The organism is Oscillibacter sp. (assembly GCF_032018205.1).
Taxonomy (GTDB): Bacteria; Bacillota; Clostridia; order Oscillospirales; family Oscillospiraceae; genus Oscillibacter.
In genome coordinates, this window is record NZ_DALZOY010000001.1 from 115,343 (window position 1) to 172,646 (window position 57,304).

General features: G+C 58.4%; 53 protein-coding genes and 1 riboswitch (2 of these 54 cut by a window edge). Of the genes, 26 read left to right on the forward strand and 27 right to left on the reverse strand.

From position 1 onward, the window contains the following. Positions 1–329, reverse strand: the 5' portion of a protein-coding gene (fliD, locus tag RTU96_RS00510; RefSeq protein WP_312634307.1) for a flagellar filament capping protein FliD. Its footprint begins 2,269 nt before the window's first position; 329 of the gene's 2,598 nt are visible here — the first part of the coding sequence; its start codon is at positions 327–329; the stop codon falls past the left edge of the window. A 158-nt stretch (positions 330–487) separates the two neighbouring features. On the opposite strand from fliD, the gene RTU96_RS00515 reads away from it, so the two are divergent. Then, positions 488–1,267 (forward strand): ParA family protein, encoded by a 780-nt coding sequence (locus RTU96_RS00515; RefSeq protein WP_312634308.1) that lies wholly within the window; start codon positions 488–490, stop codon positions 1,265–1,267. A 28-nt stretch (positions 1,268–1,295) separates the two neighbouring features. Then, a complete protein-coding gene (locus RTU96_RS00520; protein ID WP_312634310.1) occupies positions 1,296–2,012 on the forward strand; it encodes a late competence development ComFB family protein in 717 nt (238 codons plus the stop codon). Positions 2,013–2,271: 259 nt separating this feature from the next. Here the strand turns inward: RTU96_RS00520 and RTU96_RS00525 are convergent, their stop codons facing one another. Further along, complete coding sequence (locus RTU96_RS00525; protein ID WP_312634312.1) at positions 2,272–3,201, reverse strand: GTP-binding protein; 930 nt, start codon at positions 3,199–3,201, stop codon at positions 2,272–2,274. Between the two features lie 35 nt (positions 3,202–3,236). Next, positions 3,237–4,391: a GTP-binding protein gene (locus RTU96_RS00530; protein WP_312634314.1), complete on the reverse strand. Its 1,155-nt coding sequence runs from the start codon at positions 4,389–4,391 to the stop codon at positions 3,237–3,239. Between the two features lie 511 nt (positions 4,392–4,902). Between RTU96_RS00530 and RTU96_RS00535 the strand changes: the two genes are divergently transcribed. Continuing rightward, complete coding sequence (locus RTU96_RS00535; protein ID WP_312634315.1) at positions 4,903–6,336, forward strand: sodium:alanine symporter family protein; 1,434 nt, start codon at positions 4,903–4,905, stop codon at positions 6,334–6,336. Positions 6,337–6,500: 164 nt separating this feature from the next. On the opposite strand, the gene mgtE is transcribed toward RTU96_RS00535, so the two are convergent. Further along, positions 6,501–7,889 carry a magnesium transporter gene (mgtE, locus tag RTU96_RS00540; protein WP_312634316.1) on the reverse strand — a complete coding sequence of 463 codons (1,389 nt, stop codon included), beginning with the start codon at positions 7,887–7,889 and terminating at the stop codon, positions 6,501–6,503. A 123-nt stretch (positions 7,890–8,012) separates the two neighbouring features. Further along, positions 8,013–8,175, reverse strand: a riboswitch (M-box (ykoK) riboswitch). Positions 8,176–8,402: 227 nt separating this feature from the next. On the opposite strand from mgtE, the gene RTU96_RS00545 reads away from it, so the two are divergent. The 6 genes from RTU96_RS00545 (at position 8,403) to RTU96_RS00570 (ending at position 16,068) form a co-directional block, all read left to right on the forward strand. Beyond that, the gene (locus RTU96_RS00545) at positions 8,403–9,077 is read left to right on the forward strand and encodes a DNA repair protein RadC (protein WP_312281154.1); all 675 of its coding nucleotides are present in this window, start codon (positions 8,403–8,405) and stop codon (positions 9,075–9,077) included. Positions 9,078–9,101: 24 nt separating this feature from the next. Then, positions 9,102–11,069, forward strand: coding sequence for an excinuclease ABC subunit UvrB (gene uvrB / locus RTU96_RS00550; RefSeq protein WP_312634317.1), 1,968 nt, complete (start codon positions 9,102–9,104; stop codon positions 11,067–11,069). A 93-nt stretch (positions 11,070–11,162) separates the two neighbouring features. Then, positions 11,163–12,143: a DMT family transporter gene (locus tag RTU96_RS00555; RefSeq protein ID WP_312634318.1), complete on the forward strand. Its 981-nt coding sequence runs from the start codon at positions 11,163–11,165 to the stop codon at positions 12,141–12,143. 4 nt (positions 12,144–12,147) lie between these two features. After that, entirely contained in the window at positions 12,148–12,645 is a 498-nt protein-coding gene (ybaK, locus tag RTU96_RS00560) for a Cys-tRNA(Pro) deacylase (RefSeq protein ID WP_312634319.1), read from the forward strand. Between the two features lie 88 nt (positions 12,646–12,733). Beyond that, positions 12,734–15,559, forward strand: coding sequence for an excinuclease ABC subunit UvrA (gene uvrA / locus RTU96_RS00565; RefSeq protein ID WP_312634320.1), 2,826 nt, complete (start codon positions 12,734–12,736; stop codon positions 15,557–15,559). Between the two features lie 26 nt (positions 15,560–15,585). Next, a complete protein-coding gene (locus tag RTU96_RS00570) occupies positions 15,586–16,068 on the forward strand; it encodes a GNAT family N-acetyltransferase (protein ID WP_312634545.1) in 483 nt (160 codons plus the stop codon). 315 nt (positions 16,069–16,383) lie between these two features. Here the strand turns inward: RTU96_RS00570 and RTU96_RS00575 are convergent, their stop codons facing one another. Beyond that, positions 16,384–17,307: a SufB/SufD family protein gene (locus tag RTU96_RS00575; RefSeq protein WP_397356166.1), complete on the reverse strand. Its 924-nt coding sequence runs from the start codon at positions 17,305–17,307 to the stop codon at positions 16,384–16,386. Further along, complete coding sequence (locus RTU96_RS00580) at positions 17,304–18,044, reverse strand: ATP-binding cassette domain-containing protein (RefSeq protein WP_312634322.1); 741 nt, start codon at positions 18,042–18,044, stop codon at positions 17,304–17,306. The genes RTU96_RS00575 and RTU96_RS00580 overlap by 4 nt, the downstream gene beginning before the upstream one ends. A gap of 269 nt (positions 18,045–18,313) precedes the next feature. Here RTU96_RS00580 and RTU96_RS00585 point away from each other — a divergent pair, with 269 nt between their 5' ends. The 9 genes from RTU96_RS00585 to trxA all read left to right on the forward strand — a co-directional run bounded on the left by RTU96_RS00585 (position 18,314) and on the right by trxA (position 25,999). Then, positions 18,314–18,967, forward strand: a complete 654-nt coding sequence (locus RTU96_RS00585; protein WP_312634323.1) for a ferritin-like domain-containing protein — start codon at positions 18,314–18,316, stop codon at positions 18,965–18,967. Between the two features lie 359 nt (positions 18,968–19,326). Beyond that, positions 19,327–19,971 (forward strand): ribulose-phosphate 3-epimerase, encoded by a 645-nt coding sequence (gene rpe, locus RTU96_RS00590; RefSeq protein WP_312634324.1) that lies wholly within the window; start codon positions 19,327–19,329, stop codon positions 19,969–19,971. A 55-nt stretch (positions 19,972–20,026) separates the two neighbouring features. Beyond that, entirely contained in the window at positions 20,027–20,626 is a 600-nt protein-coding gene (recR, locus tag RTU96_RS00595; protein ID WP_312634325.1) for a recombination mediator RecR, read from the forward strand. A gap of 80 nt (positions 20,627–20,706) precedes the next feature. After that, positions 20,707–21,606: a GTPase Era gene (gene era, locus RTU96_RS00600; RefSeq protein WP_312634327.1), complete on the forward strand. Its 900-nt coding sequence runs from the start codon at positions 20,707–20,709 to the stop codon at positions 21,604–21,606. Positions 21,607–22,107: 501 nt separating this feature from the next. Beyond that, a complete protein-coding gene (gene epsC / locus RTU96_RS00605; protein ID WP_312634328.1) occupies positions 22,108–22,764 on the forward strand; it encodes a serine O-acetyltransferase EpsC in 657 nt (218 codons plus the stop codon). 3 nt (positions 22,765–22,767) lie between these two features. Beyond that, a complete protein-coding gene (cysS, locus tag RTU96_RS00610; RefSeq protein WP_312634329.1) occupies positions 22,768–24,210 on the forward strand; it encodes a cysteine--tRNA ligase in 1,443 nt (480 codons plus the stop codon). A gap of 330 nt (positions 24,211–24,540) precedes the next feature. After that, on the forward strand, positions 24,541–24,828 hold the full coding sequence (locus tag RTU96_RS00615) for a metalloregulator ArsR/SmtB family transcription factor (RefSeq protein ID WP_312634331.1): 288 nt from the start codon (positions 24,541–24,543) through the stop codon (positions 24,826–24,828). Further along, positions 24,818–25,636 carry an FAD-dependent oxidoreductase gene (locus RTU96_RS00620; RefSeq protein WP_312634332.1) on the forward strand — a complete coding sequence of 273 codons (819 nt, stop codon included), beginning with the start codon at positions 24,818–24,820 and terminating at the stop codon, positions 25,634–25,636. The genes RTU96_RS00615 and RTU96_RS00620 overlap by 11 nt, the downstream gene beginning before the upstream one ends. Before the next feature lie 45 nt (positions 25,637–25,681). Then, on the forward strand, positions 25,682–25,999 hold the full coding sequence (gene trxA, locus RTU96_RS00625; protein ID WP_312634334.1) for a thioredoxin: 318 nt from the start codon (positions 25,682–25,684) through the stop codon (positions 25,997–25,999). Between the two features lie 148 nt (positions 26,000–26,147). Here the strand turns inward: trxA and RTU96_RS00630 are convergent, their stop codons facing one another. Both RTU96_RS00630 and RTU96_RS00635 read right to left on the reverse strand, forming a co-directional pair. Beyond that, positions 26,148–27,659, reverse strand: a complete 1,512-nt coding sequence (locus RTU96_RS00630) for an IMP dehydrogenase (RefSeq protein WP_312634335.1) — start codon at positions 27,657–27,659, stop codon at positions 26,148–26,150. Positions 27,660–27,916: 257 nt separating this feature from the next. After that, positions 27,917–28,642, reverse strand: coding sequence for a GntR family transcriptional regulator (locus RTU96_RS00635; RefSeq protein WP_312634336.1), 726 nt, complete (start codon positions 28,640–28,642; stop codon positions 27,917–27,919). 312 nt (positions 28,643–28,954) lie between these two features. Here RTU96_RS00635 and RTU96_RS00640 point away from each other — a divergent pair, with 312 nt between their 5' ends. Together RTU96_RS00640 and RTU96_RS00645 are read left to right on the forward strand one after the other, a co-directional pair. Further along, on the forward strand, positions 28,955–29,473 hold the full coding sequence (locus RTU96_RS00640) for a shikimate kinase (protein ID WP_312634337.1): 519 nt from the start codon (positions 28,955–28,957) through the stop codon (positions 29,471–29,473). A gap of 10 nt (positions 29,474–29,483) precedes the next feature. Next, a complete protein-coding gene (locus RTU96_RS00645) occupies positions 29,484–29,789 on the forward strand; it encodes a hypothetical protein (protein WP_312634338.1) in 306 nt (101 codons plus the stop codon). A 154-nt stretch (positions 29,790–29,943) separates the two neighbouring features. On the opposite strand, the gene RTU96_RS00650 is transcribed toward RTU96_RS00645, so the two are convergent. The 12 genes from RTU96_RS00650 to trkA form a co-directional block, all read right to left on the reverse strand. Then, a complete protein-coding gene (locus RTU96_RS00650; protein ID WP_312634339.1) occupies positions 29,944–30,453 on the reverse strand; it encodes a GreA/GreB family elongation factor in 510 nt (169 codons plus the stop codon). A 27-nt stretch (positions 30,454–30,480) separates the two neighbouring features. After that, a complete protein-coding gene (locus RTU96_RS00655; RefSeq protein ID WP_312634340.1) occupies positions 30,481–31,515 on the reverse strand; it encodes a DMT family transporter in 1,035 nt (344 codons plus the stop codon). A 114-nt stretch (positions 31,516–31,629) separates the two neighbouring features. Continuing rightward, positions 31,630–32,721, reverse strand: a complete 1,092-nt coding sequence (locus RTU96_RS00660; protein ID WP_312634341.1) for a DMT family transporter — start codon at positions 32,719–32,721, stop codon at positions 31,630–31,632. A 35-nt stretch (positions 32,722–32,756) separates the two neighbouring features. Then, positions 32,757–33,182, reverse strand: coding sequence for an aspartate carbamoyltransferase regulatory subunit (locus tag RTU96_RS00665; protein WP_293008712.1), 426 nt, complete (start codon positions 33,180–33,182; stop codon positions 32,757–32,759). A gap of 14 nt (positions 33,183–33,196) precedes the next feature. Next, on the reverse strand, positions 33,197–34,123 hold the full coding sequence (gene pyrB, locus RTU96_RS00670) for an aspartate carbamoyltransferase (protein WP_312634343.1): 927 nt from the start codon (positions 34,121–34,123) through the stop codon (positions 33,197–33,199). Positions 34,124–34,157: 34 nt separating this feature from the next. Beyond that, on the reverse strand, positions 34,158–34,796 hold the full coding sequence (pyrE, locus tag RTU96_RS00675; RefSeq protein ID WP_397356174.1) for an orotate phosphoribosyltransferase: 639 nt from the start codon (positions 34,794–34,796) through the stop codon (positions 34,158–34,160). Positions 34,797–34,848: 52 nt separating this feature from the next. Then, complete coding sequence (gene pyrF, locus RTU96_RS00680; protein WP_312634345.1) at positions 34,849–35,553, reverse strand: orotidine-5'-phosphate decarboxylase; 705 nt, start codon at positions 35,551–35,553, stop codon at positions 34,849–34,851. Then, on the reverse strand, positions 35,546–36,463 hold the full coding sequence (locus tag RTU96_RS00685; protein WP_312634347.1) for a dihydroorotate dehydrogenase: 918 nt from the start codon (positions 36,461–36,463) through the stop codon (positions 35,546–35,548). The genes pyrF and RTU96_RS00685 overlap by 8 nt, the downstream gene beginning before the upstream one ends. Further along, positions 36,457–37,194, reverse strand: coding sequence for a dihydroorotate dehydrogenase electron transfer subunit (locus RTU96_RS00690; RefSeq protein ID WP_312634349.1), 738 nt, complete (start codon positions 37,192–37,194; stop codon positions 36,457–36,459). Before RTU96_RS00690 ends, RTU96_RS00685 begins: the two co-directional genes overlap by 7 nt. Next, entirely contained in the window at positions 37,191–38,474 is a 1,284-nt protein-coding gene (locus RTU96_RS00695; protein ID WP_312634350.1) for a dihydroorotase, read from the reverse strand. Before RTU96_RS00695 ends, RTU96_RS00690 begins: the two co-directional genes overlap by 4 nt. Positions 38,475–38,643: 169 nt before the next feature. Continuing rightward, entirely contained in the window at positions 38,644–40,086 is a 1,443-nt protein-coding gene (locus tag RTU96_RS00700; protein ID WP_312634351.1) for a TrkH family potassium uptake protein, read from the reverse strand. A 28-nt stretch (positions 40,087–40,114) separates the two neighbouring features. Next, the gene (gene trkA, locus RTU96_RS00705; protein WP_294852649.1) at positions 40,115–41,473 is read right to left on the reverse strand and encodes a Trk system potassium transporter TrkA; all 1,359 of its coding nucleotides are present in this window, start codon (positions 41,471–41,473) and stop codon (positions 40,115–40,117) included. A 191-nt stretch (positions 41,474–41,664) separates the two neighbouring features. Between trkA and RTU96_RS00710 the strand changes: the two genes are divergently transcribed. The 5 genes from RTU96_RS00710 to RTU96_RS00730 all read left to right on the forward strand — a co-directional run bounded on the left by RTU96_RS00710 (position 41,665) and on the right by RTU96_RS00730 (position 49,465). Continuing rightward, the gene (locus RTU96_RS00710) at positions 41,665–44,337 is read left to right on the forward strand and encodes a TetM/TetW/TetO/TetS family tetracycline resistance ribosomal protection protein (RefSeq protein ID WP_312634352.1); all 2,673 of its coding nucleotides are present in this window, start codon (positions 41,665–41,667) and stop codon (positions 44,335–44,337) included. Positions 44,338–44,596: 259 nt separating this feature from the next. Next, positions 44,597–45,349, forward strand: coding sequence for a DNA repair protein RecO (gene recO, locus RTU96_RS00715; protein WP_312634354.1), 753 nt, complete (start codon positions 44,597–44,599; stop codon positions 45,347–45,349). A gap of 45 nt (positions 45,350–45,394) precedes the next feature. Further along, positions 45,395–47,776, forward strand: coding sequence for an endonuclease MutS2 (locus RTU96_RS00720; protein ID WP_312634355.1), 2,382 nt, complete (start codon positions 45,395–45,397; stop codon positions 47,774–47,776). A gap of 83 nt (positions 47,777–47,859) precedes the next feature. Further along, the gene (gene udp / locus RTU96_RS00725) at positions 47,860–48,633 is read left to right on the forward strand and encodes a uridine phosphorylase (RefSeq protein WP_312634357.1); all 774 of its coding nucleotides are present in this window, start codon (positions 47,860–47,862) and stop codon (positions 48,631–48,633) included. Positions 48,634–48,640: 7 nt separating this feature from the next. Then, positions 48,641–49,465: a mechanosensitive ion channel family protein gene (locus RTU96_RS00730; protein ID WP_312634358.1), complete on the forward strand. Its 825-nt coding sequence runs from the start codon at positions 48,641–48,643 to the stop codon at positions 49,463–49,465. 96 nt (positions 49,466–49,561) lie between these two features. Here the strand turns inward: RTU96_RS00730 and RTU96_RS00735 are convergent, their stop codons facing one another. The 6 genes from RTU96_RS00735 to RTU96_RS00760 all read right to left on the reverse strand — a co-directional run bounded on the left by RTU96_RS00735 (position 49,562) and on the right by RTU96_RS00760 (position 54,740). Beyond that, on the reverse strand, positions 49,562–50,380 hold the full coding sequence (locus RTU96_RS00735; protein WP_312634359.1) for a carbon-nitrogen hydrolase family protein: 819 nt from the start codon (positions 50,378–50,380) through the stop codon (positions 49,562–49,564). A gap of 84 nt (positions 50,381–50,464) precedes the next feature. Then, the gene (locus tag RTU96_RS00740) at positions 50,465–51,454 is read right to left on the reverse strand and encodes an NAD(P)-dependent oxidoreductase (RefSeq protein WP_312634361.1); all 990 of its coding nucleotides are present in this window, start codon (positions 51,452–51,454) and stop codon (positions 50,465–50,467) included. 13 nt (positions 51,455–51,467) lie between these two features. Then, positions 51,468–52,784, reverse strand: a complete 1,317-nt coding sequence (locus RTU96_RS00745; RefSeq protein WP_312634362.1) for an AAA family ATPase — start codon at positions 52,782–52,784, stop codon at positions 51,468–51,470. Between the two features lie 4 nt (positions 52,785–52,788). After that, the gene (locus tag RTU96_RS00750; protein WP_294852663.1) at positions 52,789–53,304 is read right to left on the reverse strand and encodes a Gx transporter family protein; all 516 of its coding nucleotides are present in this window, start codon (positions 53,302–53,304) and stop codon (positions 52,789–52,791) included. Positions 53,305–53,308: 4 nt separating this feature from the next. Continuing rightward, on the reverse strand, positions 53,309–53,713 hold the full coding sequence (locus RTU96_RS00755) for a NusG domain II-containing protein (protein ID WP_312634366.1): 405 nt from the start codon (positions 53,711–53,713) through the stop codon (positions 53,309–53,311). Next, the gene (locus RTU96_RS00760) at positions 53,679–54,740 is read right to left on the reverse strand and encodes an FAD:protein FMN transferase (RefSeq protein ID WP_312634367.1); all 1,062 of its coding nucleotides are present in this window, start codon (positions 54,738–54,740) and stop codon (positions 53,679–53,681) included. Before RTU96_RS00760 ends, RTU96_RS00755 begins: the two co-directional genes overlap by 35 nt. A 215-nt stretch (positions 54,741–54,955) precedes the next feature. Here RTU96_RS00760 and RTU96_RS00765 point away from each other — a divergent pair, with 215 nt between their 5' ends. Then, positions 54,956–55,717 (forward strand): hypothetical protein, encoded by a 762-nt coding sequence (locus RTU96_RS00765; protein WP_312634368.1) that lies wholly within the window; start codon positions 54,956–54,958, stop codon positions 55,715–55,717. Between the two features lie 74 nt (positions 55,718–55,791). On the opposite strand, the gene RTU96_RS00770 is transcribed toward RTU96_RS00765, so the two are convergent. Beyond that, positions 55,792–57,304 carry the 3' portion of a DUF4127 family protein gene (locus RTU96_RS00770; RefSeq protein WP_312634369.1) on the reverse strand. Its footprint extends 254 nt past the window's final position, so the window shows 1,513 of its 1,767 coding nt (coding positions 255–1,767); its start codon lies beyond the right edge, outside the window; the stop codon is at positions 55,792–55,794.

Sequence of the window (57,304 nt, forward strand, 5' to 3'; positions counted from 1 at the left end):
GCGGAAACCTTGGACGCGTTGGCTCCGTTGGTGGAGGTGATCACGGCTTTATTGAAATAGCTGGGGCTGAGCAGGTTTGTGGACGAGTTGTAGGAGGTGTATTTCTGGGCAAATTTAATCATGGGGCTGGAAATTTCGCGGATGCCCTCCTGCTGCCATGTCAGCTTGGTTTGCTTTTGCTGAAGGGACGAAATTTTAAGATTATAGCCGCTGACGGCGTTTTCAATCATCGACTCCGTATCCATTCCCGTGGCGAGGCCGGACAAAACGTTTCGATTGCCGTAGATGCTGCTGGAATTGCTGCTGGTGACTCCGCTGACGGATGCCATACTGATCGCTCCTTCCTTGATCCGCGCCTGCGCGGGGCTTCCCCGGGGCGGCGGCTTAAAAGAAAATTTAATTCTATCTCTATACTTTTCTATCGACATATAGTATAGTAAAGTTAAGAGTTTCGACAAAGTTTTTTAATCAAATGGGAGGTTTCGGTTTGGCAACAATCATGACGGTCACAAATCAGAAGGGCGGCGTGGGAAAGACCACCACTGCCGCCGCGCTGCTGTATGCGCTGTATGAGCGCGGACAGCGCGTTCTTGGCGTGGACCTGGATCCGCAGGGCAGTTTGAGCTTCAGCCTCGGACTGGATACGGAAAACTGCGCCACGGTCTACGATTTGTTTAAAGACCGGGTTACGGTGGACGAGGCCATCACCAATTCCCACGGAATCGACCTCCTTCCCGCCAACATTCTTTTGTCGGCGGCGGAGCTGGAATTTAACCGCACCGGACGCGAGTTTATGCTGCGCAATAAGCTGATGGGCGTGGCAGAGCGGTATGACTATGTCATCATCGACACGCCGCCCGCGCTGAACGTGCTGACGGTGAACGCGTATGTGGCTTCGGACACGCTGGTGATTCCCATGGTGCCGGAAATCCTGAGTCTTTTGGGCGTGGCCCAGATCAAGGAAACCATTGACACTGTGCAGAGTTGTTATAACCCCAAGCTTAGAGTTCTGGGGATTCTGCTGAATAAATATAACGCCCGCCTGACTCTGAACCGCGAAGTCAGCGAGATGGCCGACCAGATTGCCAAGCAGTTAAAAACCAGCGTATTTAAATCCGTAATTCGTTCCAGTATCGCCGTGGCGGAGGCTCCCGCCCACGGCGAAAGTATTCTCAGCTACGCGCCCAATTCAAAGCCCGCCGACGATTTCCAGCATCTCACCTCGGAAATTACTTCTTTGCTGCAAGAGCGGCAAGGGACCCGGTGAAACGGTCTGCCAGCAGGAGGAATGCATCATGCCCGCCAACAAAAAGTCTACCAATAAAACGGCTCACGTGCTGAATGTCATCACGGCAGGCCGGGCAACGGCTGAGGAAGTAGCCCCCGCTTCGCTGGCTTCTCCGCCTGCGGCAACGGTCGAGGCCGTTACCCCGCCGCCTGTCATCGCGCCGCCGCCGGTCATTGCGCCGGTTGTTCCCATGGTGGAGGTGGAGCACGCCCCCGAGGAGCTTTCCAATCAGATTCGGGAGGCCCTGCGGGAGGAGGTGGAGCGGGCGGAGAGCGACACGTTTTCTGTCCTTCAGCCGGAGGTTATTAAGACGGGAGATTACGAGTTGCCGTCCAGTTCGTCTTCGCCCACCGCGTCTTCGGCTGCTGTGCCGCCTATTTCTTCCATCGGACGGCGCACACCCGTGAGGTCCGCACAGCCAATGCTTGCCGGAGAGCCTCAGGCCCCGTCAGGTACGGGAGATGAGAGTGAGTACGTCAACGTCATGCAGGCGCTGGTGCGGGAAAAAGTGCCTAAATATATCAAGCTTCTGGGCGTTTGCCCGTGCAGCCGGTGTCAGGCGGATGTGGAGGCGTTGGCGCTGAGCCATCTGGAGCCAAAGTACATTGTACTGCAAAAATGCCAGAGGTTTCCTTACTCCGTGTATGAAAACCACTATAACGCCGCAGTCACATCCCAGATCATCTCCGCCTGCCGCGTGGTGATGGAAAATCCCAGACATTGACCGTTTTTTAGAAAGACCGCCGCCCGGCTGGGTGGCGGTCTTTTTTTACGGGAGCGGTGGGCAGCACCAATCTGTCTGCCTATGGTGTTGCCCTGCTTTTTTGGGAGCGCTGGGCTTGCGGACGGTTGTCCGGAAATATCGGAGCTGCTTCTGCGGTTTCATCTGAAAACAATCTGTCAATATGCGGCAAAGCTCCCCTCTGTTCGACAACAGAGGGGAACCTTTTATTGAAATATTACAAATTGTATTGAAACAAGCTTTAAAATGACACAATTTCCTGTCGGGGTTTCTTGCCGTCCGCCACCGAGACGATGTGCATCACCGGACCGGGACCCTTGTAGGCGGGGTGCTCCTCCACGTCCATTTTGGCCGTAATTTCCATCCAGTCGTGATTTTTGAAGCGGTCAAGTCCCTCGCCGCGGGCAATCAGGCCCAAGAAGGTCACGTCCTTCTCACAGCACACCATGGCAAATCGGCCCGGACAGTCTATACCGGGATACTGGGAGGAGTGGCACATTACCACCATCATGTGGACCAGCTTGCCCCGATACCGGTCGGGGTGGTCCATCACGTCCACATACCACACGCCGAAGTCCTCGTCGGGGATGTCGATGACCTCCTGCGTCATGTCAAAGGGGCACTCGTCGCCGGTGAGATAGTCCTCGCTGGTGCCGTCTGCATTCTCCAGATAGATGTCCGCACGGCGGTTCACCATCCGCAGGTTGCGCTTGCGCAGGCTTTCCCGCAGCTCCGGGGTGCAGCGGTTGAAGACCAGCATGTCCGCGCCTGTAATCTTCTCCATCATAAGCTGCCCCATGTTTTTGGCATAGGCTTCAAAGGTGGAGGCCTGCACCATGCACATAATCTGATACAGCACCCAGTTGGCTGGAAGCACGTCCCGGTAAAGCCGCTCAAGCTGCCACATGCCGTTGTATTCAATCAGCACCTGACGAGGCTTGTACTTTTTTTCGCACTCCTTCAAAAATGAGCAGGTCAGCGCTTTCTCACTCTCTATGGTCACCACCGTGACATTGGAAAGAGCGGCCTTGTCGTATTCCTCTTCGCCCTCCTCGCAGCAGAGAAGAAGGGTCTTGTCCTCCTTGGCGAAGCCGTCCTGTAAAATGCCGTTGATAAAATTGGTTTTGCCGCCGTCCAGAAAGCCGGCGATGAGATAAACGGGTATATCCATAAATGAAAAATCCTTTACAGCAATTGAAACTTATTTTATAGGCCAAACAGCACTTTGAGCTTCGCTTCGTTCAGCTCCGCACCGATGACACACAGGCGGCCCGTGTAGTCGGGGGCGCCCCGCCGGACCTCCGCCTCCTCGGGCACGAAGTCAAAGTGAAGCCAGCCGCCATCCGCCGCCGGAAGAATGCCCTTGGCCCGCAGAACCTTGCCAAAGTCGCCGGAGTCCAGCTTTTCCAGAATGGCGCGAATGCTCATTTCTGTGAAGACCTTGGGTGTCTCCGCACCCCAACTGGTAAACACCTCGTCCGCGTGATGGTGGTGGCAGGAACAATCGGGGTCACTGCACTCGTGCGCATGGTCATGATGGTGTTCATGCTCGTGATCGTGCTCATGGTGATGATCGTGCTCATGCTCATGGTCATGATGATGCTCGTGGTGGTGATCATGGCAGGAGCAGTCGGGGTCGCCGCACTCGCATTCATGGTCATGATGGTGTTCATGGTCATGGTCGTGATCGTGATGATGCTCGTGCTCATGGGCATCCGCCGTGTGTTCGGCGCGGATGCGCTCCAGCAGTTCGTCCGCCAGAGATACTTTTTCAATGGCAGAGAGAATGGTTTTGCCGTCCAATTGGTCCCAAGGAGTGGTGAGAATGGCGGCCTGAGGGTTCAGCTCCCGCAGCATGGCCACGGCGGCATCCAGCTTTTCAGCCGACAGCTTCTGTGTCCGGGAGAGAATAATGGTTCCTGCGGATTCCACCTGATTGTTGTAGAACTCGCCAAAGTTTTTCATATAGACCTTCACCTTGGATGCGTCCGCCACCGTGACAAAGCTGTTCAGCTCCATGTCGGCGCTCTTGGACACCGTGTCCTGCACGGCGGCAATCACGTCGCTGAGCTTGCCCACACCGGAGGGCTCGATCAAAATGCGGTCAGGGTGAAACTGCCGCTGCACGTCCTGAAGCGCTTGGCTGAAGTCGCCCACCAGAGAGCAGCAGATGCAGCCGGAGGACATCTCGGAAATCTGCACGCCGGATTCCTTTAAAAAGCCGCCGTCAATGCTGATTTCGCCGAATTCGTTCTCAATGAGCACCAGCTTTTCGTCCTGATAGGCCTCGGCCAGCAGCTTTTTGATAAGCGTTGTTTTTCCGGCGCCGAGAAAGCCGGAAATAATGTCAATTTTTGTCATGGAATCAAGTCCTTCGCTTTTAAATTTGGGGAGCTGACTAATACCTCGTATCATACCATTTTTTCTTAAAATTGCAATGTTTATATGGAAAATTCATGCCCCGTCCATAAATTTGGACCAAATTTATCCGGTCGGCGGGGAATTTGCTTTCTCTCCGCCAAAGGCCCCAAGGACCCACGGAGAAGCAAAACGACACTAAGGGAGCACCGTAAAAAAATGCCCTTGCGTCTTCCTGCCGCAATTGGCGTTATGCCAAAATAAACAAAAAGAAAAAGAGAACTAACGTTTACGCAATTGGTAAAAATTATAAAATGAGATAAACGGTGCATGCGAAATTGTATAAAACATACAATTGTTGCGAAATTGTGAACCCGTTGTTGCAACATTTCAACGGCGGTGCTAGAATAAAACCGAAAGGGAGCCAATACAGTTCTTCATGAGAGGGTATTTATACGGCTCCGAAAAGCCGCGGAAGAGCCGCGAACAAAATGGAAGAGGGGGAAACTAAAAAATGGCAGAGATAATTGCTGAAATTAACGGCAAAATCAATGGCATCGTCTGGGGCATTCCGATGATGATTCTGATTATCGGAACCGGCCTTTACCTGACCATCCGCACCGGGTTCCTGCAGTTCTCGAAGTTTGGCTACGCAATGAAGAACACCATCGGAAAGGTCTTTCATAAGGTGGAGGCCAAAGAGGGCGCGGTAACGCCGCTCCAGGCGCTGACCACCGCGCTGGCGGCCACCGTGGGCACCGGCAACATCGCGGGTGTGTGCGGCGCGATCGCCGTGGGCGGTCCCGGCGCGATTTTCTGGATGTGGGTCTCCGCGCTGGTGGGTATGTGCACCAAGTTTGCCGAGGTTACCCTTGCCATCAAATACCGTGAGCGCAACGATAAGGGCGACTGGGTCGGCGGTCCCATGTATTACATTAAAAACGGTCTGGGCCAGAATTGGAAGTGGCTGGGCACGTTGTTTGCCATCTTTGGTATGCTGGCTGCCTTCGGCATCGGCAACATGACGCAGGTGAACACCATCGCCACCACCATCGGCTCCGCCATTGGTGAGTTCGTCACTATGAGCGATGGCACCATGAATATCGTTTATCTGATTATCGGCATCGCTGTGGCTTCCATTTCCGCGCTGGTATATCTGGGCGGACTGAAGCGTATCGGCAGCGTGACCGAGAAGCTGGTTCCTGTCATGGCCATTATTTACATCCTCGGCTGTCTGGCGGTGATTGTCACCAATTCCCAGCATGTCGGGAAGGTTTTCAGCGACATTTTTATTGGCGCCTTTAACCCTGCCGCCGTGGTGGGCGGCGCAGCCGGCGTCGGCATCAAGCAGGCCATCACCAAGGGCGTTGGCCGCGGCATCTTCTCCAACGAGGCCGGTCTTGGCTCCGCTCCTATCGCCCACGCCGCCGCCGACACGGACAGTGCTGTCCGTCAGGGCCTGTTCGGCGTGTTCGAGGTGTTTGCCGATACCATCGTGATCTGCACCCTGACCGCGCTGACCGTGATGTGCGCCTATACCGGCGATAACGCCATGTCCATTGAATTTGGACAGTCCGCGGGCGCGGGCCTGGCGATCTCCGCATTCTCCACCACCTTCGGCGGAAAGGCTGCCGGTGTGGTCGTCGCCATCGGACTGACCCTGTTTGCTCTGTCCACGGTTCTGAGTTGGGGTCTGTATGGCACCCGCTGCGCGGAGTTCCTGTTCGGCACCAGAATCATCAAGCCGTATCAGGTGCTGTTCTGCCTGTTTATGATTGTGGGTGCCACCATGGAGCTTCAGTTGGCATGGGATATTGCCGACACGCTGAATGGCCTGATGGCGATTCCCAACCTGATTGCGCTACTGCTGCTGTCTCCTGTGGTCTTCAAGCTGGTGAGAGAGTACTTCTCCGACCCGGCCCGGGCGCTGGAGAAAAAAGCAAAGTAAGTGATTCAGCCCTTGTGTTTCCGAAAGAAAAGCACATCCTGGCGGCAATGCCGCCAGGATGTGCTTTTTGTCGAGCGGTTTTCCGCAAAAGAGTTTCCAGAACCCTGCCGCCGGAGCGCAGAGAAGAGGCAATGCGAAATAACGCTGCTTTAAATGAGGAGCTATCAGCCCAGATGCAGAATGGCTGAGGCAAAAGAAAAGTAAATGGAAAGAGAGATGGCATCTACGATGGTGGTGATGATGGGAGAGGCCATCACCGCTGGGTCAAAGCCCACCCGCTTTGCCAGCAGAGGAAGGGCGCAGCCCACCACCTTGGCGGAAAATACTGTGACGATCAAAGTGGAGCACACAACCAGAGCCACCGTGGGGGTCACGGCGGAATTGTGGAACAGCATCTGATCTATCAAAATCAGCTTGAGAAAGTTGGCTGTGGCCAGCGTCAGTCCGCACAGCAGGGAAACCCGAATTTCCTTCCAGATGACCCGAAGAATATCGCTGAATGCAATCTCATTCAGTGAAATTCCGCGAATCACAGTAACCGCCGATTGGGAGCCGGCATTGCCGCCTGTGTCCATCAGCATGGGGATATAGGCGGTCAGGATGGTCGCGGCGGCCAGCGCGTTTTCAAAGCTGGAAATAATCTGCCCTGTAAAGGTTGCGGAAATCATCAGAAGCAAAAGCCACGGAATGCGGGATTTAAACATCTCGAAAATATCGGTTTTCAGATATGGCTTGTCGGAGGGGAGAATTGCCGCCATCTTTTCGATGTCCTCGGTGACCTCCTCCTGCAAAACGTCCATGGCGTCGTCAACGGTGACGATGCCCACCAGTCGGTTTTCCGTGTCCACCACCGGCAGAGCCAGAAAGTCGTATTTAGAAAGGGTACGGGCGGTGTATTCCTGATCGTCCAGCGTGGAGACGGAGACGAAGTTGGTCTCCATGATGTCTCCGATGACTGCGTCCTCTTCCGCCAGCAGCAGTGTGCGCAGAGAAACCAGACCGATGAGGTGACGGTTGTCATCAATGACATAGCAGATGTTGATGGTTTCCTTGTCGGGGCCGGTGCGGCGGATGCGCTTGAATGCATCCTCCACGGTCATGGAGGTCTTCAGGTCTACAAACTCCGTGGTCATGATGCTGCCGGCGGAATCCTCTGGATATTTCAGGATTTCGTTGATGCTCTTGCGCATGTCTGGATCGGAGTGCATCAAGATGCGCTTGACCACGTTGGCGGGCATTTCCTCAACAATGTCCACCGCATCGTCTAAATACAGCTCGTCCAGCACCTCTTTCAGCTCCGTGTTGGAAAAGCCCTGAATCAAAAGCTCCTGCTCGTCCGAATCCAGCTCCACAAATACCGCCGCAGCCAGCTCCTTGGGAAGCAGGCGAAAAAGAAGCGGAAGGTCCTCCTCCGAAAGGCCGTCCATCAAAGGGGCAATGTCCGCCGCCTCTAGGAGACACAGGAGGTCCCGCAAGGCAGCATACTGTTTTCGGCGAATGAACTCCTCTATTTTTTCGATCAGTTCCATGCGCTTGTTTTCAAATTCCAACATACGCGGGTCCTCCTTTCTTCATATAATCGGCGGGGCAGGCGCCCCAAAAAGTAAAAAAATCCCAATCGTCCCGTCCGGTACGATTGAGAAAATCTTTCTCGAAAAACACTGCCGAGAGACAGCTCCGCCTCCCCACCGTTCAAGCTTTAGCTTCACAAGGCAGTGAAATTGCATTAGATGATACCTTAAAGTTCGATATCGCCTGTTCAAACCATCTCATGATGTCTCCATCATTTCGCGGCAGCAACCCATATCCCTGTGGTAGCCTTACCTACCGGACGCTGTTCACTTTTCTCTCTTATAGTATGCCAAAAAAGCCGCTGTGTCAACCGGTAGAGCTGTAAAATTGGAGAAAAGAAAAAATTAAGGTGGAAGCCGCCCGCTTCGCCGCGGCACGGCAAGATTTCAGCAAGACAAACGTTTGTACGATAAAAGCGCTTGTGGGATCACAAAGCGTATGATATAATAGTATACCTGTAAATCTCAAAGAATAACGCTGCGGGGGGGGAGCCCATGGGAATCCATGACGGACACCGGGAAAAGATGCGCCGGCGCTTTCTGGAAACGGGTCTTGCGGGCTTTGCCGACCACGAGGCGCTGGAGCTGCTTTTATTTTACGCCATTCCCCGCAGGGATACCAACGCTTTGGCCCATGTGCTTTTGGAACGGTACGGCTCTTTGGGGGCGACGCTCACCGCCCCGGTGGAGGACCTTCAAAAGGTGGACGGCGTGGGTGAGAGCGCGGCGCTGCTGCTGCGGCTGGTACCCATGCTGACGGAGCGGAGCAGAGAAAAGGAGAGCGCGCCGGTGATTCTCAACTCCACGGAGCGGGCGGGGGAATACCTCCTTCGCCGGTTTGACGGAAAAAAGTACGAGCTGGTCTATGAGCTGTGTCTGGACAGAAAGGGAAAGCTTTTGGTGAGTAAACTTTTGACCGAGGGCGACGTGAACGGGGCGGAGCTGAACATCCGCAAGCTGGTGGAAAACGCTCTGCTTGCCAATGCCAGCGCCGTGATTCTCTCCCATAACCACCCCAGCGGCGTGGCGCTGCCCTCCGGAGAAGACTTTGCAACCACCGACCGGGTGCGTATGGCGCTTGAAGGCGTGGGCATCCAGTTGGTGGACCACATCATCGTGGCGGACGGGGATTTCGTTTCCATGCGGGACTCCGGCTATTTCACAACCTGATAAAACCGCCCAAAAGGAGGGCTTATGCCAAAATTTAAAGTCGTTTCCCCCTACGAGCCTTCCGGCGACCAGCCGGAGGCCATTCAAAAGCTGGCATGGGGAATTGAAAACGGGCTGGACGAGCAGATTTTGCTGGGCGTCACCGGCTCGGGCAAGACCTTTACCATGGCCAAGGTCATTGAGAAAATACAGCGGCCTACGTTGGTGCTGGCTCATAATAAAACACTGGCCTCCCAGCTTTGTGAGGAGTTCAAGGCGTTCTTTCCAGACAACGCCGTGGAGTATTTTGTCTCGTATTACGACTATTATCAGCCCGAGGCATATATTCCCCATACGGATACCTATATCGCCAAGGACGCGTCCACCAACGACGAGATTGACCGTCTGCGCTTATCCGCCACCTGCGCCCTGCTGGAGCGCCGGGATGTGATCGTGGTGTCCTCCGTCTCGTGTATTTACGGATTGGGAGAACCGGAGGATTTTGCGCGGCTGATGATTTCCATGCGCACGGGACAGACACTGAACCGGGACGAGCTGCTGCGCCGTCTGGTGGAGGATCGGTACGAGCGCAACGACATTGCCTTTGAACGAAATATGTTTCGCGTCCGGGGAGACACGGTGGAAATTTACCCCGCCTATTTCAGAGACAAGGCCCTTCGTGTTGAATTTTTCGGAGACGAGATTGACCGCATCACGGAGTTTAACCCCGTCACGGGCGCGGCCTATCGCCTTCTGGAGCACGCGGTGGTCTATCCCGCCAGCCACTATGTCACCACCAAGGATAAAATGGAGCGGGCTATCGTTGAAATTCGGGAGGAGCTGGAGGAGCAGGTTCGGTATTTTACCGAGCGTAACAAGCTGGTAGAGGCCCAGCGCATCCGCCAGCGTGTGGAGTACGACATTGAGATGATGACGGAGTTGGGCTATTGCTCCGGCATTGAGAATTACTCCCGCATCATCTCACAGCGGCCCGCGGGGTCCGCGCCGATGACGCTGTTGGACTTTTTCCCCAAGGACTTCATGCTGTTTGTGGATGAGAGCCACGTGACGCTGCCGCAGGTGCGGGCCATGTACAACGGCGACCATGCCCGTAAACAAAGCCTGATTGACTATGGTTTCCGCCTTCCCTGCGCCTTTGACAACCGCCCCCTGAAATTTGAGGAGTTTGAGGAGCGGGCGGGTCAGGCGTTGTACGTCTCCGCCACCCCCGCCATCTATGAGCGGGAGCACGCGGGTCAGGTGGTGGAGCAGGTCATTCGACCCACCGGACTTTTGGACCCGGTGGTGGAGGTGCTCCCGGTGGAAGGCCAGATCGACGATCTGATTGCGGAGATTCAGGCCCGGTCCGAGCGGCGGGAGCGGGTGCTGGTGACGACTCTCACCAAGAAAATGGCGGAGGATCTGACGGAATATTTTAAAAACGCCGGAATCAAGGTTCGCTATATGCACTCCGACGTGGAAACGATTGAGCGGATGGAGATTATCCGGGGCCTGCGGCTGGGAGAGTTTGACGTGCTGGTGGGAATCAACCTCCTGCGTGAGGGCCTGGACTTACCCGAGGTAAGTCTTGTGGCCGTGTTGGACGCGGATAAGGAGGGGTTCCTCCGCAGCGAAACCTCCCTCATTCAGACCATGGGCCGCGCGGCGCGAAACGCCGACGGTCTGGTCATTCTCTACGCGGATAAGATTACCCCCTCCATGCGAGCCGCCATGGACGAGACGGAGCGCCGCCGGAAAATTCAGGACGAGTATAACAAGGCCCACGGCATTGTGCCAAAAACCATCATCAAGGACGTGCGGAACACGCTGGAGATTTCTAAGTCCGCCGACCCGGAAACGGCAGGAAAGCGCCGGAAGGTGAAACTAAACGACCGGGAGCGGGCGGAGGAGATTGCGCGGCTTGAAAAGGAGATGAAGGAGGCGGGCAAGATGCTGGAATTCGAGTATGCCGCCATCCTTCGGGACCGTATTATCGAACTGCGAGGAGGATAATCGGGCCGCGCCGCACAGCGTTTTTACAGGGGCTTTTTTCTGCATCAGGCCCGGTTCCTTTGCCGGGGAAAAGTGAAGAAGGGAAAACAGCGAATGAAAGGCGGGGGCCACAGCCGCGAAGCCGCCACACTGCCGGAAGGAGAGCGCATGGAGGAAAACAGAGAACTCACAAAAGCGCAAGCACAGGAGCAAAAACCCGCGCCCAAAGAGCCCGCCGACTGGCGGGCCTATGCCTGCATTCTGGCGGGGGCGGCGCTGTGGGGCATGATCGGCCTGTGGAACCGCCGATTGATGAGCGGCGGCCTTTCCCCGTGGTCCATTGTGCTGGTGCGAAACACCGGGGGGCTTGCCCTACTGTCCGCGATCTTCGGCGTTCGGGACCGCAGCGTGTTCCGGGTGAAACGGGAGCATTTGAAATACTTTTTCGGCACCGGCGTGGTCAGCGTACTGCTGTTCACCGTGTGCTACTTCTCCTGTCAGAAAATCACGTCTCTTGCGGTGGCGTCGATCCTGCTGTACACAGCTCCATCCATCGTGGTGATTTTGTCCGCGATTCTCTGGAAAGAGCCGGTGACGAAGAAAAAGCTGCTGGCGCTGCTGCTGACGCTGCTGGGCTGCGCCCTTGTGTGCGGCGTTTTTGCGGGGGATTTGACGGTCACTCCGGCGGGGATTCTGCTGGGCCTTGGCGCGGGATTTTTCTACGCGCTGTACAGCATCTTCGGGCGATACGCCTTGCAGGCCGGGTACGACGCCCGGACCACCACCGTGTGGACCTTCGTGTTTGCCGGCGTGGGTTCGCTGTTTTTTATCAGACCGGCGGAACTGGCGGCGCTGAGTGCCGCGCCCACCCTTTGGCTGGGCGCGCTGGGGCTGGTGGCGGTGTCCACCGTGGCGCCGTACCTGCTGTATACGTCGGGCCTTGCCCGGGTGGAGTCCGGCAAGGCGTCCATCATGGCAAGTCTTGAACCGGTGGTGGCAACCCTTGTCGGCGTGCTGGTGTTTCAGGAGCCTATGAACGGGCTGACGCTTTTGGGAATCGTGTGCGTCCTTGCGGGCGTGGTGATTTTGAGGTGAGACGATGAAGCAAAAAGACGAAAAGACCAACGTGATGCGGCTGCTGGACCAGAAAAAGATTCCCTACACCGCCCACTTTTACGAGGATACGGATGGCCCCGAAGGGGACCGGGAATACGGCCTCCATGTGGCCCAGGCCATGGGGCAGAACCCGGACCGGGTTTTTAAGACGCTGGTTGCCCAAGGCGCGTCCGGTGGAATTTATGTATATGAGGTCCCGGTGGCGGACAGCCTTGATTTGAAAAAGGCCGCCAAGGCCGTGGGGGAGAAGTCCGTGCAGCTGCTCCCCGTGGCGTCTATTTTGGCCGTCACTGGCTATATTCGTGGCGGGTGCAGCCCCGTGGGGATGAAAAAGCGGTTTCCCACCGTGTTTCACCAAACGGCGGCGGACTTTGAAGCGGTCTATATTTCCGCCGGGAAAATCGGCGCGCAGGTGGAGGTTCCCGTGCGGGACCTGCTGGCGCTGCTGGGGGCGGAGACGGCAGATATTGTGGTGGAGTGACCCCGGCGCGATGCGCCGGGAGATGGCGGCGGGGAACGTACCCCGCGGGAAACGTCTCTTCGGGGGACGGCAAGGAGTTTTTTAGAATATGCAAGACAAAATCGTTGTAAAGGGCGCCCGCGCCAACAATCTTAAAAATGTGGATGTGACCATTCCCCGGGACAAGCTGGTGGTACTCACCGGACTCAGTGGGTCGGGAAAGTCCTCTCTGGCCTTTGACACCATTTATGCCGAGGGCCAGCGCCGCTATGTGGAAAGCCTGTCCTCCTACGCCCGGATGTTTTTGGGACAGATGGAAAAGCCGGACGTGGACTATATCGACGGGCTTAGTCCCGCCATCTCCATTGACCAGAAGACCACCTCCAAAAACCCACGGTCCACCGTGGGCACCGTGACGGAGGTGTACGACTATCTGCGCCTTCTCTGGGCGCGAGCGGGCACGCCCCACTGTCCCAAGTGCGGCAAGGAAATTCGCCAGCAGACCATTGACCAGATCATTGATCAGGTGATGGCTCTGCCGGAGGGGACCCGCATTCAGGTGATGGCCCCGGTGGTGCGGGGAAAAAAGGGCGAGTATGTCAAGACCTTTGAGGACGCACGGAAATCAGGTTACGTCCGCGTCCGAGTGGACGGCTCCCTCTACGAGCTGGACGAAGAGCTGAAGCTGGAGAAAAACAAAAAGCACACCATTGAAATCGTGGTGGACCGGCTGATTATCCGGGAGGACGTGCGCCAGCGGCTGACGGACTCGGTGGAAACCGCATCCTCTCTGACAGGGGGCGTAGTGCTGATCAATCTGGTGCGGGAGGAGCAGGATTTGACCTTCTCCCAGAACTACGCCTGCGAGGACTGCGGCGTTTCCCTTGAGGAGCTGGCGCCCCGGCTGTTCTCCTTCAACAATCCCTTCGGCGCATGCCCTGCCTGCATGGGTCTTGGCAGTCAGCAGAAGGTGGACCCCGCGCTGGTGGTGCCGGACGGAGAGCTGTCCATTCTGGACGGGGCCATTCAGGCCTCCGGCTGGAACAACATCCGAGGCGACGGCATTTCCCGGATGTACTTCGACGCGCTGTCCAAAAAGTACCGGTTCTCCCTGTCTGTTCCGTTCAATGACCTGCCGGAGGACATTAAGACCGTCATTTTTTACGGTACCGGCAATGAAAAGCTGGACCTGCACTACGACCAGCCCCGGGGAAAAGGTGTGCTGCACCAGCCCTTCGAGGGCATCTGTACCAATCTTGAGCGCCGCTATCAGGAGACCCAAAGCGACTCCATGCGCCGGGAGCTGGAGGAATTCATGACCCAGCAGCCCTGCCCCACCTGCGGGGGGAAGCGCCTGCGCAAGGAGGCGTTAGCCGTCACCGTGGGAGATGTGAGCATTTATGACTTCACAAAAATGTCCGTGGTGGACGAGCTGGACTGGGTGGGCAGGCTGAAGCTGACGGAACAGCAGATGCTGATTGCCGATCGGATTCTCCGGGAGATTAAAAGCCGTCTTGGGTTTTTGCAGTCCGTGGGCCTTGGATATCTGACCCTCTCCCGCGCGGCGGGGACCCTATCCGGCGGCGAGAGCCAGCGCATCCGTCTGGCGACACAGATCGGCTCCTCTTTGATGGGGGTGCTGTATATTCTGGACGAGCCTTCCATCGGATTGCACCAGCGGGACAATGACAAGCTGCTTGCAACCCTCAAGCGCCTGCGGGATTTGGGAAATACCCTTCTGGTGGTGGAGCACGACGAGGACACCATGCGCGCGGCGGACTATTTAATTGACGTTGGTCCCGGTGCGGGCGTCCACGGCGGCGAAATCGTGGCCGCCGGAACGCCGGAGGAGGTCATGGAAAATCCCAACTCCGTCACGGGGCAATACCTTTCCGGACGGCGGAAGATCGCCGTCCCCGCAGTCCGGCGTACGGGCAGCGGCAGCGTTTTGAAGGTTGTGGGCGCGGCGGAAAACAACCTGAAGAACGTGAATGTGGAAATTCCGCTGGGGACCTTTACCTGTGTCACCGGCGTGTCCGGGTCGGGAAAGTCGTCTCTTGTGAACGAGATTATTTTCAAAAAGCTGGGCGCGGAGTTGATGCGCATGAAGACGCGGCCCGGAAAGTGCGGGCGCATCGAAGGGCTGGAGTACCTTGACAAGGTGGTGGACATTGACCAAAGTCCCATCGGGCGCACGCCCCGCAGTAACCCTGCCACCTACACCGGGCTGTTCAACGACATTCGAGATATGTTCGCCGCCACGCAGGAGGCCAGAAGCCGGGGCTATGGCCCGGGCCGGTTCAGCTTCAACGTCCGGGGCGGACGGTGCGAGGCCTGCTCCGGCGACGGACTGCTGAAAATTGAAATGCATTTCCTGCCGGATATCTTTGTTCCTTGCGAGGTATGCAAGGGCGCGCGGTATAACCGGGAGACGCTGGAGGTTCGCTATAAGGGCAAAAACATTGCTCAGGTGCTGGACATGACCGTGGAGGAAGCAGCGGAGTTTTTCTCCGCTCTGCCCAAGATCAACAAGAAGCTGAAAACCCTGTGCGACGTGGGCCTTGGCTATGTGAAGCTGGGCCAGTCCTCGACCGAGCTTTCCGGCGGCGAGGCACAGCGGGTGAAGCTGGCGACGGAGCTGAGCAAGGTGGCCACGGGTCGCACCATTTATATTCTGGACGAGCCCACCACCGGCCTTCACAGCGAGGATGTCCGGCGGCTTCTGGAAGTCCTTCAGAAGCTGGTGGAGGGCGGCAACACGGTGCTGGTCATCGAGCACAATCTGGATGTCATCAAGTGCGCCGACTACCTCATTGATCTTGGCCCCGAAGGGGGCGACGGCGGTGGGACCATCGTCTGCACCGGCACGCCGGAGGAGGTAGCCGCCTGCCCGGAGAGTTACACCGGACAATACTTGAAAAAAATGCTCCTCTGATGGAGGATTGGATGGGAGACGGAAGCATGAACATTCGCACCGCCCAAATGGCGGACTTAAAGGCGCTGGCGGCGGTGGAAGCCGCGTGTTTTCCGGCGGCGGAGGCGGCGACAGAAGAGGACTTTGCCGCGCGACTCCGGGTTTATCCCCGGCACTTTTGGCTTTTGGAGGAGGATGGGAAAATCGTCTCCTTTGTCAATGGCATGGCAACAAACGAGGAAACCATCCGGGACGAGATGTTCTCCGATGCGTCTTTCCACAGGGAGGACGGGGCGTGGCAGGCGATTTTCGGCGTGAATACCCTGCCGGACTATCGCCGCCGGGGCCTTGCCCCCCGGCTGCTGCGGGAGGCGGAGCAGGATGCACGGCTTGCCGGTCGGCGGGGCTGCATCCTCACCTGCAAGGCCGCGCTGCTTCCGTGGTATGAAGGCCTTGGCTATCGCAATCAGGGTGTGTCTGGGTCTGTTCACGGCGGCGCGGTGTGGTACGATATGACGCTGGAATTTTGACGGGAGTTGAAAAGCTTCCGGCTACGCAAAGGCAGAAGACGGACTGCGGCGATGCCGCAGTCCGTCTTTTTAACGATGCAAACGCAAGGAAAAATTGGAGATTGCTCCGGGGAAAGCTGCGTGATTGCTTTTGGGCGCGGCAGGCATCTTTGCCCTGTGCCGTATGTTTGACTTTATAGGAAACAGAAAACGCCGGTGCCGCCAATAAGGCGGCACCGGCGTTGAACATCTCTGACGTTATGCGGTATTCCGTACGGGGTTTCGTGGAAATTCGACAAAAAGTGACATGATAAATGTGAGAACATCACCGAAAAGTCACGCCAGAAAACCTTTCAAAATGCGGTCTTCCGCTTCTTCCTCAGTCAGGCCAAGGGTTTGCAGCTTTAAAAGCTGATCGCCCGCAATTTTGCCGATGGCGGCCTCGTGAATGAGCTGTGCGTCCATGCAATTGGAGGCAATTTCCGGAATGGAGCGGATTTTTGCGTCCCCCATGATAATGGAGTCGCACTGCACATGGCCAAAGCTTCTGGCGTTGCCGGTCATCAGCGGGCGGAAGGTCTGCACGGAAGTGTCCTGCGCCACAGACCGGGAAATCACCCGCCCCTTGGATTCTTCACCGTCAAGCACAATCTCCATGTCGCTGTTGGCCGTTTGCTCTCCGTGGGTGAGCAAGCGCTCCGTCACCACAGCCTCCGCGTTTTTCCCACAGACAATTTTGGTGTAGCGCTTGGTGGAGTCAATGCCCCGGATTTGAGTGGTGTCCATCTGGATAGAGGCCCCCTCCTCCAGATATACGATGGTCTGGGGATTCATGATTTTGCCGCCCTTGCCATCCCCTTCGCCATAGTGCTTTTCCGTATAGTGAACGTGAGAATTTTTCCCCACATAAAAGGTGTGTACGCCGTCGTGGCGGCTGGATGTGTCTCCGCAGTTGTGGATGCCGCAGCCAGCCACAATGTTAACATTGCTGTTTTCGCCGATATAAAAGTCGTTGTAGACAAGCTCCTCAATGCCCGGCTTGGTGATGATAACCGGGATATAGCAGGTTTCCCCCGCCGTGCCGGGCTTGATGCGGATGTCGATGCCGGGCTTGTCCTCCTTGCCAGTGATCTCAATGTTTTCCGAGCTCTGCCGTCCGTCGCATCCCGTGTCCTTGCGGATGTTGAAGGCCCCCACCGGTTTCCCGATCAGGTCCGCGATCTTTTCAAGCAGGGCGCGGTCCACTTCCGTATCCATCATCGTGCTGCGCCCCCTTTCGTCAAAACCGGGCAGAAGCCCGTGGTGTCCGCCAGAATTTCCGGCAAAATCTCGTCGGCGGAGCCACGAAGAGTGACGCCCCCGTCGCCGATGACCACCACCTCGTCCGCCAGGGAGATAATCCGCTCCTGATGGGAAATGACGATCATGGTGGCGCTGCCGGACTGGTGAATCTGCTCAAAGGTCTCGGTCAGCCGGGAGAAGCTCCACAGATCGATGCCCGCCTCCGGCTCGTCAAAAATCATAAGCTGTGCGCTCCGGGCCAGAAGCGTGGCAATCTCAATGCGCTTCACCTCGCCGCCGGAGAGGGACGCGTCCACCTCCCGGTCCAGATAGTCGTTGGCGCACAGGCCCACCCGGGTGAGATACTGGCAGCAAAGCTCCTTGGAAAGCGGCCCATCTCCCGCCGCGATGGTCAGAAGGTCCCGGACGGTCAATCCCTTGAACCGGGGAGGCTGTTGAAATCCGTAGCTGATGCCCCGCTTCGCTCGCTCTGTGATGCCGAGATCGGTCACGTCCTCCCCATTCCATAAAATTTTGCCCGATGTGGGCTTCACAAGCCCCATGACAATTTTCGCCAAAGTGGTTTTTCCGCCGCCGTTAGGCCCGGTGAACACCACCAGACGGTGGTCGTCGACGGTCAGGGAGATGTCCTTCAAAATCTCCAGCTTGCCCTCCGGCTCCTGAACGGCGTAATGGATATGTTGCAATTCCAGCACAGCGCGATTCCTCCTTGCGCGTTTTTTCAAAATACGCGGTTATTCTACCATTTTTTTTCTAAAAAGGCAATGCTAACAGCCGGATTTAGGTATTCTGTCCGAAGTGCGGCGGATTTATCTGTCGCCCTGTTTTTACTGGCACACGGAGCGCGGCTGATGCATACCATGAAGAAGAGGACTGGACTCCGCCGGGAATTTGCTTCGCGCGGCGGGGCGCGGCGCGTTTTTTAATACTTGCCGGCGCGAAGCGGCGGAATGGAGCGTTTTTTATGCAACAGCAGGCCGATACATACGACTACCGGCAATATGACAAAATCTGGCAGCGGGTTTCTCCCAATCTGGACCCCTATCCCGGCGTGACCCCGGAGTGCGCCACGGCAAAAACTCCCGCCGTCAGTGCCGCCGTCTCCGAGCCGGAGGAAACCGCCTGCACGGCACAGGTCAAAGCCGCCTCCGTGGAGGACGGCCTCTCCTGTATTGAAGCAAACCCATGCTGTATGGGTACGTCGGCCATGGAGATGCTGCGGGTTTTGCAAAGCTTTATCGAAGAGGAGCTGGCGGCCAAGCGCTATTATCTGGCCTTTTCACGGCAGGCCCCCGGCTGGGCGCGCCAGACGCTGCGGGACATGGCCGAGGACGCGGGCGCCCATGCACGCAGGCTGATGGCGGTGCACTATCTTATCACCTGCCAGTGCTATCAGCCCACTTCGGCCTATGAGCGCATTTATGTGGGCCAGCTTTGCCCTGCTCTGCGGGCTCGGTATCAGGACGAGGTATGCCGTGCCCAGCAATATGAGCGGGCAGCGGAGAGCACCTCGGACCCCTGCCTTTCAAAGCTTTTGTTCGAGCTGAGCGCGGATGGATACCGGCATGCGGATCAGTTGATGATGCTGCTGGAGCGGGCCATGCGTCAGCAGCAGTAAAATGGCGGAAAGGCTCCGGAGAGCTTTCGCGCAAGAGAGCCGCCTGCTATGCAGGCGGCTCTCTTGCATTCCGGCAAAACCCGGAGTGCGGCTTGCATTTCTCCGGGAAATTTGGTATACTAAAAGACAAAATTACCGCGAGATAAGCCGGGAAACGCAAAGCAGCGGGCCGGCAGGCTACCCTGCCGGCCCTATTCAAAAAAGCGGTGGCACCGCGTCGGGGCCGGACACCGCGTGGGGTGCCGCGTGGCGCCCTTCCGCTTAGGCTATCCTATGCCGGCCGGGGCAGGCGGTTCCTGCCGCCGAAAGGGTCCGGCTATTGCGCGGGCGCTGATTTTTCATTGAAAAGAGGGCTTATAATGATAAAGATATCGCCGTCTATCCTGTCCGCTGACTTTGCCAACCTGGAGCGGGACATTCGGAAAATTTCCACCGCTGACTATGTGCATGTGGACGTGATGGATGGTGTGTTTGTCCCAAACATCTCCATCGGCCTGCCGGTGGTAAAGGCAATTCGGCCCGTGACGCAGCAGCCGCTGGACGTTCACCTGATGATTGTGCAGCCGGGACGGTACGCCGGGCGGTTCTGCGACGCAGGGGCGGACATTGTCACCCTCCATGTGGAGGCGGATACGGAGGAGAACCTTCTCTCCGCCATCGACGTGATTCACGCCAAGGGCAAGCGGGCGGGCGTGGTGCTTAAGCCTGCCACCCCGGTTTCGGCGGTGCTGCCCTATCTTGAGCGGGTAGAGCTGATTCTGGTGATGACCGTGGAGCCAGGGTTTGGCGGTCAGAGCTTTATGACCGACCAATTGGACAAGATCCGAGCCATCCGCGCTCTGATTAACGAGCGCAATCCCGCCTGCGAGCTGGAGGTGGACGGGGGAATCGGTCCCGATACCTACCGTGCCTGCGTTGACGCGGGAGCAAACGTGCTGGTGGCGGGCAGCGCGGTATACGGTGCGGAGGACATTGCCGCCCGCATTCAGCTTCTGCGGGGCTGAGAAGCGCCCCTGAATCGGCGCACCGCCGCCATCAATTAAAAAGCGAGGTCTGACCATGGAATATTTTCCCGCGCCGCTGGAAAAGCTGGTGGAGCAGTTTGCCCGCCTGCCGGGTATCGGCGGAAAGTCCGCCCAGCGGCTGGCGTTTTATGTGCTGGGGCTGCCGGAGGAGGAGGCACTGGAGTTTTCGCGTGCAATTATAGACGCGAAAAAACACGTCACCTGCTGTCCCGTGTGCCAGAATTTTACTGCCGGGGGCCTGTGCCCCATCTGCTCCTCGCCCAAGCGGGACGGAAGTGTGATCTGCGTGGTGGCGGACCCCCGGGATGTGGCGGCGCTGGAGCGGTCCCGGGAATTTGGAGGGCACTATCATGTGCTTCACGGAGTCCTGTCACCTATGAACCATGTAGGCCCGGACGACCTTGCCATCCGCCCCCTGCTGGACCGGGTGGCCAAGGGGGGCATCGAGGAGGTCATTATGGCCACCAACCCGGACACGGAGGGGGAGGCCACCGCTATGTATCTTGCGCGGCTTTTAAAGCCCTTTGATGTGAAGGTGACCCGTCTGGCCTACGGCATCCCTGTGGGCGGCCATCTGGAATTTACGGACGACGCCACGCTTTCCCGCGCCCTGGAGGGCCGTCGGGAGATATAAAGACAGGAAAAAGAAAACCGGGGCCGGTCCGTCCGGCCCATACAAATAATTGCTCAAACGAAGAAAGTTGAGGATCATCTATGCCCGAAATCAAAAGAACCGCCATGGTTACCGTCTGCGGACGGCCCAACGTGGGAAAATCCAGCCTGACCAACGCGCTGGTGGGCGAAAAAGTCGCCATCGTGTCCAACAAGGCCCAGACCACCCGCAACCGCATCTGCGGCGTGGTGAACCGGGGAGAAATCCAGTTTGTCCTGATGGACACGCCGGGTCTGCACAAGCCCAAGTCCGCGCTGGGGGACTATATGGTGAAAATTGTCACCTCCAGCCTTTCCGACGTTGACTGCGCATTGCTGCTGGTGGAGCCCATCGCCCACGTGGGCGCGCCGGAATTGGCGCTGATTGCCCGGGTGCGGGAGGAAAACATCCCCACGATTCTGTGCATCAATAAGACGGACACTGTGAAGCCCGACGAGCTGCTGCCGGTCATTGCGGCGTACAATGAGGTGTGGGACGGCTTTGCCGCCATCATCCCCATCTCCGCCCACCGGAAGGACGGACTGGATGACCTGCTGGGCGAGATGAACAAATACGTCAAGGAAGGGCCTCAGCTTTTCCCGGACGGGCAGACCTCCGACCAGCCGGAGCGGCAGGTGATGGGAGAAATTTTGCGGGAGAAGCTGCTTTTGTGCCTTGATAAGGAGATTCCCCATGGCACCGCCGTGGAGATTTCCAAATTTTCCGAGCGGGACGACGAGGTGATCGAGGTGGACGCCACGATTTACTGCGAGAAGTCCAGCCACAAGGGCATTATCATCGGTAAGCAGGGCGCCATGCTGAAAAAAATCAGCAGCATGGCCCGCCACGATATGGAGCGCTTCATGGGGACAAAGGTCTATCTTCAGACCTGGGTCAAGGTGAAGGAAAACTGGCGGGACAACCTGGGCTATGTGCGGAATCTGGGCTATCGGGACAATTGAGACGAAGACACCTATCAGCGGGGCGCACGGAAAATGTGCGCCCCGCTTTTGTGCGCCGTGTGACGCACGACCCGGGAGGGCGGTGTGTACGTGGGAAATTTGTCCCTTTGCGCCGCTTCGTTTGCACCCTCTTGACACGAATTGCAAAGCCTGCTAATATAATAAGAACGCGAGGAACGGAAAGAGTAGCATTTTCCCAAAGGGCAGAGAGGGCGCGCCACCGGCTGAAAGCGCGTCTGCGGAGGGAAGTGTGAAGTGCGTCCGGGAGCGTGAGGTTAATCCCCTCCGGTGAAGCCGCCGTTATCGGGCTGTCCGGCTGCTGGGCCGGCACGAGTATTTGCAAGAGTGGAACCGCGTCGCCGACGCCTCTTGTACCTCTTTGAGGTACGAGGGGCGCTTTTTCATTTAAAAGGAGTGCTGTATGCGGATGCTTGTTTGTCGATGTCCGGGTTTGACTTCCCCGGCATATTTTATTATTGAGATTGAAAAGGAGTCTTGAATATGACCCGTTTGTCAGAATTGTTGGGCGCATATCAGAGCCGGGACCCCGCCGCCCGCAGCAAGCTGGAAGTTTTTTTGCTCTATCCCGGCGTCCATGCCACGATTTATCACCGGATCGCCCATTTCTTTTTTCAAAGAAACATGATGTTTCTTGCCCGGTGCGTCTCCCAGTGGAGCCGCTTTTGGACCGGCATTGAAATCCACCCCGGCGCAAAAATCGGCCGCCGTCTGGTCATTGACCATGGCATGGGCATCGTCATCGGAGAAACTGCCGAGGTGGGGGACGATTGCCTGCTCTACCAGTGCGTGACGCTGGGCGGGACGGGGAAGGATAAGGGAAAGCGCCACCCCACCATCGGAAACAACGTGATGGTGGGCTCCGGGGCCAAGGTTCTTGGCCCCTTCACCGTGGGGGACCATTCCCGCATCGCGGCGGGAGCAGTGGTGCTCAGCGAGGTTCCGCCCAATTCCACCGCCGTGGGCGTTCCGGCGCAGGTGGTGCGGGTCAGCGGGCAAAAGCCGGTGGCCAGCTTCGCCGAGGATGTGGACCAGATCAGCGATATGTGCGACCCCGTGCAGGAAGAGCTGCTTGCCCTGTTCCAGCGGATAGACGCGCTGGAACAGCAGTTGAAAACCATCAAGGAAAGGACGGCCTGAGCCATGTATCTCTACAACTCTGCCACCCATAGAAAAGAAGAATTTAAGCCCAACCACCCGGATATCGTGAAGATGTATACCTGCGGTCCCACGGTCTACCATTTTGCCCACATCGGAAACCTGCGTAGCTATATCATGGAGGACGTGCTGGAAAAGTACCTGCGCTACGTGGGCTATAACGTCAAGCGTGTTATGAATATCACCGACGTGGGGCACCTCACCAGCGATGCGGATACCGGCGAGGATAAAATGCTCAAGGGCGCCCAGAGGGAGCACAAGTCTGTGCTGGAAATCGCCCAGTTTTACACCGATGCGTTTTTCGATGACTGCCGCAAGCTGAACATCAAGCGGCCCGACATTGTGGAGCCTGCCACCCGATGTATTGATGAATATATCACAATCATCACCCGCCTGATGGAAAACGGCCACGCCTATCAGGCCGGTGGCAACGTGTATTTCGACACCTCCAAGCTGGAGCATTATTACCTGTTCAACGACCACGACGCGGAGGATTTGGCCGTGGGCGTGCGGGAAGGCGTGGAGGAGGACTCCAACAAGCGCAATAAAAACGACTTTGTTCTCTGGTTCACCAAGTCCAAATTTGAGGATCAAGCCTTGAAGTGGGACTCTCCCTGGGGCGTGGGCTATCCCGGCTGGCACATTGAGTGCTCCGGTATCTCCATGAAGCATCTGGGTGAGGATCTGGACATTCACTGCGGCGGGATCGACAACGCCTTCCCCCACCACACCAACGAGGTTGCCCAGTCCGAGGCATATCTGGGCCACCATTGGTGCAATTATTGGTTCCACGTTCTGCACCTAAACACCAGTGGCGGAAAAATGAGCAAGTCTAAGGGGGAGTTTCTCACGGTTTCCCTGCTGGAGGAGAAGGGCTACGACCCCATGGACTATCGTTTCTTCTGTCTCCAGTCCCACTACCGCAAGGCGCTGGTGTTCTCCTATGAGAATCTGGACAATGCGAAAACTGCCTATGGCAAGCTGATTGCCCGGATTGCCGCCTTGAAGGACGGCCCGGCGGAGAGCAGCGAGACTGCGGACGCTCTGCGGGCAAAGTTCAGGGCCGCTATGGATAACGATTTGAACACGTCTTTGGGCGTGACCGCGCTGTACGATGTACTGAAAGCGGATATCTCCGATGGGACGAAGCTGGCCCTTTTTGAGGAGTTCGACGGGGTTTTAAGTTTGGGACTGCTGGACCGGGCGGCGAAAAAGCGGGAGCAGGATGCAAAGTCCGTCAGCTCCAATCAGGGCGGATTCACCGTGCAGGGCGAGGGAGACCCGGAGATTGATGCGCTGGTGATCCGGCGCGCCGAAGCCAAGAAGGCCAAAAACTTTGGCGAGGCGGACCGCATCCGTGACGAGCTGAACGCCAAGGGTGTGGAGATCACCGACGTGCCCGGCGGTGCGGTGTGGAAGCGGGCGTAAACCGCTGAGGGAATGTGTGTCCAGACGGGTGAGCGGACCAGTATTCCAATCGCTCCAACCGGTGCCTTTCGGGCAGAGCAGTTTATCTCGCCGGGAGACGGGTCTGGAAATTGCGGAGAATAGGCCGCGTGAACCATGCCTTAAAAAAACTAAGGGCCGGACGCTATACGTCCGGCCCTTTTTTAAAAATATTTTTCTTATTTGTTGCAAATACTACTGAAGATATGCATATATTAGGATATTCTAATAAAACAAAAATGAGTAAATAAATTAAGGCGAAAAAGTCGGCTTTGGACAAAGCCTTAGAGAAAGGACGGGTGAGAACCGGAAATGGACTATGAAGATCAGGCGGAGCTTTTAAAGGCGTTGGCCAATCCCACGCGGCTGAAAATTGTCCACTCCCTGTTGAACACCGGCTGCCGCAACGTGGGCTGCATGGAGCGGGGAACAGGCGTGAGCCAGTCCTGCATTTCTCAGCATTTGCAAAAGCTGAAGGCCGCCGGGGTTGTGGCGGCAGAGCGCAGTGGAAACGAAGTGTATTACAGAGCCGCTTCGCCGGATGTTGCCCGGCTGGTGGCGGCGTTGTTTCAGGAGGAGGTTTCAAACTATGTCCTGTGATGTGTTGGTAATCGGCGGCGGCCCGGCGGGGCTGAGCGCGGCAATCAACGTCCGGGCGCGGGGGAAAAGTGTGCTGGTGATCTCCAACCCGGTGGAGGAAAATCCTCTGTGGAAATCCGAGCGGGTGGAAAATTATCCGGGGCTCCCCGGCGTCACCGGGGAGGAGCTGCTTCTCGCCATGCAAAAGCACGCGGAGACCGACGGGGTGGAATTTACCGAAGGCAAGGCACTGTCCGCCATGAACATGTCCGACGCGTGGTATGTCAGCGTGGGCAGCGATGTGCAGGAGGCCAAGGCCGTGGTGCTGGCGGCGGGCGTTGCCCGGGGAAAGAAATTTCCCGGCGAGGAAGAATTTTTGGGACGGGGCGTAAGCTATTGCGCCACCTGCGACGGGATGCTCTACCGGAACAAGCCTGTAGCGGTGCTGGGATACAGCCAATCGGCCCGGCACGAGGCGGAGTTTTTAAAAGGTATTGGCTGCGAGGTGCATTACTTCGAGAAACCCAAAGACTGCGAAATTACCGGCGAAGGCAAGGTGGAAAAGGTGATTTGCGGCGGTGAGACGGCGGAGGTGGCCTGCGTGTTCATCCTGCGGCCCGCGCTGGCGCCCACGGATTTGTTTCCCGGCCTTACGGTGGAAAACGGCTATGTGCAGGTGGATCGCCGCATGGCAACGTCTCTACCCGGTGTGTTTGCGGCGGGAGACTGCACGGGAACGCCCCTTCAGGCGGCAAAGGCCGCGGGCGAGGGTCTGATCGCCGGGCAAAGCGCGGCGGCGTATGTGGCCGCGCTGGTGCGGAAAGAATAAAGAAAACCAACGGAAGATAAAATAAAGAAAAAGGAGATTTGAAAAATGGCATTGGTGCATTTGAACAACACGGAATTTGACAAGACAATCGAAGCAGCCCCTCTGGCGATGGTGGATTTCTGGGCGGATTGGTGCGGCCCCTGCAAAATGGTGGGGCCCACGGTGGAGAAAATTGCCGCCGATTATGACGGCAAGGCTTTGGTGGCCAAGGTCAATATTGACCAGGAGCCGGAACTGGCTCAACGGTTTGGGGTCATGTCCATTCCCACGCTGGTGTTTTTGAAAAACGGGGAGGAATTTGACCGCAAGGTGGGCGTGATGCCCGAGGCGGCGTTCACCGCCGTGCTGGACGAAAGCCTGTAATTTTAGCGGGCCCGAAAAAGAACTTAAGAGGCGCTCCGCAGACATTTGTCTGCGGAGCGCCTCTGTTCTTGGCTTTTGTGAGATACTTTATCGACTGTTTCGCCGGGAGAGAATTACATCAAGCCCGCGGTGATCTGAAACGAGCTGCTTAATTCCGGTTTGCAGAGTTGGTGGTGTCTTTCAGCAGTACGTCGTGTGCGCCGCCCTCCACAATGGAGACGGAGGACACCAGCGTCAGCTTGGCCTTCTCCCGCAGCGCGGGGATGCTCAGCGCACCGCAGTTGCACATGGTGGAACGGATTTTGGCAAGGGTGGTGGAAATGCCGTCCGCCAGAGCGCCTGCGTAGGGCACGTAGGAATCCACGCCCTCTTCAAAGCTGAGCTTTTTGTCGCCGCCCAAATCATACCGTTCCCAGTTCCGGGCGCGGGCGCTGCCCTCGCCCCAATACTCCTTCATATAGCTGCCGCCCACCAGCGTTTTCGCAGTGGGGCTTTCGTCAAACCGGGAGAAGTACCGTCCCAGCATGCAGAAGTCCGCGCCCATGGCCAACGCCAGCGTGATGTGATAGTCTTGCACAACGCCGCCGTCGGCGCAGATGGGAACGTAAATTCCGGTTTCTTCAAAATATCGGTCCCGTTCCGCCGCCACGTCGATCACTGCCGTGGCCTGTCCCCGACCGATGCCCTTGGTTTCCCGGGTGATGCAGATGGAGCCGCCGCCGATGCCGACCTTTACGAAGTCAGCTCCGGCGTCCGCCAGAAAGCGAAAGCCCTCGCCGTCCACCACGTTGCCCGCGCCGATTTTCACGCTGTCGCCGTATTTTTCACGGGCCCAGACAAGGCAGCGCTTCTGCCATTCGGAAAAGCCCTCAGACGAGTCCATGACCAGCACGTCCGCTCCGGCCTCCACCAGCGCGGGAATCCGCTCCTCATAGTCGCGGGTGTTGATGCCTGCGCCCACCACATAACGCTTTTGCCCGTCCAGCAGCTCCAGAGGATTGTCCTTATGGGTGTCGTAATCCTTGCGGAACACAAAGGCCACCAAGGACCCGTTCTTGGAGACAATGGGGAGGGCGTTGAGCTTGTGGTCCCAGATCAGGTTGTTGGCCTCCTTCAGGCTGGTGCCCTCCGGGGCGAAGACCAGTTTTTCCATGGGGGTCATAAAGGAGGATACCTTCTCCGTGCCGTCCATGCGGCTGACGCGATAATCCCGGCTGGTGACAAGGCCCAAGAGTCGGCCGGTGCCGCTGCCATCCTCGGTCACGGCCATGGTGGAGTGGCCCGTTTTTTCTTTCAGGGCCAGCACGTCGGAAAGTGTGCTGTCGGGTCGAAGGTTGGAGTCGCTGACCACAAAGCCCGCCTTGTGGCCCTTTACTCGGCGGATCATCTCGGCCTGCCGGTCGATGGGCTGGGACACGTAGATGAAGGCAACGCCGCCTTCCCGGGCAAGGGCAATGCCCATCTCATCCCCGGAGACGGCCTGCATTACGGCGGAAACCATGGGGACGTTGGCGGAGAGAGCAGGCTCCTCCCCTCGGCGAAATTTCACAAGGGGTGTTTTCAGGGACACATTGGCGGGAATGCACTCCACGGAGGAGTAGCCCGGCACCAGCAGGTACTCGCTGAAGGTGTGGGAGGGTTCGTTGAAATAATATGCCATAAGGCCACCTCTTTCGTTGTGTATGTTGGAGGGAAACGGACGGCGCACACTCGGCAGAAGCCGGGAAATAAGCCCTCAGTCCAATTTTTCTTGTTCTCTAGAATACCACGTCCCGGGGAAAAAGCAACGGGTATGGAAAAAAAGTCTGAAAAAATGCGCTTGTCGCAGCTCTGATAACAAACAGTGGCCGCTTTTTCATACAAAAAGACGCGGGGATTCCCGCGCCTTTTCTCAACCTTATATCAGGGAAGCATTTGTCACAGCTTTTTGCGCATGACGGTCAGGTTGAAAATTCCGTCCGTAAAATACTGGCGGGAGAAAAATACCGGCTTCCCGTCAATGTCGTAGTCCACCTCATCCATGCGCAGAAGAGGCGCGCCCACGGGAAGACCAAAAATTTCGGAAAGCGCCACATCCGCCAGTCCGGGCCGCACGTCGGTTAGGTCCAAATAGGGGGTCACATCGCAGAACTGACCGAGAAAATGAAAAATGGGAAACTTGAGATCCCGGGCGGTGTAGGTGCCGTTCACAAGCGCCTTTTCAATGATATCCTCGCAATAGATAGCAGGCTTGCCGTCGGCGGTGCACAGCCGGGAAATGCGAATCACCGGCGCGTTGGCCGGGATATGGAGCTTGCGCGCCACATCCGCATCTGCCTCATCGTCCTCCACCCGGACAAAGGCCACGGCGGGCTTGCGTCCACTCTGGCGAATCATGTCCAGAAATTCCAGCTCAATGTCCATGCGGGTCTGAATGTCTAAAACGTGGCGGTTGATGACGGTACCTACGCCGTGGCGGCGGGTGATAAAGCCCTCCCGTTCCAAAGAAGCCAGCACATCCCGCAGTTGGGTGCGGCTGATGCTCATGCTCTCTGCCAGCGCGCTCTCCCGGGGAAGACGGTCGCAATTGGCATAGGCGCCGTCCCGCATGGCGGCGAGAAGCTGTGTGCGAATGGTTTTGGACCGGGGTAGCTGATCGCTCATAATACGCACCTCATTATCGATGAAATCTATCATAGCAGGTAATACCTCATAAGCTGACCCCATTATAGCCGCCTTTTCGGTTTGTCGCAACTGACAAAATCCACAGATTTCGTCCTCGGGCTTTTACGCAGAGAGAAGGTCCCTGAAAAACTGATTTTTGTGTAAATTACTGGTGGACATTTGTCCGCAGAATTATTATAATGGCAGTTGTCGGACGCTGCGCCGCCTTATTTGGCGGCTGCCATATGCGGATGGACTGAGGCTTTCCGGCGGGTTTAAGAGCGCAGGGAGAGCATTTTTAAGGAGGAGCTTGTGAAGAATCTGATTTTAATCGGTATGCCCGGCACGGGCAAGAGCGCCGTGGGCAGGGCCCTGGCGGAGCGCCTGGGGTATACATTTTTAGATGTGGACGACGTGATTAACGAGCGGACCGGAAAGACCCTGAAGGAATTGCTGATGAAGATGGGTGTGGACGACTTTGTGGTGCTGGAAGGGAAGGTTGGCGAAAGCCTGAACCTTGACAGCACGGTGATCGCCACCGGCGGCAGCATGGTGCTCTCCCACAATGCCATGGAGCATTTGCTGGAAAACGGCGTCGGCATCTGGCTGGAAACGCCTTTGCGGGAAATTGAAGGCCGGATGCCGGAGGATTTGTGGGACCGGGGCATCGCCGCGCCCAGAGATATGACCATCCGGGAGATTTACCGGGAGCGGGAACCGCTGTACGCCAAATATGCCGACATGATCGTGGCCAGCCGGGAAGGCGAGGACGCCACCGCCCATCAGGTGGAGCAAGTGATGCGCACCGTGGGCCTGAGTTTGAAAAGCTGAGGAGGGTTCTATGAATATCAAAACAAAAAGAGCGGCCATGCTGAGCTTGTTGGCTGTCGCCGTTGTTTGGAACGGCCTGTGCCTGCTGGGAGTTCTTCCCCTTCCGTACTTCAGGCTTTCCGTGTTTTTGCTTGCGGGATACTCGGCGGCGATGATATTTGTGCCGCTGCTGTTTCCGGCATTCAGAACTGCGGGCGGGACATCAAGCGCTTATTCTGAGCTTACGCCGAAGGAAAAGCGGCTGTCTCTGGTGACGCTCGGGCTGGCTGCGGCGTGGATTGTCACGCTGGCGGTTTGCGTCGCATATTCCGGATAGCTGACTGTGCAAAGCGCCGCAGGCGATGGGAAGTACCGCTGTTTTCAAAAAGCGCTGCGGCTCACCGTGAACGCGGCATGATAAAAAAAGCCCCCGGCTCGTCAAGAGCCGGGGGTTTGTAATTTGGGATACCGTGCTTGGGCCGCAAAGCGCTTTAGTAGCCGCTGATGTCAAGGGACGGGTCGTCCGTGCCTTTTTCTACCGACTGGATGGTCAGCTCATACCCCCGCCCCTCGCCCAGATCCACATGGACAACCTCTCCGGCCCCATGGCCCAGCACCGCTCTTGCAACAGGGGATTCCTTGCTGATCAGGCCCTTTAGCGCGTCCTGACGCAATGTGGTGACGATGCGGATGGTCTGGGGTACGCCCGTGGGGGCGGGAACGATGACCACCGTGTCAAATAAGCCCGCCCCGTCTGCCGTGCCGACGGTGTCAGGCTGAATAATTTTTGCCGTTTGAATCATTTTCTGAAGGTAGCGAATGCGGCTGTCGTTGCGGTTTTTGTCCCGCTTGGCGCATTTGTACTCGAAATTTTCGCTGAGGTCTCCGAAGCCCCGTGCAACTTGCACGTCCTCAATCAGCTTTGGACGCAGCACGGCTGTGCGGTAAGAAATTTCTTCCTCCATTTTTCGGATGTCAACTTCTGTCAGCTCGTCGTACATAAAACCCTCCCAAGCGCGATTTTCAGGTTACAGGTCCTGCTTTTGCCCAACGCTTGCCGGAAGGGCCTCATATGTGCCGCTTCCGTCGGCTCCGGCGGGGGCCTTTTCCGCCGTGTCGGCTTCGGGAGAGAGGTCTACCACGTTGTCGGTCGGGGCGCTGCCCGCCGCTCTGTCCTCCCGTGCCAGAAGGAAGATGGTGGCGAGAATCAGGAGAAAGCCGATTAGGTCCGCGGGAGAAAAGGCCGTGCGCAGCCACAGGGCGGAGCAGACCGTGGCAGACACCGGCTCTGTGGCCGCCAGCATGGAGGACTTCACGGGCCCGATGTCGGAAATGCCCTGCATAAACATGGGGAACGCCAAAGTGGAACCCAAAATCACCGCGCCAGCCACCGCCAGCCAGCCCTGCCAGGGCAGATTCACGGAATAGCGCCAGCTCCGGGCTGTGAGATTGATGAACACGCCGCCAATCACCATACCCGCTCCGGTGACCATCAACTGCCCCCAGCGCCGCACCAGCACACGGGGAAGTAGGGTATAAGTCGTCGCCGCCACAGCGGTGAGCAGGCCCCAGAAAAGCCCCCTCACGGAAAGAGACATCTGCCCGGGGTTGCCGCCGGTGGCCAGAATGAAGGTTCCTGCTAGGGCCAGCAGCAGAGCCGCAATTTGGATGCCGCTGGGCAGCGTCCGGGTATGGGCGCAGGTGATGAGCATGACCAGCACAAGGCTTAGAGTTTGCAGCACCGTGGTGGTGCCCGCGTTGCTGTACCCGATGGCAGTCAGGTAGGCATACTGGCACATCAGCAGGCCAAACAGGCCGAAGACTGCCAGCTTTGCAAGTTCCCGGGGTTGGCGAACCAGCGCCAGCAGATCCCGCCCATATCTGGGCAAGATCAGCAGCGTCAAGATTCCGCCGCCCATCAGCGTTCGCACGCACACCAGCCAAATGGACGGCACGCCAAAGGTTTCAAACAGATATTGCCCGCAGGCACCGGAAACGCCCCAGAAAACGCCGCCGACTGCGGAGCACAGAGTGCCCCGCAGGGCGCGTTGCTTTTCCGTCATGAAAGTACCTCTCAATACATGGAGCCCCGGCGTGATCGCGCTGAGGGACCTGAAAAGCGCGGCTTCCCGTTGTTGCGGGAAGCCGCGCGGTATCTTCGATTCTAACGCATTTGATTATGGATTGCAAGGCCCATCCTCGGGGAGGAGGCTCTCGGTGGCCACACAGGCGACAATGACGCCTGCCCCCAACAGCCCTGCGGGACTAAGTCGCTCTCCCAAAAGAAGAAAAGAGAACAGCGCCGTTGTCACCGGGCAGATACTCTGCACCAGAGAAACCGTCCGGGCGGAAACGGCGGTCAGGGCCGCGTTTTGCAGCAAGAAGCCGCCCACCGTACAGGGAATCGCCAGATAGAGCACCACGCCCCACACCCCGGGCGTGGCGGCGGAGAGAGAGGACAAGCCCCCTTCAAGAAAGAAGGTGCAGGCTCCCGCCAGCACTGCCGCTGTGGCGGTTTGGACAGCGGAGAGGGTCAGCGGGTCCACCTGACACAAGGATTTTTGCCCCAGCACCAAAGTGCCTGACAAAAGCAAAGCCGTCAGCAGGGACAACACCTCCCCCAGGCCAAAACCGCTCAGACCGCCCCGTCCGCACAGAAGATACAGTCCTGCCACCACGAAAAGCTGAATGGGAATGTGTCTGCGGGAGTATTTCCGGCGCAGCAGCGCCAGCGCCAGAAGGGGCGTCATCACCGTGGAAAGGGACCGGAGAAATGCAACACTGGTGGCTGCGGAGAGGGTAATGGCCACATTGCCCACCACGCTTGCCAGGGCAATGCACAGGGCCGAACCAATCCAGTCCCGGACACGGCAGCGGCGCAGTCCCTCCGCAATCCGTCTCCCGGAAAACACAAAAAGCGTAAGCAGCGCCAACAGATACCGCACAAAAAGCAGGGTAAACACCGGCACCACGCTGAACGCGTTTTTGGAGATGGGGTCCCCAAAGCCAAAAAACAGACTTTGCAGCAGAATCAGGCCTACAGCCAGCCGGGGCGTCAGGCGCGGGGTGGAACTGTTTGCCCCGTCTGGCGGTTGGCCGTCCGCCCCCGGAGCGTCCGAACGCAAGGCGTCCGTCAATAGAGAGGAATCTTCCGTCAAGCGCTCCCCCAATTCGGGAATGGGCGCGTCAGGCGCATTTAAAATGTCACCCGACGGAGGGGGAAGCGCTTCCGGGGTTTCTGCCAAGGCTGTGTCAGACTGCCGTTCCATGCGCGATGCTCCCTCCCTTTTTGCGTAAAGTCGTTTTAAAACTTCCGCTTCTTTTCTGCGTCACAATAGGCGCAGCGGTAAACGTGCTTTTCCCGGTCGCTCAGAAGGAAAATGGAGTCCAACTGCGGTTCCTCCGCCGTGATGCACCGGGGATTTTTGCAGTGGATGATATTCGTGAGCCGCGCGGGAAGCTCCAGATGCTTTTTCGCCACCCGCACACCGTCCCGAATGACGTTGACGGTGATGTTGGAGTCTATGTAGCCCAGCACGTCCAAATCCACTTCCATGGGAGAGTCGATTTTAATAATGTCCTTTTTGCCCATCCGCCCGCTGCGGACGTTTTTGATAATGGCCACGGAGCAGTCCAACAGGTTCAGATGCAGATACTTGTAGATGTCCATGGATTTTCCGGCCTGAATGTGGTCCAGCACCACGCCGTTTTGAATGCTGTCGATATTCACTGGCAAGCCCTCCTTCATTCTGCGCACAGGCCCAGCAGCAAAAGAATCAGGGCCATGCGGATAAACTTTCCGTTTTTTACCTGCCCGAAATAGCAGGCCCGGGGGTCGTCGTCCACTGCCACGGCAATTTCATTCACCCGGGGAAGAGGGTGGAGAATACACAAATCCTTCTTTGCGGGAACCAGCTTCTCAGGGTCAAGAACATAAGTGTCTTTCAGGCGGATATAGTCCGCCTCGTTGAAAAACCGCTCCTTTTGCACCCGGGTCATGTACAGGATGTCAAGGTCTGGAATGGCGTCTTCCAGTGAGTCCGTCTCCCGATAGGAGAGGCCCTGCTTTTCCAGCACGTTTTCCTTCAGGTAGCCCGGCAGCTTCAGTTCTTCCGGAGAGATAAACACAAACTGGATGCCGCTTTGCCGGGCAAGCGCGTTCACAAGAGAATGGACCGTGCGCCCAAACTTTAAGTCGCCGCAAAAACCGATGGTAAAATCGTTCAGCCGTCCCTTTTCCCGGTGGATGGTCAGAAGGTCTGTCAGGGTTTGGGTGGGGTGGTTGTGGCCGCCGTCTCCGGCGTTGATAATGGGGACCTCCGCGCGCTGCGCGGCGGCGAAGGGCGCGCCCTCCTTGGGGTGGCGCATGGCGATGATATCGGCATAGCAGCTCACTGTGCGCACGGTGTCGGTCACGGTTTCGCCCTTGGCAGTGGAGGAGGACGACGCTTCGGAAAAGCCCAGCACGCTGCCGCCAAGGGCCAGCATGGCGGATTCAAAGCTCAGCCGCGTGCGGGTGGAAGGCTCGAAAAACAACGTGGCAAGCTGTTTGTGGGCGCAGAGGTCCTGGTATTTTGCGGGATGGTCAATCATGTCCTCCGCCGTGGCGATCAGGCCGTCAATTTCGGCGGGGGTCAGGTCGGTGATGTCGATGAGGTTTCGGTTTGACATGGAGATGCTCCTTTCCTGTGTACCGCAAAGGGGATTAGACTGTCATCCAGCTCTCGTCGCCGGGGTTGGCGCGAAACTGCTTCAGGCGGCGGATGTCCTCGGACTTGATTTTTCCCTCCTGCGCCGCCACCTCACATACCGCGTCGAAATTGCTCAGGCTGAAATTTACCACGTCGGCAGATGCCAGCCGGTCAAGGCCCTTTTGAAGGCCATAGGTGAAGATGGAGGCGATGCCCAGCACCTGCGCCCCGGCTTCCCGCAGAACGTCTACCACCTCAATGCAGCTTCCGCCGGTGGAAATTAGGTCTTCCACCACCACGACCTTCGCGCCTTTTTCCAGCTTGCCCTCGATCTGGTTGCCCCGGCCGTGGTCCTTGTGGCCGGAGCGGACATAGCCCATGGGCAGGCCCATGAGATGGCCCACAATGGCGGCGTGGGCAATGCCTGCGGTGGAGGTGCCCATCAGCACCTCGACCTGGGGAAACCGCTCCCGAATCAATGAGACAAGCCCCTCCTCCACATGGGTACGCACCGCCGGTGCGGTGAGCGTCAAGCGGTTGTCGCAGTAAATGGGGCTGCGGATTCCGCTGGCCCATGTGAACGGCTCGTCCGGCCGCAGAAACACCGCGCCGATGGATAAAAGATCGTGGGCAATCTCGTGTTCCATATTCATATCCTTCAGTCTCCTTATGATTTAATGGGTAAATGCTGACGAAAAAACTTGCTTAGTCTCCCAGAAACTCCCGCACCGCGCGGCGGTAAGCCGCAACGGGGTCCTCCGCCTGCGTGATGGGGCGGCCCATCACCAGATAATCGCAGCCGCTATTTCCCGCCCGCTCGGGGGTCATGACGCGCTTTTGGTCCCCAGCGTCCCCGTCCGCAAAGCGGACGCCGGGTGTGACGGTGAGGAAGCTTTCGCCGCAGGCGGCCTTTACGCCCGCCGCTTCCAGCGGAGAACACACCACGCCGTCAAGGCCGGACGCGGCGGCATTTTTGGCGTAGGAGAGCACCGTCTCCTCCATGGAAAGGTCAATCAGCAGCTCGTTTTTCAGCGTCTGGGGATCGGTGGAGGTAAGCTGGGTCACGGCAATCAACAGGGGGCGGGTTCCGTCCGGGCGGGTAAGCCCCTCCAGCGCGGCGCGCATCATTTCCGATGCGCCGGCAGCGTGGAGGTTCACCATGTCCACGTCCAGACGGCTGAGGACCCCCATGGCCCGCTTCACAGTGTTGGGAATGTCGTGGAGCTTTAAGTCCAGAAAGATTTTGTGGCCCCGGTCCTTGATTTCGCGGACCATGTCCGGCCCTTCGGCGTAAAACAGTTCCATGCCGATTTTTACATAGGGCTTCTCCCTAGCGGGAAAGCGATCCAAAAACGCCAGAGCCTCCGCGCCCGAGGGAAAGTCCAGAGCGATAATGATGTCCTTATGCATAATGTGCGCCTCCTGTCAGTTGTGAGATTTCCGTCATGCCCAGCCGCTCGCACACGGCGGGCAGTTTTTCAATAATCGTCTTGCAGACGGCGGGATTTTTCAGGTTTGCCGCGCCGATTTCCACGGCGGAAGCCCCCGCCAGCAGCATTTCGCACACGTCCTCGGCGGAGCCTACCCCGCCGCAGCCGATGATGGGCAGGTTTGTGGCCTCGTACACGTCCCACACCATCCGCAGCGCCACCGGGAACACGGCGGGGCCAGACAGGCCCCCGGTGCGGTTTGCAAGCAGGGGACGCTTTGTGTGCAGGTCGATGCGCATGCCAAGCAAAGTGTTGATGAGACACAGGCCGTCCGCCCCCGCATCAGCACAGGCCTGGGCAATCTGGGCAATGTCCGTCACGTTGGGGGAGAGCTTGATGAACACCGGCTTGTCCGTGGCGGCTTTTACCGCCGCCGTCACCTCCGCGGCGGCGGCGGGGTTGGAGCCGAAGTTTTTCCCACCTGCGTGGACGTTGGGACAGGAGACGTTTACCTCAATGATGGCGACCTGCGGACAGGCGTTTAATTTCCGGCAGTTCTCCGCGTATTCCTCCACGGTTTCGCCGCCGATGTTGGCGATGACCGGGCCTTGAAAGATTTTTGAGATATGGGGCAATTCCTCTGTAAGCACCGCGTCAATGCCCGGATTTTGCAATCCCACGGCGTTGAGCATTCCGCTTGCCGTCTCCGCAATGCGGGGCTGAGAGTTGCCAAATCGGGGATTCGCAGTAGTGCCTTTAAAGGAAAAGCTGCCCAGAATATTCAGATCGTAAACCTCGGCAAATTCCCGTCCGTAGCCAAAGGTGCCGGAGGCGGGGATGACAGGGTTTTTCAGCGTCACATCTCCCAGCTTTACGCGTAAATCTACCATACCAGCTCCTCCTTCCGGAACACGGGGCCTTCTTTGCAGACCCGGCGTGGGCCATTCGCTGTTTCGATGGTGCAGCCCATGCAGGCCCCAAAACCACAGGCCATTCGGGCTTCAAAGCTATACTGCCCGTCCGTCAGCCCCGGTAGGGACCAGACGGCCTTCAGCATTGGCGTGGGGCCGCAGACAAAGACGGTGGTGCAATCCGCTGCCGTGCGGGTCAGATCGGTGACAAAGCCCTTTGTGCCAAGGCTTCCGTCTTCCGTGGAGATAAAAAGGCGGCAGCCGAGGCCCGCAAATTCCTTGAGGTAAAACGCGTCCTTCCCGGTGCGGAAACCCAGCGCCACCGTGGGGCTGATTCCCCGTTCCAGCAGCCGCCCGGCAAGGCCGAACAGCGGGGCCGCGCCCACGCCGCCGCCAATCAAAATTGGATTTTTCGGACAGTTCTCAAGGTCAAATCCGTTGCCAAGGCCGGAGAGGGTGTCCAGCTCCGTCCCCGGCACGGAGCGCACTAGCTCCCGAGTCCCGTCGCCCACCACACGGATCAGCAGCAAAAGCGCGCCCTTGTCCCAGTTGGCCACGGAGATGGGGCGGCGCAGGGATTTTCCCGGCAGGGCAATGTTTACAAACTGTCCCGGTGCGGTGATGGCGGAGGTGTCTCCGGAGAGGACCATTTCATAGGTCTCGTCCGTGAGTTGGCGGGTGTGCTCCACGGTAAAGAGAGATTGTTTCATATGTCCTCCCGTTGAAAATCAGTGTAGACCAGCTCTCCGTCACAGACGGTGGCCGCCACCGCGGCGGACACCAGCCACCCGTCGAAGGGGGTGGCCCGGCCCAGAGTGCGGAACGCATTGCTGTCGATGCGGTGGGGGCGGTTCAGGTCCAGCACCGTCAGGTCGGCGGGCGCGCCGGGAGCGATTTCCCCGCCGCTCAAGCCGAAAATCCGTCGGGGGCGGAGGCACAGACGGTCCACCAGCAGTTCAAGAGAAACAAGCCCCGTGCGGACAAGCTGGGTGTATAAAACTGGGAACGCCGTTTCCAGCCCTACGATGCCAAAGGCGCTGCGACGCAGGCCCTTGGATTTTTCTTCAACGGAGTGGGGGGCGTGGTCGGTTGCGATGCAGTCGATGGTTCCGTCCGAAAGACCCTCCAAAAGCGCGTCCCGGTCCCGGGCGGCGCGCAGGGGCGGGTTCATTTTAAACCGCCCTTCGTCCTGCAACTCGTCCTCGCACAGCACCAGATAGTGAGGTCCCGTCTCGCAGGTGACGGGCAGGCCTTCGGCTTTTGCCTGACGGATAAGGTCCACGCTTTCTTTGGTGGAGATATGGCAGACATGATACCGGCACCCGGTTTCCCGCACCAGCCCGATGTCCCGCTCCACCTGCCGCCACTCGCTCTCCGACGAGATGCCGGGCAATCCGTGGGCCCTTGCAAAGGCCCCGTCGTGGATGCAGCCGCCGGGGATCAGCAATCCGTCTACCTCGCAGTGGGCCACAATGGGCCGGTTCAGCGCCTTTGCCGTTTTCATGGCGGTGCGCATCATCTCGTCGGACTGTACGCCCCGCCCATCGTCGGAAAAGCCGATGACGTGGGGGGCCATGCCCTCCATGTCGGAGAGGAACACCCCCTGCTCCCCGGCGGTGACGGCCCCGTAGGGATAGACATGCACCTTCGCGTCCCGGGCGATGATATCAAGTTCCGGCTGAAGCGTTTCCAAGCTGTCCGGCACCGGCCTCAGGTTTGGCATGGGGCACACCGCGGTGTAGCCCCCGGCAGCGGCCGCCGCCGTGCCGGACGAAATCGTCTCGTTATAAGAAAAACCAGGCTCCCGAAGATGTACATGCACATCGACGAAACCTGGAACAATAAAAAGACCATCCAATTTAATAACCGACTGATTATCACGGGGGAGAGAGGGGGAAACGGAAACAATACGGCCGTTCTCCACGGCAACGTCCGCCGTATGAAAAGAGCCGTTTGAAAATACGCTGCCGCCAGTCAGCAGAAAGCCCATGGTATACCTCCTCGGATCACATATTCTAACCATGCATTCTACCCGAATCCGAAAAGCTTGTCAATGGCGGATATCAAAAAACAAACGCCGGAATGGGAAAGCGCTTTGTATCTTTTCCCCATTCCGGCGGCAAAGGGGGGGCGCGTTGCGCCCCCGCTCCAATTTAGATTTATCGCAGCAGGCTGCGTCTGTGCCCTTGCCAGAGGGACGGGCCCAGCAGCAACATGGGAAACAGCTCCAGCCGTCCCGCCAACATATCAAAGCACAAAATCAGCTTGGATATGGGGGAAAATTCCGAGAAATTCCCCATGGGGCCAACGTCGCCAAGGCCAGGACCAATGTTGTTGATGCACGAGACGACGGCGGTAAAGGTGGTGACAAGGTCAAACCCGTCCAGCCCGATCAGCAGAGTGGACGTACCCATTAGCAGCATATAAACCACCAGAAAGACGTGAGTACCCCGCAAAACCTTGCCGCTGACTGCTCGATCCTCAACCCGGACGGTGGCCACGGCGTTGGGATGCAACATCTGACGCATGTCGCTGAGAGCTGTCTTAAAGAAAATCACCAGACGGGCAATTTTGATGCCGCCGCCCGTGGATCCTGCACAGGCCCCCGCAAACATCAAAAGAACCAGCACCACCTTGGAGTAGGTGGGCCAGAGGTTGAAGTCTGTGGTGGCGTAGCCCGTGGTGGTGATGACGGAGGACACCTGAAAGAAGGCGTAGCGCAGCGCCGTTGCAAAAGAGGAGAACAGGTGAGAAATATTCCACGCAATGGTGACGGTAGAAACCGCCACAATGGCAAGATAGGTTCGCAGTTCCTCGGAGCGCAGGGCCTCCCGCGCCCTGCCCATAATCAGGAAGTAATAGAGATTGAAATTTACGCCGAACAGCAGCATAAAAATGCCGATGACCATATCGAAATAGGGGCTGTTATACGCACCTATGCTGAGGATTTTGGAACTGAAGCCGCCGGTTCCGGCGGTTCCAAAGGCGTTGATACACGCATCAAACGCCGACATCCCGCCCATCAGCAGCAGAACAATCTCCACCACCGTCATCAAAAGGTAGATACCGTAAAGAATTTTCGCGGTGTCTCCCAGACGGCTTACCAGCTTTCCCACAACAGGGCCGGGAACCTCCGCCCGCAGGATGTGCATTTCATGCCCGTCGGTGGTGGGCAGAATGGCCATGACGAACACCAGCACGCCCATGCCGCCCACCCAGTGGGTAAAGCTACGCCAGAACAGCATACCCTGACTCAAAAGCTCCACGTTTTTTAAAATACTTGCGCCGGTGGTAGTGAAGCCGGAGACGGTTTCAAAAAAACTGTCTATAAAAGAGGGCATGGAGTGGGAAAGATAAAAGGGCAGCGCGCCGAACAGGGACATCAGAATCCACGCCATCGCCACAATCGCCAAACCGTCTCTTGCATAAAGCGCCTTGGACCGGGTAGGGATAAGACTCAGCGGAATGCCGCAGAGGACCAGAGCCGCCATGGGGATTAAAAAGGGCTTCGCCGCCTCCCCGTACGCCATTGCAACCAGCAAGGGCAACGCCAAAAGCGCCGCCTCCACCAGCAGAATTTTGCCGAGGATGTTACAAATCATTCTTCTATTCAATGGATTGCCGTCCTTCTCAGCGCAAAATGTCGCGGATGTCGTGCAGGGTGCTTGTGGCAACCACAATCACGTCGTCCCCGGCGTTAATGGCGTCGGAGCCGGAGGGAATGACGATTTTTCCGCTTTGCCGCACAATGCCCGCCAGCAGAACGCCGGGGCGGAGCTTCAATTCCCGCAGAGGCACGCCGATGAGGGGGGAATCGGGATGAATGCCGAATTCCAGCGCCTCCACCTTGCCGCCAATCAGGCGGTGCAGCGTTTTAATCTGCGCGCCGGAGGCGTTTTGCATCGCCAAAACATATTGCAAAATCAGCTCCGTGGTGACGGAGCCGGTGGATACCACGCTGCCGATCAGTCCCGCGCCCGCCACCAGATCCACCAGAGGCTGACGGTTGATTTTCGTAATGACCTTGCAATTCGGATTCTGCCGGGCCACGCTGAGGGACATCAGGATGTTGGCCTCGTCCATGCCGGTGATAGACACAAAGCCGTCCGTCTGATCCAACCCCTCTTCCCGCAGCAGCTCGCTGTCCGCGCCGTCGCCGGTAATGACCAGCGCGCGGGGCAGCAGCTCGCTCATGTGGGTGGAGCGCTCCGTGTCCTGCTCGATAATTTTAACGGTCATCCCCATATCCAGAAGCTGCGCGCCCAGATAATAGCACAGCTTGCTGGCGCCCACGATCATCACGGAAGACGCCTTGCTTTTAAACACCCCCAGATGCCGGAAAAACTGCTCCAGCTCGTGGGCGGAGGCGGTGATGTAAATGGTGTCCCCCACCTGAAGGACAAAATCGCCGGAGGGAATGATCGTCTCCTCGTTGCGGGCCACCGCGCAAATCAAAACCTTTGCCTTCAGGCTTTTCTGCAAGCTGCTCAGGCGCATGCCATCCAGCGTGCTGCCGGGGTCCAGACGGTATTCCACCAGCTCCAGCCGCCCCTTGGAAAAGGACTCCACCTTCATGGCGTTGGGATAGCGCAGGACGCGGGCAATCTCCCGGGCGGTGGCCCGCTCGGGATTGATGGCCATGGACAGACCCAAAGTGCTTCGCATATAGCGAAGCTGCTCTCCGTATTCCGGGTGGCGGATGCGGGCGATGGTGTATTCCACGCCCAGATACTTTGCCACCAGACAAATCAGAATGTTCAGCTCGTCGCTGGGGGCGGTGGCGATGAGCAGCTCGGTCCGCCCCGCGTCCGCTTCTTTTAACACTTCGGCGCTGGCGCCGTTGCCGCATACGCCCATCACGTCGTAGACGTTGACAGTGTGCTCCACAAGCCGGGGATTTTGGTCGATCACGGTAACGCTGTGTTCCCGGGAAAGACTCTGCGCCAGCGCCAGCCCGACTTTTCCGGCGCCCACGATGATGATTTTCATAGCTTACGAACCTCAAATTTCACAGTTGTTGTTATACGGCACGCGCCGTTAAGAAATCTTCACGCGATTCCATCACTGACATTATAGTGAATATTTCCGTAAAAGCAAATGTTATTTTTGACCTGAAGGCCCAAGACTGCTATACTTAGAGAAATTTAACGGAATGCAAGCGGAGAAGAGCGGAGTAAACGATGAAAAAGCTGGTAGTCGGGATATTGGCCCATGTGGACGCGGGGAAGACCACTCTGACGGAGGGACTTCTCTACGTGGGCGGCGCGCTGAGGCGTTTGGGCCGTGTGGACCATGGAGATGCGTTTTTGGATACCTTCGCGCTGGAGCGGGAGCGAGGCGTCACCATTTTTTCAAAGCAGGCGGTGCTGCCCCTTGAAGAGCGGGAGCTGACACTGCTGGATACCCCCGGCCACGCGGACTTTTCCGCAGAGACGGAGCGGACGCTCCAAGTGCTGGACTGCGCGGTGCTGGTCATCAGCGGGGCGGACGGAGTACAGGGGCACACGCTGACCCTTTGGCGGCTGCTGCGGCGATACGGCGTGCCCACCCTCCTGTTCGTGAACAAAATGGACCAGCCGGGAACAGACCGCGCCGCGCTTCTTGCGGAGCTGAAGGGAAGGCTGGACGGCTGCTGCGTGGATTTTTCCCGGCCTTCTTCAGAGTGGGAGGAGGAAACCGCCCTGTGCGGCGAGGTCGCCATGGAGGAATACTTATCCTCCGGCACGCTGCGGGACGAAACCGTTGCGGAATTGGTTGGCGAGGAAAAGCTGTTCCCCTGCCTGTTTGGCGCGGCCCTGCGGCTGGACGGAGTGGAAGAACTGCTGGATTGCATGATACGGTTTGCCCCGGTACCGGTATACGGTGAGGAGTTTGGCGCGAAGATCTATAAAATTTCCCGTGATGCGCAGGGTGCGCGGCTGACCCATTTAAAGGTCACAGGTGGAACTCTGCGGGTGAAGGACCTGCTCTCCGGCAGTCGGGACGGGGAGGACTGGCAGGAAAAAGCGGACCAGCTTCGGATTTATTCCGGCGCGAAATTCCGTCCTGCCGACGCTGCTGAAGCGGGGACAGTCTGCGCCGTGGTGGGCCTGAGTCATACCTTTTCCGGGCAGGGCCTGGGCGCGGAGTCCGCTTCCGCCCCGCCGCTGCTGGAGCCTGCTTTAACCTGTCAGGTGCTTTTGCCGGATGGCTGCGATGTCCACACCGCATTGGGTCAGCTCCGTCGGCTGGAGGATGAGGACCCTCAGCTCCGGGTTGTCTGGCAGGAGCGTACCGGGCGGATCAACGTGCAGTTGATGGGCCTTTTCCAGCAGGAGATTTTGCAGCGGCTTTTAAAGGATCGGTTTGATCTGAACGTAACCTTCGGCCCCGGAGCCATTGTTTACCGGGAGACAATTGCCGTCCCCGTGGTGGGAATCGGGCATTTCGAGCCTTTGCGGCATTACGCGGAGGTCCACCTTTTGCTGGAGCCGCTGGAACGAGGCGCGGGGCTGCGTTTTGCCACCGTCTGCCCCGAGGACACGCTGGCGTTTCCTTGGCAGCGGCTGGCGCTGAGCCAGCTTGCATGGAAAAAACACCCCGGTGTGCTTACTGGCGCGCCCGTTACGGACATGAAAATCACGTTGCTTGCGGGCCGTGCCCACGAAAAGCACACCGAGGGGGGCGACTTTCGTCAGGCGGCGTGGCGGGCCGTGCGTCAGGGGCTGATGGGCGCGAAAAGCCTCCTACTGGAGCCGTGGTATGAGTTTTCTCTTTCGGTTCCTCAGGCCCAGACAGGCCGCGCCATGGCGGATTTGCAGCGGATGGGCGGGGAGCTTGCCCCGCCGGAGACGCAGGGAGAGCAAGCGCTGTTCACCGGCGCGGCCCCGGTGTCCGCCCTGCGGGATTACGGGGCGGAGGTGGCCGCCTATACCAAGGGACAGGGACGGCTGTCCTGCGCCCCCGGCGGCTATCGGCCCTGCCCAAGACAGGAACAGATTGTGGAGGAGACGGGCTACGACCCGGAGCGGGATTTGGATAATCCGGCGGACTCTATTTTTTGCGAAGGAGGCGCGGGCCATGTGGTAAAATGGCGGGACGTTCCCGCCCGTGCTCATGTGGACAGCGGCTTTTCCCCGGACGGAACGCCCGTGAAGAAAAGCGATTCCGGCCCCTCCGCCGCCCGCTCCGCCGCCTACGCGGGAACAATGGAGCAGGATAAGGAGCTGCGGGCCATTTTCGAGCGGACCTACGGCCCGGTGAAGCGCAGGACTTTTCAAAAGCCCATGCCCGCCGCCGATGCGGCTCCGGCGTATCGCGCTTCGCCCCCGCCCGCCGGACCGGAATACCTTCTGGTGGACGGGTACAACGTCATTTTCGCATGGGACGAGCTAAAAGTTGCCGCCGGGCAAAATCTGGATGCGGCGCGCCGGATGCTATGCGATTTGATGAGCGATTATCAGGGGTTTCGCAAGTGCCGGGTCATCGTGGTGTTTGACGCTTATAAGGTCAAGGGCGGCTTGGAGACCGTGGAAAAGTACCACAACATTCATCTGGTCTATACCAAGGAGGCTGAGACGGCGGACGCCTATATCGAAAGGACTACCTATCAGCTTGGACGGGAACACCGGGTGCGGGTCGTCTCCTCCGACGCCGCCGAGCAGATTATCATTCTGGGCCACGGAGCGCTGCGGGTTTCCGCCGCCGCTTTCCGGGAGGAAATGGTGCAGACCCAAGGGGAAATCAACGCGGTCCTGCAAAAAAACAATCTCGCCGGAAAGGTCCGCCCTATGCGGGAAGCGCTGACAAAAGCGCTGGAGCGGAGGGAACAAGCCGGGGAGGAGACCGGAGACAATTTTTCCGGCGGACGGTGAAGACAAACAAATCGCGGTTTGCGACGAAGTCCGCCCCTTGCGGAGCGGCCGTAGCCTTGCTATAATAAGGAATGCACCCGGCTATTTACCGGGACTTGGGGCATAGTTTCGACAAAATCGGATACATTAACCCAAGAGGTGATGAATTGTGACGGCTAATACCTGCTGGACGCTGTTTTGGACCACCGGCGCGCCGGAATACTATGCCATGTACCGGGAATTTCTGGAGACAAACGCCCCGGAATGAGGAGGGGAACCTGTGAGCGACCTTGTGACCCGGGGCGCGGTGCTGCGGGAGACGGAGACGAAGGAATCGGACAAAATCCTCACCGTGCTTACTCCCGACCACGGGAAAATTTCCGTGATTGCCAAGGGGGCGCGGCGGAAAAGCAGCCGCTATGCCGCCGCCTGCCAAACCCTTGCATATAGCGAGCTGACGCTGAATCGCCGTGGGGACTGGTATTATTTAAACGAGGGAACCACTCTGGCCCTGTTTGACGGATTGCGGGCGGATTTTGAAGCGCTGGCGCTGGGGTTTTACTTTGCAGAGTTGACGGAGGCCGTTTCCTCTCCCGAAATTTCCGCGCCGGAGCTTTTAAGCCACCTGCTGAACGGTTTATACGCATTGGACACGCTGAAAAAGCCCCGGGCGCTTGCCAAGCCCGCGTTTGAGTGGCGGCTGATGTGCCTTGCGGGGTATGAACCGCTGGCGGACGGCTGCGCTGTGTGCGGCGAGGAGAATCCGGCGGATGCGCGGCTGGATCCGGTGCAGGGCGTTTTGCGCTGCGCCGCCTGCGGCGGTCCGGGTGGCGGGGAAACGCTCCCCTTGCGCCCGGAGGCGGTGGCCGCCCTGCGGCACATTGTCTATGGTCCGCCCGGACGGCTCTATGCATTTACATTAACCGGGGAGGCGCTGGGCCAGCTCTCCAACGCGGCGGAGCGGTATGTGGCCGTGCAGCTTGAGCGGAGCTTCCGCACGCTGGACTATTATAAAAGTTTGTCGAATCTCTAATACATTTTGTACTATTTAGGATGTTTTATACGAAAAGGATTGTTTATGAGCGAATTGTTTCAAAAATCCATGCGGACGCTGGAGCTGCCCCGCGTGCTTTCCATGCTGGCGGAACAGGCCGTAAGTGACGAGGCCAAACGCCGCGTCCTTGCGCTGAGGCCGGAAACGGAGTCTGAGGAGGTTTTGCGCCTGCTGGACCAGACCGACGCGGCAAGAGAGTTGATCGGCCTGCGGGGCAGCCCTTCCTTTTCTGGGGTAAAACCCGTGGCAGAAGCGCTGGACCGGGCAGACCGGGGCGGCGGGCTGAACACCACGGAGCTTTTGACCATCGCGGGTCTTTTAACCGCCGCCCGGCGAACCCGGGAATATTTTTCCGATGGCGCGGGAGAGAAGACCGCCGTGGACCACCTGTTTTTATCTCTCCACGGCAATCGGTTTTTGGAGGAGCGGATTAAGTCCGTCATTCTGGACGAGGACACGATTTCCGACAACGCCAGCCCGGAGCTTAACGACATCCGCCGCAAGATGCGGGCGGCGCAGGCGAAAAGCCGGCAGGTGCTCCAGCGGATTATTTCCTCTCCGACTTACAGCAAGGTTTTGCAGGAGAGCATCATCACCCAGCGGGACGGGCGGTTTGTGGTGCCTGTGAAGGCGGAGCAGAAGGGGGCGCTGCCGGGGCTTGTCCACGACGTGTCCTCCACCGGGGCCACCTTGTTTGTGGAGCCAATGGGAGTGGTGCAAGCCAACAACGAGTACATCGAGCTGGAAGCGAAGGAGAAAAAAGAAATCGAGCGGATTCTCGCCGAGCTGTCCGCCGACGCGGCCAACCACCGGGAGGATATTCAAGGGGATTATGACGCGCTGGTGCGGCTGGATCTGATTTTCGCCCGGGGCCAGCTTTCTTATAAGCTGGACGGCGTGCGCCCCGCGCTGAGGCGGGATGGGGCGGTGGTCCTCCGCAAAGCCCGCCACCCGTTACTGGACAAGGCAAAGGCCGTGCCCATTGACATTGAAATCGGCGACAGCTTTGACACACTGGTCATCACTGGGCCCAACACCGGCGGCAAAACCGTCAGCTTGAAAACGCTGGGTCTTTTAACGTTGATGGCCCAGTGTGGACTGCACATTCCGGCTGCGTCCGGGAGCCAGATTTCCGTATACGAGCGGGTGCTGGCGGACGTGGGAGACGAGCAGAGCATCGAGCAGAGCCTATCCACCTTCTCCGCCCATATGACCGGCATCGTTCAGATTCTCAAGGAGACCGATAAGCGAACCTTGGTGCTGTTTGACGAGCTGGGGGCGGGAACGGACCCAGTGGAGGGCGCGGCGCTGGCCGTGGCCATCATCCAGCGGGTGCGCCGCTCCGGCGCGAAACTGGCGGCCACCACTCATTATGCAGAACTGAAAACCTTTGCCATGACCACCGCCGGGGTGGAAAACGCCTCCTGCGAGTTTGACGTGGAAAGCCTGCGGCCTACCTATCGGCTGCTGATCGGCATTCCGGGAAAGTCCAACGCCTTTGCCATCTCCAAGCGGCTGGGTCTGCCGGACGAGGTGGTGGAGGAAGCCAAGGCCCAGATGGCGGGAGACAGCGTCCGCTTTGAAGATGTTTTGACCCAGTTGGAGCAAAAACGGCAGGCCTTGGAGAAAAAGCAGGCGGAAACCGACCGGCTATATCAGCAGCGGGAAGAAGACGCACGCAAGGCTCGGGAATTTCGCACGCAGATGGAGAAGGCGCGGGACAATGCCCGCAGCCGGGGCGAGGCGGATGCCCGCCGCATATTGCGGGACGCAAAATCCGCCGCTGACCAAACCATGAACGAGCTGGCGGAGCTGCGCAGACAGCAGGCTAGGTCCGACGCGGCGCAGAATTTGAACGAAGCGCAGGCATCTATCCGCCGGGGACTGAACGAGGCAGAGGAAAAGCTGCGCAGCCGAGAGTTTGAGCCGGAGCCGATTCCAAAGCCCAGCCGCCCCATTCAAAAGGGCGATCAGGTGGAAATTCCCGGTGTGAAAACCCCGGCGGAGGTTGTCTCCGTGGGAAAAGACGGGGCGCTGCAATTGCAGGCGGGCCGGATGAAAATGACCGTGAAGGCCGACGAGGTGCGGCTGATTGAGGCGACCGAGCGAAAAAAGTCCACTCCGGCCCGCTCCAACCCGGACCGGCAGCTCTTGCGCCCCGCTGCCACCAGCGAGCTGGACATCCGGGGGATGGAGAGCATCGAGGCCGAGAGCGTGGTGGAAACCTTCCTTTCCGCCGCCGTGATGGGGCGGCTGGAAACCGTCACCATTATCCACGGCAAGGGAACGGGAGTTCTGAGAAAAGCCGTCCACGAGCTGCTGCGCCGGAATAAGGCGGTGAAGAGCTTCCGTCTTGGGGTCTATGGAGAGGGCGAGTCCGGCGTCACGGTGGTGACGATGAAATAAAAACCGCCGCCTTGGGGCGACAGAGATATTTTTGCGGGCCGCTGCCCCGAAAGGCGGCGGAATCAATTGATGAGGTGAAAGAGATGCAGGTTTTACCGAAACAGTATCACATTCAGTGCGCACCGGGGGACGTGGGTCGCTATTGCATTCTGCCCGGGGACCCGGGCCGCGTGGCTTCCATCGCCGCTTTGCTTGACGGCGCGGTGGAGGTGGCCCAAAACCGGGAGTATACAACATGGACGGGAACGCTTTTGGGAGAGCGGGTTTCCGTCTGTTCCACGGGCATCGGCGGGCCTTCCGCCTCCATTGCCATGGAGGAGCTGGTGAAGTGCGGGGCGGACACCTTTATCCGCACCGGCACCTGCGGCGGCATTGCGCTGGAGGTCCAGTCCGGCGACATCGTGGTGGCCACGGGGGCCGTGCGCTTTGAGCACACCAGCATGGAATACGCGCCCATCGAGTTTCCCGCCGTAGCGGACTTTGGGATTACCGGGCATCTGGCGGAGGCCACGAAGGCCCTTGGCTATCCTCTTCACACCGGCGTGGTCCAGTGCAAGGACAGCTTCTATGGGCAGCATAGCCCGGATAAATCCCCCGTATCTTATGAGCTTCTGCAAAAGTGGGAGAGCTGGAAGCGTCTTGGCGTGAAGGCCAGCGAGATGGAGTCCGCCGCCCTGTTTGTGGTGGCGGCGGCGCTGGGGGTGCGGTGCGGCTCCTGCTTCCATGTGGTTTGGAATCAGGAGCGGGAAAAGGCGGGCTTGGACCAGAATATGAGCGAGGATACCGCCGCCTCCGTGAAAGTGGCGGTGGAGGCCATGAAGTTGGTGATTGCAGCCGACCGCGCGGCGGAGAAATGAGCGGGACATGAGCTTTGAGGACCTGTGGAACGCGGCGCTGCCGGGCGGGATTTCGCTGACGTTCGGGAAGGTCGCGTCCGCCGTGGGCGTGCTGCTGGTCTGCCTGATCGTCATTCGGATTCTCATGCGGCTTCTCCGCCGGATTATGAGCCGCAGCAAGCTGGAGGAGCGGGTACTCAAATACCTGCTGATGGGCGTAAAGCTGGTGCTCTACATCATCACGGCAATCATTGTGGCGGACACGCTGGGCATCAATTCTTCGTCCTTTGTGGCGCTTTTGAGCGTGGCTTCTCTGGGGGTGACGCTGGCGGCGGAGGACATTTTGGGCAACGTGGCCGGAGGACTGGTGCTGTTGTCCTCTCGCCCTTTCACGCTGGGGGATTTTATCGAGACGGACGGCGTGTCCGGCACGGTGGAGGAAATGGCCCTGAACCACACGAAGCTGGTGACGCTGGAGGGGCTGACGGTGATGATTCCCAACCGGAAACTCTCCTCCGAAAAGCTGACCAACTATACCGCCCTTGGCCGCCGACGCATCTGCCAGAAGGTGAACGCGCCCTATTCCGCGCCGATTGACACGGTGAAGGCCGCCTGCCGGGCGGCACTGGAACGGACGGAGAGGATGCTGGCAGACCCCGCGCCCTCGGTTTACCTGACGGAGTGCCGCCCCAGCGCCATGGAATACAGCGTGTACTGCTGGGCAACCACGACAAATTACTGGGATGTCTATTTGACCCTTGGGGAAAACCTACGAAGGGTCTTTGAAGAGAAGGGCATCGAAATGGCCTATGACCATTTGAACGTCCACATTGTGGACGGAAAAAACGCGTAAAATAGTGAAAACACAAAAGTCCTGTGAGATTTCGGCGAAATCTCACGGGACTTTTTATGAAAATGTGGGTTGCAGTCCTAAATTGTAAGGGACTAATTAAAGCTCCCGCAGCTCGTACATATCCATGCGCCGGGCGGAGAGGATGGGAAGCTGGCTGCGCACGGACTCGATTTTGGAAAGGTCTAGCTCAGCATACAGCACCGTGGCCTCGCCCTCCGCGCGGCACAGAACTGTTCCCCAAGGGTCCACGGCAAGAGAGTTGCCGTAGGCCGCGTAGGACGCATCCATATTCCGGGCGGGGGATATCCCCACGGTAAAGCACTGATTGTCCACCGCCCGCTGGCGGAACAAAAGCTCCCAGTGGGCAGGTCCGGTGGTCATGTTGAAAGCCGCCGGGACGAAAATGCACTTTGCGCCCCGCAGAGCCATGCATCGGGCCAGCTCTTCAAACCGCAGGTCAAAGCAGATGCAAAGCCCCATGGGCCCAAACTCTGTGTCAAAGGTGGTAATCTGATCGCCGGGGGTGAGGGTGTCGGACTCAAAAAACCGCTGTCCGCCCGCTACGTCAATGTCGAAGAGGTGGGCCTTGCGGTGACGGGCAAGCTCCCGGCCCTGACGGTCGTAGACATAGGATGTGTTGTAAACGTTTCCGTCCGCAAGCTCGGGGACGGAGCCGCCCACGATATAAATACCAAGCTCCCCCGCAAGCCGGGAAAGCGCGGACTGCGCCTGCCCGCCCGCCGCTTCGCTAAAGTCACGGAAGCAGGCGCTGTCGTAAGGACAGCAGAACATCTCCGGCAGAACGGCAAAATCCGCGCCATTTGCAGCCGCTCCCCGAATTTTTTCGCAGGCAAGGGCAATGTCGGCAGTTTTGTCGCCGGTGCCGCCCGCCAACTGAATCAGCGCGACCTTCATAGAAACGCTCCTTTCCCGGGAAAACTCTGTTTCCCAGGCATTTTCATTTTCAAGGACCTGGCACGGACAGCGGGGTGAAAGCACTTACAGGCCGTTGACCACCCGCTCCGGCCGATTGCCGGACAGAACGCTCTCCAAATCCTCAAACAGCATTCGGTGTGCCGCGCGGAAAGCGGACTGCGCCGCGCCGCCGAAGTGAGGGCAGAGAATCAGTCTGTCCGGAAATTCCGCCGCCAGACGAACCAGCGGATGGTCCGCCCCGGCAGGCTCCGGCTCATAGCAGTCCAGCGCCACGCCCCCAAGCCTTTCCTTCCGCACGGCGGCGCATAAAGCCTCGTCGTCGATAATCGCGCCCCGGGCGGTGTTCACAAGGTAGGCCGTGGGCTTCATCCGGGCAAGAAATTCCCGGTTGACAAGTCCTCGGCTTTGGTCGTTTGCGGGCAGGTGGAGGCTGACGATATCGCTCACCGATGCCAGTTCCTCCAGAGGGAGATAGCGGGCGTTCAGCCGTGTCTCCGTCTCCGCGTCCCGGCGGTGGGGCGCGTAATAATACACCGTTGCGCCAAAGGGGCGCAGCCGCTCTGCCACCGCCTGACCGATGGCCCCGAAGCCCACCAGACCCACGGTGGAAACCGACAAATCTGCGGGAACGTCCTGCTCCACCAGCCGCACTGCCCCCGCCTGCTTACCCGCGCGAACCATGCGGTTGCCCCATAGAACCCGGTGCAGCAGCATACCCATCAAGGTCACGGACAGTTCGGAAACTGCCGCCGCGTTGCATCCGGCGCAGTTGCACACATAAATGCCCCGGGCCCGAGCTGCTTCCAGATCAATGCGGTCAAAGCCCACGCCCTCGGAGTGAATCAGCTTCAGATTAGGCATGTTGGAAATCAGTTCCGCCGACACGGGGGTCACTGGTATGACAAACAGCGCGTCTGCATCGCCTGCGGCAGCAAGCCACTCCGCCTCGGTTCCCTCGCGGTCGCAAAAAACCAGCTCCGCTGACTTGGCGGCGGGAAGGTCTGGACGAAAAGCGTCATAGCGGGATTTTGGAGCCAGCACCAATACTTTCATAAGCACAGTCCTTTTATTGTAAATTTTTTCCGTCCTCAGCGGACTTTTCCGACGAGGCTGCGGAACTGCCGTTCTTCTCGCCGGTTTTTTCTGTCGGATATAACGGTTCGGCGGTTTTCTCGTCGGGAGTTTCCGCTCCGTCTGTGGGTGTGACGTCCTCCGTGGGGGCTTTGGCTTCTTGGGAGGGGCGCTCTCCCTCTGGAGAGGATGCGGCGGTGTTCGCCGTGGTCTCCGTCGCCGGTTCCGGTAGTCCCTGCGCCGCGCGGACATCCCGGGGAGTAATTTTCATCAGGTCGTCCCGAGACACGGTTTCCATGGCTGCCAGCCGGTTGGCCTGATTGACCAGAAGCCGCTCAAAAATATTCCGCACGCCTCTGGCGTTGCCAAAAGAGATGGAATCTGCGTTTTCCTCCGCGATAAACTCCCGGACCAGCCGCCGGGTTTCCTCCTCCGGCTGATAGCAGCCCTTTTTGCACTGAATATCAAAAATGGACAGCAACTCCTCCGGAGTGTAGTCCTCAAAGTGCAAAAAGCGGTTGAAACGGGATTCGAGGCCGGGATTGGAATGGACGAAGTCGTCCATCAGTCCGTCATATCCGGCGACGATGACCACCAGATCGTCCCGGTGGTCCTCCATGGCCTTGAGGAGGGTGTCAATGGCCTCCTGCCCAAAGTCGTTTTCAGCCCTGCCGTTAAGGGCGTAGGCCTCGTCGATAAACAACACGCCGCCAAGGGCGGCGTCGACGACCTTGCCGGTTTTAATGGCGGTCTGGCCCACGTACCCGGCCACAAGGCCGCTGCGGTCCACCTCCACCAGATGTCCCTTGGAGAGAATGCCAAGGCTGTGGTAAATGCGGGCCATCAGCCGGGCCACGGTGGTTTTGCCCGTGCCGGGATTGCCGGAGAAGACCATGTGAAGACTCAAATCCGCCACCGGCAGGCCGTGGTCCTTGCGAAGCTGGTGAACCGCGGCCAGATCAATGAGGTTCTTCACCTCTTTTTTTACGGCGGTCAGGCCGATATAGCCGTCCAGCTCCGCCTGCAAGTCTTCAATTTTCTCCGGGGGCGGAGCAGGCTGCTCCGCAGGAGCCCCTTCGTCGTTTCCGGTGGAGGAGGCTGTGCCGCCGCTCTCTTTTGCTCCGCCGGTTTTCAGCGGAGGTGCTGGAGGGGGCGCAGACGGGGTCTTCGGCTCCGCAGGCTTCGGCGGAGCCGAGGGGTGGCCCCAGAAATCCGTTTCCATCCGGCGCAGGTTGTTTTCCGACATAGCGCGGATTACATCCAACTGCTGCAAAATAATCTGGTCCTTTTTGCTGATGTCTTTCCTGTCCATACGCTCACGCTTTCATTAAAGAGGTGTGCTCCAGCGCTCGGAACAAAAGTCCCGCCGCAAAGCCCGTCAAAGCCCCGGTAAACAGGGATACCCCAAGCAGAAGGGGAAGATAATAGAGAGGGGCCGCGTTGCCCAGCGTCAAAATCGCAGCCGCCACCTGACCGCAGTTGTGAGCTGCCGCGCCGCCCACAGACACGCCGTATACCGACAAAGGCCGGAATCGGGACAGCAGGAACATGGCCCCCATTGCGCAAAGCCCGCCAAGCAGGGAAAACAACAGCGCGTTCACGTTTCCCGCGAACAGCGCGCCCAGCGTGCACCGGGCAATGAGAATCAAAAGCGCCTGTCCCGCCCCCAGCGCGTACAGCGCGAAAACGGTGACGATATTGGCAAGCCCCAGCTTTACCCCCGGCAGGGGAATGGCAAGGGACAGGGGAAGCAGGTTTTCCGCATAACTCAGCGCCAGTGCCAGCGCGGTAAGCACGGCGCACAGCGTCAATTGTCTTGTCGTCAGCTTCATTTCTTCACCCCAGCACGGCGTCCACGCCGTTTTCTGTGTTTCCCGCCAGCATGACCGAAATCCGCGCCGGGAGACACACCACGCTCTGTCCGGACCGGTGAATTGCCCCGGTGCGGACACACACCTGATTGGGGCAGTCGGCCTCCAGCACCTCCGCCCCGTCGGGAGACAGGCGAAGACGGAGGGTATAGCTGTTTGCGGTCAGCTCCCGTACCTCCGGCCCGGCAAGAAGGGAAAGGTTTACCGTCTCCGTCACCTGTCCGTCCACGGAAATGACGGCGGAAAGCCCACTTTCCGCCCCGCGCCCCCACACGCCCAGCGCCAGCGCAGCGGCCAGCAAAATGACAAACAGCGCCACCAGCGCGTCGGCGGGTTTAGGCCGGATTTCCGGAGACTGTCTCATAGGCATAGCCGCTGCCGTCCTCCTGCTGAAATTTGTCCGCAAGGCCGTCGGTCACAAGAACCCGACCGTCCTCAGTTACCATTACAAGGTCAAAATCATAGACGCCGGAGCGCCAGAACTCCACGGCCTTTTCCTCACCCATCACAAACAGCGCGGTTGAAAACGCATCGCACATGGTGCCGTGACCGGGCCCATCGCCGTGCTCGTCTCCGTTTGCGGGGGCTACCACGGTGACGGAGGTGAGGCCGCTTTCGGCGGGATAGCCGGTGGCGGGGTTCAGAATGTGGTGATAGCGTTTGCCGTTTTCCTCAAAATACCGCTGATAGCCGCCGGAGGTGACGGCGTAGGCATCCGTCAGGGAGAGAACGCCCGCAAAGCCGGAGGGTTTTTGGGGGTCCTGCACGCCCACCCGCCAGGCGCTCCCGTCCGGCTTGCTGCCCCGGACATAAATGTTGCCCCCCAGGGATGCCATGGCGCTCGTCACGCCGCTTTCCGATAGAATCTGCTCGCACAAGTCAGAGGCATACCCCTTGGCGATGCCGCCCAGATCGATCTTCGTCCCCCCGTCCAAGGTAATCGTACCATCCCCGCCAAAGAGAATGTGGCTGCTTCCCACATGGGGCAGCAGGCGGTCCAGTTCCTTTTGCTTAGGAATCTGATAGTGGTCCGTGGTAAAGCCCCAGGCGGAAACCAGCGGGGCCACAGTAATGTCAAATGCGCCGGCGGTTGCGTCGCTGTATTCAATTGCGGAGGTAATAAGCTGCGAGATATCCGCTTCCTCCGCCGGCAGGCCCACCCCGGTATTCAGCCGGGAAATGGCGCTGTCTATGCGCGTGCGGGAAAGGCGCAGGTCCAGACTGTACAGCTCATCGCGCACCGCACTCACGGCGTTTTGGGCGTTGCCGTCATAGGCGGTGACAGACATGTTGGTGTCCATGGCATAAAATTCGGCGGAAGTACCTTCCTCCTGCCCGCAGGCGGAAAGACCCGTGATCAGCGCTGCGCACAGCGCGGCGGCAAGCAAACGTCTCATGTGTGTATTCCTCGTATTAAAAGTTTGATAAAAACCTGAAGCTTTGAGAACCATCAGTATAGCACGATTTTGCCGGTCAAACAAGCGGGGAAGCCGCCCCTCTTCGCTTTTTTCACCAAAGCCCTTGCAAAGAGATGAACAATCTGCTAGAATAACACGGTATGCGTGGGCATTTCTCGGCGCTGATTTTGAAAAACCCATGGAGGTTGCGATATATGCAAAAAAGGGACAGGGAAGAACTGAAGCGGAACAACGCGCCCCTCAACGGTGCGCTTAAATTTTTTATCGGAGGCTGTCTGGCGGAAATTTATCTGCTGATGGTGCGAAAATACTATGTCAACGGCAATATAGACCAAATGCTGGGCTGGGACGCCGCCATGCCAACCCTGATGGGAGTCGGCGCGGCGTTGCTGGCGCTGGGTGTGGTCTTGGCCGTGCTGTGGAGAAAAGAGCGGGGTTGGAAGCAAACGGTGGCTTGGGTAGGGGTGTTTGCGGGCCTGTTTCTCTCCGCCGGAAATTGGATGGTCAAAGCGGTGTATCCTACCGGCGTGACCGTGCTCACCGTGCTTACGGCGGCTGCTATGCTGCTTGGGGTGCTCTGGTGCCTGTACGCGCGAGAGTGCTTTTTTGCCATGACGATTCTGGGGACGGGCCTGTTTGCCACTTGGGTCTGCCGTCATGGGATTGGCAGCCAGCAGTGGAAAATCCTCGTCATTGCGGGAGCCTGCGTCTATCTTCTTTTGCTGGCCGCCACGTTTATGGCGGCGCGGAAGCTGGAGCAGACAGACGGAATGCTTGGCGCGCTTCGGATTCTTCCCAAGGATACTGACGGCACCGTTTTGATGGTTTCCTGCGGACTTTCCGCCGTCGCTGTGGCGCTGTCTCTGTTCAGCGCCACCATTGCCTATTATGCCATTTGGGTGCTGGGTATTGCGATTTTTATTCTGGCGGTGTACTATACCGTCAAGGAGCTGTAAGCCGGTCCTACACGCGCGGGTTCATAAATGAAAAAGCGGAGCGCCGTGGGATTTTCCCACGGCGCTCCGCTTTTTCAGGTCTCTGGTGCGGTTGCCTCCCGGTCAATGTCCATGCCGATTTCAAAGACCCGGTTCCAAGGGAAACGGTAATTGGAAATCGTCAGCGTGCCGCAGTTCTCTTCTACCCACGGGGATAAACTGGTGATAAGTTTCCCACCACTGAAATTGGCAAGCACCGGCGCGGCGGAGACTTCCATGTCTGCTTCCAGCCGGGCCAGCACCGCTGCCGAGTCAATTTCAGGCCGATAGAAATTGTCGGGGCTGCCCTTCAAGTCCTCCCGGACGTAGGTGTACAGGTCGTTGCGCACGGTGTTGCGGAAGGCGAAGTCTTTGATGACCCCGTCGGACAGAGACTTCACAAAGGCGGTGTTGGCCGCGTCATTTGTCTCGGGGGCGGGGGAGCGGGTCAGCCATGCATACCGCGCCACCCCGTGGGACAAAGCCGTGCCGGTGACAATGGCCATGTCCAGAAATCCGGCGTAGGCCAAAAGAACACTCAGCTCCGCTTGCTGCGTCAGCGCGTCGTGTATCACGGTGCCGTAAGCGTCGTTGGACGCGTCAATTAAAATGGTGGGCAGCTTGTTTTTTCGATTTTCCGCAAGCGCGTTGTTCAGCGCCCACGCGTAATCCCCGGTGCGTTCCGGCTCCGCCGGAGCGGTGAGCACCAGAATTTGCAGGTCTGCCCCTCTGGTGCCGGAGAGGCTTTCCAGCTTGAAGAACTCCAAATGCTGATCCACCACCACGTTCAGTGGCTGATAGTCATAGGCGCAGGCGGGCTCTGCTTCCAGTCCCCCGATGTATCGAAGAGACGCCTTCGCCCCCTCCCATCCGCAGTCTTGCAGATACAGGGCGGAAATGGCCTTAAACGCCAGATCGTCCACCCCGGAGAGGAGCCAGTCTCCCTCCCGAAGATGGGCGGAGAGGTAGGCAATCTCATTTTTCTGAATGCTGTCCTCCAAAGAGGAGTCGTCCACGCCGATTAAGACACTGAAATTTTTGTGGGTCTCATCGTCCAGCAGGTCCAGCAGATGCGCGCCCAGATTGAGCTTTCGTTCCCGCGCGGACAAGTATTGGGAAAGCGCTCCCTCCGGCAGTGGCTCAGCGGACTGCACCGCCAACGGCTGACCGTCGGTCCCCAGACGGTAGTCCGCTGTGATGAGGTCGACGCGCAGATCGTCTCCCGCCAGATGGGGGCGGGCCATCGCGCCGTAATTTCGCAGGGCGGCGTACTCGTTCAGGCCAAATCCGCCGTATCCCACCGTGGGAGCAAGACGCATTACGCTGTCCAGCAGCCAGACCCGGTTATTTTCGTCCTGTGAGAGAACGGAAAGAAGATTTTCCAGCAGCGCCGTCTCCGTAAGCGTTGTTCCATCCGACAGTGTGACGGGATTTTCCCCCGCAAGGGCCCGGGAGCCGACCAAGCCACCAGATAGAAGCTGGTCCAAGGAGAGAATGTAGCGGTCGCAGCCCTCCTTCTCCTGCCGGAGCACCCATTCGTACAGCGCGGCCCGGTCGCCGGACTGCTCC

Coding starts and splice junctions, on each gene's coding strand:
- RTU96_RS00755 (WP_312634366.1), bottom strand. CDS start 53,713: ATGCCTATGAGACAGTCTCCGGAAATCCGGCCTAAACCCGCCGACGCG.
- trkA (WP_294852649.1), bottom strand. CDS start 41,473: ATGAAAATCATCATCGTGGGCGCCGGAAAAGTCGGGCTGGCGCTGGCG.
- RTU96_RS00530 (WP_312634314.1), bottom strand. CDS start 4,391: ATGACAAAAATTGACATTATTTCCGGCTTTCTCGGCGCCGGAAAAACA.
- RTU96_RS00525 (WP_312634312.1), bottom strand. CDS start 3,201: ATGGATATACCCGTTTATCTCATCGCCGGCTTTCTGGACGGCGGCAAA.
- RTU96_RS00685 (WP_312634347.1), bottom strand. CDS start 36,463: ATGGTAGATTTACGCGTAAAGCTGGGAGATGTGACGCTGAAAAACCCT.
- recR (WP_312634325.1), top strand. CDS start 20,027: ATGGAATATTTTCCCGCGCCGCTGGAAAAGCTGGTGGAGCAGTTTGCC.
- RTU96_RS00545 (WP_312281154.1), top strand. CDS start 8,403: ATGGGAATCCATGACGGACACCGGGAAAAGATGCGCCGGCGCTTTCTG.
- pyrB (WP_312634343.1), bottom strand. CDS start 34,123: ATGTCAAACCGAAACCTCATCGACATCACCGACCTGACCCCCGCCGAA.
- rpe (WP_312634324.1), top strand. CDS start 19,327: ATGATAAAGATATCGCCGTCTATCCTGTCCGCTGACTTTGCCAACCTG.
- RTU96_RS00655 (WP_312634340.1), bottom strand. CDS start 31,515: ATGACGGAAAAGCAACGCGCCCTGCGGGGCACTCTGTGCTCCGCAGTC.
- RTU96_RS00535 (WP_312634315.1), top strand. CDS start 4,903: ATGGCAGAGATAATTGCTGAAATTAACGGCAAAATCAATGGCATCGTC.
- RTU96_RS00765 (WP_312634368.1), top strand. CDS start 54,956: ATGCAAAAAAGGGACAGGGAAGAACTGAAGCGGAACAACGCGCCCCTC.
- RTU96_RS00735 (WP_312634359.1), bottom strand. CDS start 50,380: ATGAAGGTCGCGCTGATTCAGTTGGCGGGCGGCACCGGCGACAAAACT.
- RTU96_RS00575 (WP_397356166.1), bottom strand. CDS start 17,307: ATGATGGATACGGAAGTGGACCGCGCCCTGCTTGAAAAGATCGCGGAC.
- RTU96_RS00615 (WP_312634331.1), top strand. CDS start 24,541: ATGGACTATGAAGATCAGGCGGAGCTTTTAAAGGCGTTGGCCAATCCC.
- RTU96_RS00620 (WP_312634332.1), top strand. CDS start 24,818: ATGTCCTGTGATGTGTTGGTAATCGGCGGCGGCCCGGCGGGGCTGAGC.
- RTU96_RS00730 (WP_312634358.1), top strand. CDS start 48,641: ATGAGCTTTGAGGACCTGTGGAACGCGGCGCTGCCGGGCGGGATTTCG.
- udp (WP_312634357.1), top strand. CDS start 47,860: ATGCAGGTTTTACCGAAACAGTATCACATTCAGTGCGCACCGGGGGAC.
- RTU96_RS00645 (WP_312634338.1), top strand. CDS start 29,484: ATGAATATCAAAACAAAAAGAGCGGCCATGCTGAGCTTGTTGGCTGTC.
- RTU96_RS00760 (WP_312634367.1), bottom strand. CDS start 54,740: ATGAGACGTTTGCTTGCCGCCGCGCTGTGCGCAGCGCTGATCACGGGT.
- RTU96_RS00690 (WP_312634349.1), bottom strand. CDS start 37,194: ATGAAACAATCTCTCTTTACCGTGGAGCACACCCGCCAACTCACGGAC.
- RTU96_RS00740 (WP_312634361.1), bottom strand. CDS start 51,454: ATGAAAGTATTGGTGCTGGCTCCAAAATCCCGCTATGACGCTTTTCGT.
- RTU96_RS00660 (WP_312634341.1), bottom strand. CDS start 32,721: ATGGAACGGCAGTCTGACACAGCCTTGGCAGAAACCCCGGAAGCGCTT.
- RTU96_RS00720 (WP_312634355.1), top strand. CDS start 45,395: ATGAGCGAATTGTTTCAAAAATCCATGCGGACGCTGGAGCTGCCCCGC.
- RTU96_RS00745 (WP_312634362.1), bottom strand. CDS start 52,784: ATGGACAGGAAAGACATCAGCAAAAAGGACCAGATTATTTTGCAGCAG.
- RTU96_RS00710 (WP_312634352.1), top strand. CDS start 41,665: ATGAAAAAGCTGGTAGTCGGGATATTGGCCCATGTGGACGCGGGGAAG.
- epsC (WP_312634328.1), top strand. CDS start 22,108: ATGACCCGTTTGTCAGAATTGTTGGGCGCATATCAGAGCCGGGACCCC.
- RTU96_RS00630 (WP_312634335.1), bottom strand. CDS start 27,659: ATGGCATATTATTTCAACGAACCCTCCCACACCTTCAGCGAGTACCTG.
- RTU96_RS00585 (WP_312634323.1), top strand. CDS start 18,314: ATGCAACAGCAGGCCGATACATACGACTACCGGCAATATGACAAAATC.
- RTU96_RS00520 (WP_312634310.1), top strand. CDS start 1,296: ATGCCCGCCAACAAAAAGTCTACCAATAAAACGGCTCACGTGCTGAAT.
- cysS (WP_312634329.1), top strand. CDS start 22,768: ATGTATCTCTACAACTCTGCCACCCATAGAAAAGAAGAATTTAAGCCC.
- RTU96_RS00750 (WP_294852663.1), bottom strand. CDS start 53,304: ATGAAGCTGACGACAAGACAATTGACGCTGTGCGCCGTGCTTACCGCG.
- uvrB (WP_312634317.1), top strand. CDS start 9,102: ATGCCAAAATTTAAAGTCGTTTCCCCCTACGAGCCTTCCGGCGACCAG.
- pyrE (WP_397356174.1), bottom strand. CDS start 34,796: ATGAATATGGAACACGAGATTGCCCACGATCTTTTATCCATCGGCGCG.
- RTU96_RS00570 (WP_312634545.1), top strand. CDS start 15,586: ATGAACATTCGCACCGCCCAAATGGCGGACTTAAAGGCGCTGGCGGCG.
- trxA (WP_312634334.1), top strand. CDS start 25,682: ATGGCATTGGTGCATTTGAACAACACGGAATTTGACAAGACAATCGAA.
- ybaK (WP_312634319.1), top strand. CDS start 12,148: ATGAAGCAAAAAGACGAAAAGACCAACGTGATGCGGCTGCTGGACCAG.
- uvrA (WP_312634320.1), top strand. CDS start 12,734: ATGCAAGACAAAATCGTTGTAAAGGGCGCCCGCGCCAACAATCTTAAA.
- RTU96_RS00700 (WP_312634351.1), bottom strand. CDS start 40,086: ATGATTTGTAACATCCTCGGCAAAATTCTGCTGGTGGAGGCGGCGCTT.
- RTU96_RS00695 (WP_312634350.1), bottom strand. CDS start 38,474: ATGGGCTTTCTGCTGACTGGCGGCAGCGTATTTTCAAACGGCTCTTTT.
- RTU96_RS00650 (WP_312634339.1), bottom strand. CDS start 30,453: ATGTACGACGAGCTGACAGAAGTTGACATCCGAAAAATGGAGGAAGAA.
- RTU96_RS00635 (WP_312634336.1), bottom strand. CDS start 28,642: ATGAGCGATCAGCTACCCCGGTCCAAAACCATTCGCACACAGCTTCTC.
- pyrF (WP_312634345.1), bottom strand. CDS start 35,553: ATGCATAAGGACATCATTATCGCTCTGGACTTTCCCTCGGGCGCGGAG.
- mgtE (WP_312634316.1), bottom strand. CDS start 7,889: ATGTTGGAATTTGAAAACAAGCGCATGGAACTGATCGAAAAAATAGAG.
- era (WP_312634327.1), top strand. CDS start 20,707: ATGCCCGAAATCAAAAGAACCGCCATGGTTACCGTCTGCGGACGGCCC.
- RTU96_RS00555 (WP_312634318.1), top strand. CDS start 11,163: ATGAAAGGCGGGGGCCACAGCCGCGAAGCCGCCACACTGCCGGAAGGA.